Origin of the sequence: Rodentibacter myodis (assembly GCF_001999305.1) — a bacterium.
Classification (GTDB): Bacteria; Pseudomonadota; Gammaproteobacteria; order Enterobacterales; family Pasteurellaceae; genus Rodentibacter; species Rodentibacter myodis.
Window position 1 is genome coordinate 1 of the sequence record NZ_MLHQ01000021.1, and the last position, 57,671, is coordinate 57,671.

At 42.4% G+C, this 57,671-nt stretch carries 49 protein-coding genes; 8 read left to right on the forward strand and 41 right to left on the reverse strand.

What is annotated here, in order from left to right; all coding sequences use genetic code 11:
• Positions 1 to 81 precede the first annotated feature (81 nt).
• The 3 genes from fusA to rpsL form a co-directional block, all read right to left on the reverse strand.
• On the reverse strand, positions 82 to 2,184 hold the full coding sequence (gene fusA, locus BKL49_RS08065; protein ID WP_077424320.1) for an elongation factor G: 2,103 nt from the start codon (positions 2,182 to 2,184) through the stop codon (positions 82 to 84).
• An 84-nt stretch (positions 2,185 to 2,268) separates the two neighbouring features.
• Entirely contained in the window at positions 2,269 to 2,739 is a 471-nt protein-coding gene (rpsG, locus tag BKL49_RS08070) for a 30S ribosomal protein S7 (protein ID WP_077424322.1), read from the reverse strand.
• A gap of 157 nt (positions 2,740 to 2,896) precedes the next feature.
• Positions 2,897 to 3,271 carry a 30S ribosomal protein S12 gene (gene rpsL / locus BKL49_RS08075; RefSeq protein ID WP_005543325.1) on the reverse strand — a complete coding sequence of 125 codons (375 nt, stop codon included), beginning with the start codon at positions 3,269 to 3,271 and terminating at the stop codon, positions 2,897 to 2,899.
• A 265-nt stretch (positions 3,272 to 3,536) separates the two neighbouring features.
• Between rpsL and BKL49_RS08080 the strand changes: the two genes are divergently transcribed.
• Both BKL49_RS08080 and dusA read left to right on the forward strand, forming a co-directional pair.
• A complete protein-coding gene (locus BKL49_RS08080) occupies positions 3,537 to 4,919 on the forward strand; it encodes a chloride channel protein (RefSeq protein WP_167367132.1) in 1,383 nt (460 codons plus the stop codon).
• Positions 4,920 to 4,921: 2 nt separating this feature from the next.
• Positions 4,922 to 5,905: a tRNA dihydrouridine(20/20a) synthase DusA gene (dusA, locus tag BKL49_RS08085; RefSeq protein ID WP_077424324.1), complete on the forward strand. Its 984-nt coding sequence runs from the start codon at positions 4,922 to 4,924 to the stop codon at positions 5,903 to 5,905.
• Between the two features lie 146 nt (positions 5,906 to 6,051).
• Here the strand turns inward: dusA and nlpD are convergent, their stop codons facing one another.
• The 5 genes from nlpD to truD are packed head-to-tail and all read right to left on the reverse strand — an operon-like array spanning position 6,052 to position 9,878.
• Positions 6,052 to 7,254 (reverse strand): murein hydrolase activator NlpD, encoded by a 1,203-nt coding sequence (nlpD, locus tag BKL49_RS08090; protein WP_077424326.1) that lies wholly within the window; start codon positions 7,252 to 7,254, stop codon positions 6,052 to 6,054.
• A 13-nt stretch (positions 7,255 to 7,267) separates the two neighbouring features.
• Positions 7,268 to 7,462 carry a lipoprotein gene (locus BKL49_RS08095; protein WP_077424328.1) on the reverse strand — a complete coding sequence of 65 codons (195 nt, stop codon included), beginning with the start codon at positions 7,460 to 7,462 and terminating at the stop codon, positions 7,268 to 7,270.
• 11 nt (positions 7,463 to 7,473) lie between these two features.
• A complete protein-coding gene (locus BKL49_RS08100) occupies positions 7,474 to 8,049 on the reverse strand; it encodes a YqaA family protein (RefSeq protein ID WP_077424330.1) in 576 nt (191 codons plus the stop codon).
• Between the two features lie 39 nt (positions 8,050 to 8,088).
• Entirely contained in the window at positions 8,089 to 8,859 is a 771-nt protein-coding gene (gene surE, locus BKL49_RS08105) for a 5'/3'-nucleotidase SurE (RefSeq protein WP_077424332.1), read from the reverse strand.
• On the reverse strand, positions 8,859 to 9,878 hold the full coding sequence (gene truD, locus BKL49_RS08110; protein ID WP_077424334.1) for a tRNA pseudouridine(13) synthase TruD: 1,020 nt from the start codon (positions 9,876 to 9,878) through the stop codon (positions 8,859 to 8,861). The genes surE and truD overlap by 1 nt, the downstream gene beginning before the upstream one ends.
• A 108-nt stretch (positions 9,879 to 9,986) precedes the next feature.
• On the opposite strand from truD, the gene rraB reads away from it, so the two are divergent.
• The 3 genes from rraB (at position 9,987) to slyD (ending at position 11,861) form a co-directional block, all read left to right on the forward strand.
• Positions 9,987 to 10,409 carry a ribonuclease E inhibitor RraB gene (gene rraB, locus BKL49_RS08115; RefSeq protein ID WP_077424336.1) on the forward strand — a complete coding sequence of 141 codons (423 nt, stop codon included), beginning with the start codon at positions 9,987 to 9,989 and terminating at the stop codon, positions 10,407 to 10,409.
• Between the two features lie 64 nt (positions 10,410 to 10,473).
• A complete protein-coding gene (locus tag BKL49_RS08120; protein WP_077424338.1) occupies positions 10,474 to 11,190 on the forward strand; it encodes an SIMPL domain-containing protein in 717 nt (238 codons plus the stop codon).
• 65 nt (positions 11,191 to 11,255) lie between these two features.
• Complete coding sequence (gene slyD / locus BKL49_RS08125) at positions 11,256 to 11,861, forward strand: peptidylprolyl isomerase (protein ID WP_077424340.1); 606 nt, start codon at positions 11,256 to 11,258, stop codon at positions 11,859 to 11,861.
• 103 nt (positions 11,862 to 11,964) lie between these two features.
• Here slyD and BKL49_RS08130 read toward each other — a convergent pair whose 3' ends face one another.
• The 5 genes from BKL49_RS08130 to BKL49_RS08150 all read right to left on the reverse strand — a co-directional run bounded on the left by BKL49_RS08130 (position 11,965) and on the right by BKL49_RS08150 (position 16,911).
• Positions 11,965 to 12,474 (reverse strand): GNAT family N-acetyltransferase, encoded by a 510-nt coding sequence (locus tag BKL49_RS08130; RefSeq protein ID WP_077424342.1) that lies wholly within the window; start codon positions 12,472 to 12,474, stop codon positions 11,965 to 11,967.
• A 128-nt stretch (positions 12,475 to 12,602) separates the two neighbouring features.
• A complete protein-coding gene (locus BKL49_RS08135) occupies positions 12,603 to 13,061 on the reverse strand; it encodes a PTS sugar transporter subunit IIA (protein WP_077424344.1) in 459 nt (152 codons plus the stop codon).
• Between the two features lie 20 nt (positions 13,062 to 13,081).
• A complete protein-coding gene (locus tag BKL49_RS08140) occupies positions 13,082 to 14,434 on the reverse strand; it encodes a glycoside-pentoside-hexuronide (GPH):cation symporter (protein ID WP_077424346.1) in 1,353 nt (450 codons plus the stop codon).
• A 12-nt stretch (positions 14,435 to 14,446) separates the two neighbouring features.
• On the reverse strand, positions 14,447 to 16,060 hold the full coding sequence (locus BKL49_RS08145; protein WP_077424348.1) for a xylulokinase: 1,614 nt from the start codon (positions 16,058 to 16,060) through the stop codon (positions 14,447 to 14,449).
• 71 nt (positions 16,061 to 16,131) lie between these two features.
• Positions 16,132 to 16,911 carry an SDR family oxidoreductase gene (locus BKL49_RS08150; RefSeq protein WP_077424350.1) on the reverse strand — a complete coding sequence of 260 codons (780 nt, stop codon included), beginning with the start codon at positions 16,909 to 16,911 and terminating at the stop codon, positions 16,132 to 16,134.
• A gap of 202 nt (positions 16,912 to 17,113) precedes the next feature.
• Between BKL49_RS08150 and BKL49_RS08155 the strand changes: the two genes are divergently transcribed.
• Positions 17,114 to 18,247, forward strand: coding sequence for an ROK family transcriptional regulator (locus tag BKL49_RS08155; protein WP_077424352.1), 1,134 nt, complete (start codon positions 17,114 to 17,116; stop codon positions 18,245 to 18,247).
• A 112-nt stretch (positions 18,248 to 18,359) separates the two neighbouring features.
• On the opposite strand, the gene BKL49_RS08160 is transcribed toward BKL49_RS08155, so the two are convergent.
• Together BKL49_RS08160 and tal are read right to left on the reverse strand one after the other, a co-directional pair.
• Positions 18,360 to 18,983, reverse strand: coding sequence for a YagU family protein (locus BKL49_RS08160; protein ID WP_077424354.1), 624 nt, complete (start codon positions 18,981 to 18,983; stop codon positions 18,360 to 18,362).
• A gap of 273 nt (positions 18,984 to 19,256) precedes the next feature.
• Complete coding sequence (tal, locus tag BKL49_RS08165; protein WP_077424356.1) at positions 19,257 to 20,210, reverse strand: transaldolase; 954 nt, start codon at positions 20,208 to 20,210, stop codon at positions 19,257 to 19,259.
• A 328-nt stretch (positions 20,211 to 20,538) separates the two neighbouring features.
• Between tal and BKL49_RS08170 the strand changes: the two genes are divergently transcribed.
• Positions 20,539 to 22,083 carry a glycosyltransferase family protein gene (locus BKL49_RS08170; RefSeq protein ID WP_077424358.1) on the forward strand — a complete coding sequence of 515 codons (1,545 nt, stop codon included), beginning with the start codon at positions 20,539 to 20,541 and terminating at the stop codon, positions 22,081 to 22,083.
• Between the two features lie 83 nt (positions 22,084 to 22,166).
• Here the strand turns inward: BKL49_RS08170 and mscL are convergent, their stop codons facing one another.
• From mscL to gpt, 8 genes are all read right to left on the reverse strand, one after another.
• On the reverse strand, positions 22,167 to 22,556 hold the full coding sequence (gene mscL, locus BKL49_RS08175; RefSeq protein WP_077424360.1) for a large-conductance mechanosensitive channel protein MscL: 390 nt from the start codon (positions 22,554 to 22,556) through the stop codon (positions 22,167 to 22,169).
• A gap of 73 nt (positions 22,557 to 22,629) precedes the next feature.
• On the reverse strand, positions 22,630 to 24,006 hold the full coding sequence (trkA, locus tag BKL49_RS08180; protein ID WP_077424362.1) for a Trk system potassium transporter TrkA: 1,377 nt from the start codon (positions 24,004 to 24,006) through the stop codon (positions 22,630 to 22,632).
• Positions 24,003 to 24,809: a glycosyltransferase family 2 protein gene (locus BKL49_RS08185; RefSeq protein WP_077424364.1), complete on the reverse strand. Its 807-nt coding sequence runs from the start codon at positions 24,807 to 24,809 to the stop codon at positions 24,003 to 24,005. The genes trkA and BKL49_RS08185 overlap by 4 nt, the downstream gene beginning before the upstream one ends.
• Before the next feature lie 15 nt (positions 24,810 to 24,824).
• Positions 24,825 to 26,192: a 16S rRNA (cytosine(967)-C(5))-methyltransferase RsmB gene (gene rsmB, locus BKL49_RS08190; protein WP_077424366.1), complete on the reverse strand. Its 1,368-nt coding sequence runs from the start codon at positions 26,190 to 26,192 to the stop codon at positions 24,825 to 24,827.
• Positions 26,192 to 27,148: a methionyl-tRNA formyltransferase gene (fmt, locus tag BKL49_RS08195; protein WP_077424368.1), complete on the reverse strand. Its 957-nt coding sequence runs from the start codon at positions 27,146 to 27,148 to the stop codon at positions 26,192 to 26,194. Before fmt ends, rsmB begins: the two co-directional genes overlap by 1 nt.
• A gap of 208 nt (positions 27,149 to 27,356) precedes the next feature.
• Entirely contained in the window at positions 27,357 to 27,869 is a 513-nt protein-coding gene (gene def, locus BKL49_RS08200) for a peptide deformylase (RefSeq protein WP_077424423.1), read from the reverse strand.
• An 83-nt stretch (positions 27,870 to 27,952) separates the two neighbouring features.
• A complete protein-coding gene (gene dnaE / locus BKL49_RS08205; RefSeq protein ID WP_077424370.1) occupies positions 27,953 to 31,429 on the reverse strand; it encodes a DNA polymerase III subunit alpha in 3,477 nt (1,158 codons plus the stop codon).
• A gap of 129 nt (positions 31,430 to 31,558) precedes the next feature.
• Positions 31,559 to 32,026 (reverse strand): xanthine phosphoribosyltransferase, encoded by a 468-nt coding sequence (gene gpt, locus BKL49_RS08210; protein WP_077424372.1) that lies wholly within the window; start codon positions 32,024 to 32,026, stop codon positions 31,559 to 31,561.
• Between the two features lie 104 nt (positions 32,027 to 32,130).
• On the opposite strand from gpt, the gene pepD reads away from it, so the two are divergent.
• Positions 32,131 to 33,585 carry an aminoacyl-histidine dipeptidase gene (gene pepD, locus BKL49_RS08215; RefSeq protein ID WP_077424374.1) on the forward strand — a complete coding sequence of 485 codons (1,455 nt, stop codon included), beginning with the start codon at positions 32,131 to 32,133 and terminating at the stop codon, positions 33,583 to 33,585.
• Positions 33,586 to 33,651: 66 nt separating this feature from the next.
• Here pepD and BKL49_RS08220 read toward each other — a convergent pair whose 3' ends face one another.
• The 18 genes from BKL49_RS08220 to BKL49_RS08305 form a co-directional block, all read right to left on the reverse strand.
• A complete protein-coding gene (locus BKL49_RS08220; protein WP_077424376.1) occupies positions 33,652 to 34,704 on the reverse strand; it encodes a hypothetical protein in 1,053 nt (350 codons plus the stop codon).
• The gene (locus tag BKL49_RS08225; protein WP_077424378.1) at positions 34,704 to 35,978 is read right to left on the reverse strand and encodes a hypothetical protein; all 1,275 of its coding nucleotides are present in this window, start codon (positions 35,976 to 35,978) and stop codon (positions 34,704 to 34,706) included. Before BKL49_RS08225 ends, BKL49_RS08220 begins: the two co-directional genes overlap by 1 nt.
• Positions 35,979 to 36,150: 172 nt before the next feature.
• Positions 36,151 to 37,095, reverse strand: coding sequence for a dicarboxylate transporter/tellurite-resistance protein TehA (gene tehA, locus BKL49_RS08230; protein WP_077424381.1), 945 nt, complete (start codon positions 37,093 to 37,095; stop codon positions 36,151 to 36,153).
• Between the two features lie 290 nt (positions 37,096 to 37,385).
• Positions 37,386 to 41,657: a DNA-directed RNA polymerase subunit beta' gene (rpoC, locus tag BKL49_RS08235; RefSeq protein ID WP_077424383.1), complete on the reverse strand. Its 4,272-nt coding sequence runs from the start codon at positions 41,655 to 41,657 to the stop codon at positions 37,386 to 37,388.
• A gap of 111 nt (positions 41,658 to 41,768) precedes the next feature.
• Positions 41,769 to 45,797 (reverse strand): DNA-directed RNA polymerase subunit beta, encoded by a 4,029-nt coding sequence (gene rpoB, locus BKL49_RS08240; protein WP_077424385.1) that lies wholly within the window; start codon positions 45,795 to 45,797, stop codon positions 41,769 to 41,771.
• Positions 45,798 to 46,096: 299 nt separating this feature from the next.
• Positions 46,097 to 46,468, reverse strand: a complete 372-nt coding sequence (gene rplL, locus BKL49_RS08245; RefSeq protein WP_005697375.1) for a 50S ribosomal protein L7/L12 — start codon at positions 46,466 to 46,468, stop codon at positions 46,097 to 46,099.
• 54 nt (positions 46,469 to 46,522) lie between these two features.
• Entirely contained in the window at positions 46,523 to 47,014 is a 492-nt protein-coding gene (rplJ, locus tag BKL49_RS08250) for a 50S ribosomal protein L10 (RefSeq protein WP_077424387.1), read from the reverse strand.
• Positions 47,015 to 47,302: 288 nt separating this feature from the next.
• Positions 47,303 to 47,692, reverse strand: a complete 390-nt coding sequence (locus BKL49_RS08255) for a RidA family protein (RefSeq protein ID WP_077424389.1) — start codon at positions 47,690 to 47,692, stop codon at positions 47,303 to 47,305.
• Between the two features lie 55 nt (positions 47,693 to 47,747).
• The gene (locus tag BKL49_RS08260; protein WP_077424391.1) at positions 47,748 to 48,491 is read right to left on the reverse strand and encodes an MlaA family lipoprotein; all 744 of its coding nucleotides are present in this window, start codon (positions 48,489 to 48,491) and stop codon (positions 47,748 to 47,750) included.
• 101 nt (positions 48,492 to 48,592) lie between these two features.
• Positions 48,593 to 49,255 carry a DUF799 domain-containing protein gene (locus tag BKL49_RS08265; protein WP_077424425.1) on the reverse strand — a complete coding sequence of 221 codons (663 nt, stop codon included), beginning with the start codon at positions 49,253 to 49,255 and terminating at the stop codon, positions 48,593 to 48,595.
• A complete protein-coding gene (locus tag BKL49_RS08270; protein ID WP_077424393.1) occupies positions 49,255 to 49,611 on the reverse strand; it encodes a DUF4810 domain-containing protein in 357 nt (118 codons plus the stop codon). Before BKL49_RS08270 ends, BKL49_RS08265 begins: the two co-directional genes overlap by 1 nt.
• 15 nt (positions 49,612 to 49,626) lie before the next feature.
• Positions 49,627 to 50,295 carry a CsgG/HfaB family protein gene (locus BKL49_RS08275; RefSeq protein ID WP_077424395.1) on the reverse strand — a complete coding sequence of 223 codons (669 nt, stop codon included), beginning with the start codon at positions 50,293 to 50,295 and terminating at the stop codon, positions 49,627 to 49,629.
• 165 nt (positions 50,296 to 50,460) lie between these two features.
• Positions 50,461 to 52,803: an LPS assembly protein LptD gene (gene lptD, locus BKL49_RS08280; protein WP_077424397.1), complete on the reverse strand. Its 2,343-nt coding sequence runs from the start codon at positions 52,801 to 52,803 to the stop codon at positions 50,461 to 50,463.
• A 46-nt stretch (positions 52,804 to 52,849) separates the two neighbouring features.
• Positions 52,850 to 53,398 (reverse strand): DNA-3-methyladenine glycosylase I, encoded by a 549-nt coding sequence (locus BKL49_RS08285; protein WP_077424399.1) that lies wholly within the window; start codon positions 53,396 to 53,398, stop codon positions 52,850 to 52,852.
• A complete protein-coding gene (gene aroE, locus BKL49_RS08290; RefSeq protein WP_077424401.1) occupies positions 53,395 to 54,213 on the reverse strand; it encodes a shikimate dehydrogenase in 819 nt (272 codons plus the stop codon). Before aroE ends, BKL49_RS08285 begins: the two co-directional genes overlap by 4 nt.
• A gap of 3 nt (positions 54,214 to 54,216) precedes the next feature.
• Positions 54,217 to 54,768, reverse strand: coding sequence for an L-threonylcarbamoyladenylate synthase type 1 TsaC (gene tsaC, locus BKL49_RS08295; RefSeq protein WP_077424403.1), 552 nt, complete (start codon positions 54,766 to 54,768; stop codon positions 54,217 to 54,219).
• Complete coding sequence (locus BKL49_RS08300; RefSeq protein WP_077424405.1) at positions 54,765 to 55,307, reverse strand: DNA topoisomerase family protein; 543 nt, start codon at positions 55,305 to 55,307, stop codon at positions 54,765 to 54,767. Before BKL49_RS08300 ends, tsaC begins: the two co-directional genes overlap by 4 nt.
• 305 nt (positions 55,308 to 55,612) lie before the next feature.
• A complete protein-coding gene (locus tag BKL49_RS08305) occupies positions 55,613 to 57,535 on the reverse strand; it encodes an ABC transporter ATP-binding protein (RefSeq protein ID WP_077424407.1) in 1,923 nt (640 codons plus the stop codon).
• Between the last annotated feature and the right edge of the window lie 136 nt (positions 57,536 to 57,671).

A 57,671-nucleotide genomic window follows, 5' to 3' on the forward strand; every position in this document is an offset into this window, starting at 1 on the left:
AAATTTTTCTTTAGACATTGCTAATGTTTCCTAAAAGTGCGGTATAAAACAACGCTGTTTTATACCGCTGGTTTACAAAAATTATTTTTTACGCGCTTCAATAACTGCAGCAGCAACACTTGTTGGTGCTTCAGCATATTTTAACGGTTCCATTGAGTATGAGGCACGGCCTTGAGTTTGTGAACGTAAGTCTGTTGCATAACCGAACATTTCAGAAAGTGGTACTTCTGCATCAATTTTCACAACAAATTCATTCGCTTCTTGACCATTAACCATTGCACGACGACGACTTAAGTCACCGATTACGTCACCCACATACTCAGGTGGGGTTTCAACTTCTACTTTCATAATTGGCTCAAGTAGAACAGGGTTTGCTTTTGCGAACGCTGCTTTAAACGCTAAAGACGCTGCAAGTTTAAACGCTAATTCTGATGAGTCCACATCATGGTATGAACCGAAGTGTAAACGAACACCGATATCTACTACCGGATAACCTGCTAATGGACCGGATTTAAGTTGTTCTTGAATACCTTTGTCAACGGCAGGAATGTATTCACCAGGGATTACACCACCTTTAATTTCGTTAACAAATTCGTAACCCGGGCCTTCCGGCTCTAATGGATACAAGTCGATAACAACGTGACCATATTGACCGCGACCACCGGATTGTTTTGCGTGTTTACCTTCAACATCGTTAACGCGGGTACGGATTGTTTCACGATAAGATACTTGTGGTTTACCGATATTCGCTTCTACTTTGAACTCGCGTTTCATACGGTCAACGATAATATCTAAGTGTAACTCACCCATACCTGAAATAATGGTTTCACCGGATTCTTCATCGGTGTGAACACGGAATGAAGGGTCTTCTTGTGCCAAACGACCTAATGCAAGACCCATTTTTTCTTGGTCTGCTTTAGTTTTTGGTTCTACCGCAACAGAAATTACCGGCTCAGGGAATTCCATACGCTCAAGAATGATTGGTGCTTCAATCGCACATAAAGTATCACCGGTAGTAACGTCTTTCAAACCGATTGCGGCTGCGATATCACCTGCGCGAACTTCTTTGATTTCTTCACGTTTATTTGCGTGCATTTGAACGATACGACCAAAACGTTCACGTTTTTGACGTACAGAGTTCAACACAGTATCACCGGAGTTAATTACACCGGAATAAACACGGAAGAATGTTAAGTTACCAACAAATGGGTCGGTCGCAATTTTAAATGCTAATGAAGAGAATGGTTCATCATCGCTTGCGTGACGCTCACCTTCGGTTTCATCAGGGTTGATACCTTTAATTGCAGGAATATCGGTTGGTGCAGGTAAATATTCAACAACAGCATCAAGCATTGCTTGAACACCTTTGTTTTTAAACGCTGAACCACAAGTAACCAAGATGATTTCGTTTGCTAATACACGTTGACGAAGACCGGCTTTGATTTCTTCTTCGCTTAAATCTTCACCACCGAGATATTTTTCCATCAATTCTTCTGATGCTTCAGCAGCAGCTTCAACAAGGTTTTGACGCCACTCTTCACAGTCTGCAAGCATATTGGCAGGAATATCTTCATAAGTGAATGTCATACCTTGATCGGCTTCATTCCAGTTGATTGCTTTCATTTTGATCAAATCAACAACACCGGTGAAACTATCTTCGGCACCGATTGGCAATTGAAGTGGAACGGCATTCGCCCCTAAGCGGGTTTTTAATTGATCAACAACGCGCAAGAAGTTTGCACCGGTACGGTCCATTTTATTTACGAACGCGATACGTGGAACTTCATATTTATTAGCTTGACGCCATACGGTTTCGGATTGTGGTTGAACACCGCCTACCGCACAATAAACCATTACCGCACCATCAAGAACACGCATAGAACGTTCTACTTCAACAGTAAAGTCTACGTGTCCCGGAGTGTCGATTACGTTGATACGGTGTTGTGGGAACTGCTGTGACATACCGGACCAGAATGCGGTGGTTGCCGCAGAAGTGATGGTGATACCGCGCTCTTGCTCTTGTTCCATCCAGTCCATTGTTGCCGCACCATCGTGTACTTCACCGATTTTGTGGCTTACACCTGTATAGAATAAGATACGTTCAGTAGTAGTTGTTTTACCCGCATCAATGTGCGCACTAATACCGATATTGCGATATCTTTCAATAGGAGTTGTACGTGCCATTATTATAACCTTGTTTAGTTTAATATCTGTTTATATAAGGGTAAGGCTTCATCAATGATGAAGCCTCTAAAATTCAAAAGCTTATTACCAACGGTAGTGAGCAAATGCTTTATTGGCTTCAGCCATACGGTGAACGTCTTCACGTTTCTTCACAGCTGCACCTTTATTATCGGAAGCATCCGATAATTCATTTGCAAGACGTAAAGCCATTGATTTATCACCACGTTTACGTGCCGCTTCAACGATCCAACGCATCGCTAATGCGTTACGGCGAACCGGACGCACTTCAACCGGTACTTGATAAGTCGAACCACCAACACGGCGGGATTTAACCTCAACGGTTGGGCGTACATTTTCAAGGGCGATTTCAAATGCTTCTAAAGCTTCTTTACCGGTACGTTGGGATAAGGTTTCCAAAGCACCATAAACAATTGATTCGGCAACGGATTTTTTACCGTCAACCATAATTACATTAATAAATTTTGCAAGTAATTCTGAACCGAATTTCGGATCTGGAAGAATCTTGCGTGGTTCAACACTACGACGACGTGGCATTGCGATTTCTCCGTATTTTAATCTTCAGGATATCCAAAACCCATCAGCAATATTTCTCATTGAGAAACTTTGCAGTGCAAATGCACTTTTTGACTGGAGTTTATGGTTTAAATTGTTTTGCTAATTTAGACGTTTGGCCTTACTTAACGGAGAACCATTAAGCTTTAGGACGTTTAACGCCGTATTTAGAACGACCTTGTTTACGATCTTTCACGCCTGCGCAGTCTAATGCACCGCGTACTGTGTGGTAACGCACACCCGGTAAGTCTTTAACACGACCACCACGGATTAATACAACACTGTGCTCTTGAAGGTTATGACCTTCACCACCGATATAAGAAGTTACTTCAAAACCGTTAGTTAAGCGAATACGACATACTTTACGTAACGCTGAGTTAGGTTTTTTAGGAGTTGTAGTATATACACGAGTACATACACCACGTTTCTGCGGGCAAGCCTCTAATGCAGGAACGTTGCTTTTTACAACCTTTTTCACACGCGGTTTGCGTACTAGCTGGTTGATAGTTGCCATTAAAAAGCTCCAGTTTAAATGTTATTCAATAATAGAATGTTGTTCAAAAATTCTACTTCCATACAGAAATAGACGGCGAATTCTAATCGTTATATAGCGGCTTGTCAATAAGCAAACAATCCTGAAGATCCGATGGGAAGATCCGCATAGATCGCCAAAGTGCGGTCAAAAATAAGCCATTTTTTTGTGAAATAACCCTCATTGATTGCCCGATTTCTTTCCTCGTTCTATAATTTCGCCAAAATCACCGAAAAATACTCAATCAATGTTACGAACAATCCGCGTAAAAACCCGCTATTTTTATCACAAAAAACTTCGTCAAACCCACCGCATTTCACGCAAAACCTTAGAATTTGCCTGCCTGATTCTTGGCGCAACGCTTGTTGCCCTTTTTTCCTTAGGTTTTGCCAAATTAGCCGATGCAGGCTTGGAACTCAACGCCCATTGGTCGGCACGCTATCCCCTTGCGGTCTGGTTTATTCTTCCTCTTGGGCTTGCCGCCCTCACTTGGTTTACCGCTAAATTTACCCCTTATGTCGGTGGCAGCGGTATTCCGCAAGTGATTGCCTCAATTAACCTTCCCCACAGCAACTACAAAACTAAACTACTTGCCTTTGGACAGACCCTATGGAAAATTCCGCTCACCTTTTTAGCAATGCTTATCGGAGCCTCCGTTGGGCGTGAAGGCCCTTCCGTCCAAGTGGGGGCCGCCGTGATGTTGGCATGGGGAAATTTTTGCCGTAAACACAACTTCGCCTTTAGGGGATTAAGCACAAATGAACTGATGGCAACCGGTGCCGCCGGTGGATTGGCTGCCGCATTCAATGCCCCTTTGGCAGGGGTAATTTTTGCCATTGAAGAACTTGGTCGTGGTGTGATGTTACGTTGGGAACGCCGCGTCTTAATGGGCGTGTTGGCGGCAGGTTTTATTTTGGTGGCGATTCAAGGGAACAGCCCTTATTTTCCCACTTACAAAGGGGCGACAGATGTGCCTTATCTTTATTTATGGCTTATTGCCTGCGGTATCCTTTGTGGTGTGTTAGGCGGTATTTTTGGGCGTTTGTTAGCGAAAGGAATCGCAGGCATCTCCCCTGAAAAATGGCGTGGCTGGATTCGCCGTCATCCTATTTATGTTGCGTTATTATTAGGATTGTTGCTTGCCGCTATCGGCACTTATAGCAAAGGGCAAACCTATGGCACGGGTTATGATGTGGTGGCACGTGCATTAGAAGGTGATTCCGTTGATCCTGAAATAGGTATTCTCAAACTTTTTGCCACGGTTGCCACTTATTGGAATGGCATTGCCGGCGGCATTTTCACCCCTTCCCTCACCACCGGTGCCGGAATTGGCTCGATGTTATGGGAAATCAGCGGCGGAATGGTTGATCAACGTTTCCTTGTTCTTCTCTGTATGGCGGCATTTTTGGCAGGCGGAACACAATCACCGGTTACCGCCAGTGTGGTTGTAATGGAAATGACCGGTGCGCAAACCGTTCTCATCTGGCTCTTGATTTCCAGTATCATCGCCTCCATAATCTCGCGCCAGTTTAATCCGAAACCTTTTTATCATTTCGCGGCAGGACGTTTTCGTCAGCGTATGCAAGAACTTCAAATTCAAGATCTCACCCGCGATAACCAAGAGAAATAAAAATGCCTCAAAATCAACCGCACTTTTATTGTGGTCGTTTTTCCGTTGCACCAATGCTTGATTGGACAACCCGCCACTGTCGTTATTTCCATCGCCAATTTTCTAAACAGGCGTTGCTTTACACGGAAATGGTGACCGCCCCTGCAATTATTCACGCCAAATATGATCATCTGGATTTTGATGTGCGTGAAAACCCCGTTGCCTTACAATTAGGCGGAAGTGATCCCACTCAACTTAAACATTGTGCAAAGTTAGCCGAAGAACGGGGCTATCACGAAATTAATTTGAATGTAGGCTGCCCTTCCGATCGGGTACAAAACGGAATGTTCGGGGCGTGTTTAATGGCAAAAGCTGATTTGGTTGCCGAATGTGTGGAACAAATGCAAAGTGCGGTCAATATTCCGGTAACGGTAAAAACCCGTATTGGCATTGATGAACTGGATAGCTATGAATTTTTATGCGACTTCATTGAGAAGGTGCAAAATAAAGGCTGCAAAGAATTTATTATCCACGCCCGTAAGGCTTGGCTTTCCGGACTCAGCCCAAAAGAAAATCGGGAAATTCCTCCCCTTGATTATGCACGGGTTTATCAACTCAAACGTGATTTCCCCCATTTAAGCATTGCCATAAACGGTGGCATTAAAACCGTAGAGGAAATGAAACAACATCTACAATATGTGGATGGCGTAATGGTCGGGCGTGAGGCTTATCAAAATCCAAGTTTACTGGGGATGATTGACAACGCATTATTTGATCAAAATGCCCCTATTATTACCCCACGGGAAGCGGTTCTCGCAATGTTGCCCTATATCGAACAACAACTGAGCCAAGGCGTTTATTTAAATCATATTGTCCGTCATATGCTTGGGGCATTCCAAAACTGTAAAGGGGCGCGTCAATGGCGGCGTTATTTAAGCGAAAATGCCTTCAAGCAAGGGGCAGGGATTGAGGTTGTTGAAACGGCATTGAACTTTGTCGAAAATTAAAAACCTTATAGATTTCAATTCAATGTTGAAGTGGTCGAATTGACCACTTTTTTTATTGCGTTCATTCCTTTTTCAATACGCATAAATAAATCGGTTAGTTTTTAAAACTAACCGATTTGATCTAATTGATAATGCTTTAGACATTCCTATCGTCTTGGTAAATAACGAATCGGATCAACCGATTTACCTTTGTAACGAATTTCAAAGTGAAGTTTTACAGCATTTGTTCCGGTGCTACCCATTTTGGCAATTTCTTGACCGGCTTTCACTTCTTGTTGATCGCTCACAAGAATTCTATCGTTATGGGCATAGGCACTGAGGAAATCATCATTATGTTTGATGATGATTAAGTTACCATAACCGCGCAATGCGTTACCTGCGTACACAACACGGCCTGCCGCCGCCGCTTTCACCGCTTGCCCACGTGAGCCGGAAATATCAATTCCCTTATTACCGCCATCGGCATTTGAGAAGCCTTGAATAGTATTGCCACTTGCCGGCCATTGCCACGCCACATTAGACGCAATTGGTGCAACCACATTGGCGTTTACCGGTGTGGTATTCACTGTGGTGGTAGGCGTTGCAGGGACATTGGTTGAAGTATTGTAGTTTGGTGTAGCGGAAGGCACGCCTGCCCCTGATTTAATCGGGCCAATCACCGTACCATCAGAGCCAATCTGTGTACCATTTGCTCCGGCGGTGTAAGTCACCGCCGGTTCGGTCGGTTTCACACTCGAAGCAGTTGTGGTTGTATTGACCGGTACGGTTGTTGTTACGGTTTTCGTGGTGCATTTACCGATTTTTAAGGTTTGGCCTACGCTTAAACTATAAGGCTCGGACATATTATTCATTGCCGCCAGCTCTTTCACGTCCATTCCTGCCAAGTAAGCAATCAGGAACATCGTATCGCCTTTGTTTACTTTATAGGTGCTGCCTTTATAAGAACCTTTTTGAATTTGACTATAATCCGGTGCATTGGTATTTGGATTACGTGGAACATTAACCACTGCCGAATTGGTACAATCCGAAATAGTTTTCGTCACCGTTTTTGTCTGTGGCTGTACCGGTGTGACAGGTGTGGTTACGGCAGGCTGAATCGGTTGAAAATTAGGTTGTGGTGTTTGAACGCCGGCTTGTACGCTGTTACCCGCCGTGTTTGATCCCATCGAATTTGGCATTGTATTTTGTTGAATTTCAGGCTGCCAGCTACCGCCGCTATTTCCACCAACAGGCTGCATAATGCCCGGGGTGAGTGAGCCGTCAGCGTTTTCAATCGGTGCTTGTGTATTTGATGAACACGCACTCAAAATGGCAACACTCAAGGGTAATAATAAAAACGATTTTTTCATTTATTTTTCCTTCTTATTTCATTGTATTTGGCATAGCCTGATGTTCAATTTCCGGCATAAAACTGCCGCCGGCAACAGCGCCTGTTCCTTCCACCGGTTGCATAATACCGTCCGGCAATGCATTTGGATCTTTTACTTTGACCTCGGAAGAGGAAGTACAAGCCGCTAAAACCAACGTCATAGACAACGCAAATAAATATTTATTCATAATCTATCCTATTATTTCAAAATAAAGTAAGCCGCCACCGCAAGCGCGACAACCGACCAACCGATAATTTCAATGGATTTGCGTAATTTCGCCGCAAATTTTTCACCGCCCCAAGCGGCTAATTTTGCCACCAATAAAAAGCGTGCCGCACGTGAAACAAATGCGGTGAGTACAAAGGGGAAGAATGCCATTTGCATCACACCGGCGCAAATGGTAAACACTTTATACGGAATCGGGCTAAATCCGGCAACAAAAACAACCAACACGCCCCATTGTTCAAACCAACTCATGGCTTTTGCCCAATGTTCGCCATAGCCCCATTGTTGCACAATACCTTGCACCCAATCCGTTGCAAAATAACCAATGGCATATCCCACGATTCCACCAATCACTGAAGCTATCGCCGTATAAAGGGCAAATTTGACCGCACTTTTTGGCTTTGACATTGACATTGGGATCAGCATTACATCGGGCGGAATCGGAAAGAAGATGGCTTCAATAAAACTCACAAAAGATAACCAAAACGCCGCCAAACGATGTGTTGACCACGCCATTGTTTTATCATACATCGCCCCAAAAATATTCATTTCATCACCTTTTGTTTCTCAATTCGCCAAAACGCCACATTATTCACGTTCCAACCAATCTTGTAAAGATTGAATTGCGTGATGTGCCGTCATATCTGCCTGAATCGGCGTAATGGAAACATAACCGTTTTTCACCGCGTGGAAATCTGTTCCTTCTTGTTTCACCGCGTGGAAATCTGTTCCTTCTTGTTCGTTTTCAGGCAAGCCTGCAGGGCCAATCCAATAAATCGGCTCGCCACGTGGATCTGTTTGCTTAATCACTTCTGCCGCAGAAGATCGATAACCCAAACGGCAAACTTTATAGCCTTTCAGTGCTTCATAAGGCACATCCGGCACATTAATATTGATAATTTCACGCGGATTTAATAATTGATTGTGTAATTTTGGAATCAGCTCCACCACCACCCGTGCCGCGGTTTCATAGTGTAAACGCCCGTCTAAAGAAACCGCAATCGCCGGCAAACCTAAATGACGGCCTTCCAACGCCGCCGCCACCGTGCCGGAATAAATCGTGTCATCCCCCATATTGCAACCGGCATTAATGCCTGATACCACCAGATCGACCTGTCCCGATAAAAAACCGTTTAACGCCAAATGCACACAATCGGCAGGTGTGCCGTTGAGGCAATAATCACCATTATCTAAATGACGGGGACGCAACGGCTCAACCAAGGTGAGCGCACTGGATGCCGCACTGCGATTGCGATCCGGTGCCACAATCACCACATCGGCAATTTTGCGTAATTCCGCCGCTAAAACCTGAATTCCTTCTGCGTGAAAACCATCGTCATTACTTAATAAAATTCGCATTATGCTTCCTTATAATTCACTAATTCTCGAACCAATGCCGTTGCGTAAGAACCTGCCGGCAAATAAAAATGCAGTTTTAATCCCTGTTCGGTAAACTGCCAATGAAAATATTGCGCCTGCATTAATAACGGACGGCGTGCCGCTTTCATTTTTTCCTGCTTCATCAACGGGACAAAAACATCGTGTTGTGCCACAATGGTATTTTCAATCGCTGAAGCAGTGAGATTTTCTTCACCGATTAAGGGGGCAGTGAGCAAAATATCGCCCTGTTCCAGCCGCATTTGCAATGCTGCCAAATCCTCCGTTTCATCGGCTTTAAACCAACTGTGCGAACCGCTTAGCTGCACAATATCATTCGGAAAAACCTGCATTGCCATATTTTGTTCAATACGTGCCGCCACTACTAAATTAAAAATTTCACTGCGGGCGGCAGAAAGGTAAAAACTGCGTTTTTTACGATCTTTCACCTTAATCTCGCCTTTTGCCCAACGCAATGCCTGCGTGAGATTATGCCCATCCCTTCCAAATCGTTGTTCCGTGAAATAATTAGGAAAACCGAATTTCTTGACAAAATCTAACCGCACTTTGAGTTCGTCCGTTTCTATCGCACCACGTAACAAAATCTCAAAATGATTGCCCTGCAAACTACCGGTGCGGATTTTACGGTGATGACGGGTGACGGCTAAGATCTCAACGCCTTCCAATTCAAATTGGCTGAAATCCGGCGTTTCCTGCCCCGGCATTTGTAAACAGAACCATTGTTCCGTCACCGCTTGGCGATCTTTTAAACCGGCATAGCCCATATTGCGTTCCGACACGCCGGCAAATTTTGCCAGTTTTTCCCCCACAAAGAGGGTATTACAACCGGTTTTTCGCACTTTTAATGCCACAAATTCCCCTTCGCCCGACATTTCGTAGCCAAGCACTTCTTTAACGATAAAATCGGCACATTCCTGTTTTAAAAGTGCGGTTGATTTTGGCGGTGTTTTTAAGGCGAGATAAGGGAGTTGTTCAAACATAATGTGGGCAATGTTTTGTGAGAAAATAATGGTGCAAAATTCTATGCGACTTTTGTGGATTTATCCACTAAAATAACCGCACTTTTCACGCCAATTAAGGAAATAATAATGACTGATTTTGCCGAACTTCAAACCGAAACCCGCGAAATTATCTCTGACTTACTCAATGACGGTAGCGACCCTGCGGCACTTTATATTATTGAACATCACGTTGCCCACTACGACTTTGATTTGCTGGAAAAAATCGCCGTAGATGCGTTCAAAGCCGGCTATGAAGTGTCCGAAGCGGAAGAATTTGAAGATGATAACGGTAAACCGCTGTTTTGTTTTGACATCATTAGCGAAGTGGAATTAAAGGCAGAAATTATTGATGCCCAACAAAAAGAAATTTTACCTTTAATTGAAAAAAACAAAGGCATTTATGACGGTTGGGGAACTTATTTTGAAGATCCAAATTCCGATGAAGACGAATATGGCAACGATGGGGAATTTTTTGATGAAGACGAGGTCGAAGAACCACGTTTACACTAATTTTTATCCTTTACTTTCCCCCATAACGACCGCGAAAGTGCGGTCATTTTTTTGAGAGAAATTTATGAAATTGAAAACCCTTAGTCTTGCCCTTCTAGCCTTGCCTTTTAGCACTACCGCACTTGCGGAAAATACCGCTACAACGCCTTCTCAAGTGGTGTCGTTCAATACGGAAGTCGAAACTGAAATTGATCGCGATTTATTACAGGTTCATCTGTTTTACCAAGTTGACGGTAAAAATTTATCGGATTTAAATAAAACCATTTCCGAACGTTTAAATAAAGCCGTGGCAATCGCCAAAGCACAAAGTGCGGTCAATATTAAAGGCAATTCCCGCAATACTTCCGTTCGTTATGATGCACAAGGCAAGAAAAACGGTTGGATTGCCCGTGCCGAATTAGTGTTGGAAAGCCAAGATTTCCAAGCTATCTCTCAAGTTATCGCCACATTAGATGATGTGATGGCGGTGGAAGATGTGAGTGCTTCCATTTCTTCCGAAAAATTAATGCACGTAGAAAATGAATTGACCCAAGCCGTCATTGAAAAATTCAAGCAAAAAGCCGCATTAATTCAAAATTCATTAAAAATGAAAGATTATCGCATTCTTGATTTGGATATTTCATCCGTTAATGAGCAAGCGCCAATTCGTGCCTATGCCGCACCACGGTCGGCAAAAATGGCGATGCTTTCTTCGGAAGCGACAGATCAGGCATTTTTAGAGAACGGTAAAGAACGTGTTCGCGTGCGGGCAAATGCACGAATTGAATTTGGTAAAGATTAATTTTCTATACAATTCTTTTTTATTCTATACAATGGCAACATTTTTCACACAATAAGGAAAAACCAATGAATGTAGCAAAAAATGTGGTGGTAAGCATTGCTTACCAAGTACGTACACAAGATGGTGTATTAGTAGATGAAGCACCGGCAAATCAACCCTTAGAATATTTACAAGGTCATAACAATTTAGTCGTAGGGCTTGAAAATGCTTTAGAAGGCAAAGCGGTTGGCGATAAATTTGAAGTTCGTGTAAAACCGGAAGAAGGTTACGGTGAATATAACGAAAATATGGTTCAACGTGTGCCAAAAGAGGTATTCCAAGGCGTTGATGAATTAGTGGTAGGAATGCGTTTTTTAGCGGATACCGATATTGGCCCGATTCCCGTTGTGATTACCGAAGTTGACGGTGATGAAGTGGTGGTTGACGGCAACCATATGTTAGCCGGTCAAGAATTACATTTTACGGTTGAAGTGGTGGCAACACGTGAAGCAACCTTAGAAGAAATTGCACACGGTCACGTTCACGGTGCGCACGATCATCATCACGATCACGAAGAAGGCTGCTGCGGTTGCGGTGGTCATCACCATCACGAACACGAACACGGCGGTTGCTGTGGCGGTGGTCATAAACACGGTCACGATCACGGCGGCTGTGGTTGTGGCGGGCATTAATTGCCATAAACGAATACGCCATTAGTTCGTTGATTTTGTCATCATTTTTAGTGGCGGTTTAAATTTGCGGTCGGTTTTTCTTTTGAAAAATCGACCGCACTTTTTAAGAAATTGCTTTTAAATCTATCCAATATCGTTCTATTCCTTTAGATATTGTTTCTAAAACGCCACTATTAGCCAAAATAACTGCCCTACTGGCAGCATTATCGCAATGACAAGTGATGAGTACCTGCTCTAACTTTAGGCTGCGGGCAATGGGGAGGGCGAGATGTAACTGAACTTTCGCATACCCTTTGCGACGTTCGCTAGGACGGATTGAATAGCCAATATGCCCACCTTGTTGTCGTAAAAAATCATTGAGTTGTAGGCGAATTTGCAGAAAACCCAAGGCTCGTCCTGTTTCATCAAAGGAAACCAATTGAACGGCAGGAACAAAATTTTCAGGCAAGTTTCGTCCCTGTTCAGCATCCTGATTATTTTGCAACCAAGTCAAATAATCAAACTGATTTTTATCCCAAAAACCGCTATCGTGCTTGGATTGATAGCTGATAAATTCATCCATCATTTCAATAACGGCATTTTGATCCTGCAAGGTTGGGCGACGTAGTTCCATTTTTTCCTTTGTTTATCTGCGAAAAATAGGGGCACCCCACTGATGTCCCTACCTATGACATTATTTCCACATTGTGCGTTTTCAAATCATTCCAAAAACAAACGAGAAATTGACCGCACTTTTAGTGGTTAGAGCTTCACGCCGATGATATTTTCATCACCCACTTTGACTTCTTTATTTTCAGTATGCAGAGAAATTTGAATATTCGGGTTTGAAAACACAATCGGTGAGATGAGGGCATTTTCATTATCGGTGAATTTGCTTTTATCCACATAGGTTAGCACATCGCCTTGTTTAACACGGGCGTATTTTTGTACTTGCGGACGGAAAGCTCCTTCGTGGCGTACAGAATCCAAGCCAATATGTACTAAAACTTCCAAGCCGTCTTCTTCACGGCGGATAATAAAGGCGTGTCCGCTGGGAAAAGCGGCGATGACAATACCGGAAATGGGACTCACCACCACTTCGCCACTTAATTTAATCGCAAAGCCTTCGCCTAAGGATTTATCGGAAAAGTGCTTGTCGGGAACTTGTTCCAAGTGAAGCAATGATCCTGTCATCGGGATAATAAATTGTTCATTTAACATTGAATATTCCTTCTGTTTCGTTAGTTTTGAGCGGCATACGCCATTTGTTTTCTGCGTAATTCTAAGACATCGGTCATTTTGCCACGGATCGCATCAAGACGATAGAACGACATCAGCACGATAACCGCCACGCAAATGATCAACGGAATCCAGATAAAACACACTTCAATACTGAATAAGGCAGAGTCGGTTTGTTCCACATTCGGGAGATAGCCGCCGGATTTTAAAATCCAACCGATTAAGGCACCGGCAACGCCCATTCCAAATTTTACGAAGAAACCTTGTAAAGAGGCAATCATTCCCGGAATACTGCGGTTCTTTTCATATTCGGAATAGTCAATCACATCGGGTTGAATGGCGAAAGTTACGCCGAAAATGCCGTACATTCCCAAGCCGGTAATTGCCAAGCTAATGATCACCATTGTTGCGGAATCTTTGCCAACATAAGCGACTAAATCGCCGAGAATGTAGAGTGCCGCACAAGCGATAATCAATGTGCGTTGCGGAAACATTTTTTGTAATTTTGGCAGGACAAATAAAATAGGTAAGCCGGATAAAATTCCAAAAAAGCCGACAAACACTAACCAATCGGTTTGTTGGAGGTTATAGGTAAAATAGTAGATAACTGAAGTATTACGCACCACATATAAGCCAAAATAAAGGAAATTCACTAACACTAGAATCCAAGTTTGGCTGGTTAAACCACGGAAATCGTCCCATACGGAGCTACCGGCACTTCTTTCTACGGTCGGCGGTACAACTTCCTCTGTTTGGCTAAAGGTAAAGAAAAAGATAAACATCGCCAATACGCCGTATAGGCTCATTGTCCAAAAATAGCCTTTTTCATAGTCGCCTTGACCGAAAAATTCCACCAAAGGCTGGGTAATACTCATTACCACTGCGGTACCCAATAAGGCACACACCATACGACCGGAAACAAGTATGTTGCGTTCGTGAATATCGGAGGTTAAACGAGGCACGATAGTATTGAGCGGAATATTCACAACCGTGTAAGCGGTAGAAAGCATAGTATAAGTGGCATACGCCCAAATAATTTTACCTGTTTGTCCGAAATCCGGCACATAGAAGGTCAGCGCGGTAAACAGGGCAAAGGGGATCGCACCGATGACGAAATAAGGGCGACCGGAACCCCAACGGGTTTTGGTGCGATCCACAATTAAGCCCATAATTACGTCAGTTGCGGCATCAATCAAGCGGGTGGAAAGTAGCATTGTCCCCACAATCGCCGCTTCAATGCCAAAAACATCGGTATAAAAGAACATCAAATAAGATGCCATTGTGCCAAATACCAAATTACAGCCGAAATCGCCAAAACCGTAGCCAATACGTTTAAGCCATCTATTCTCTTTCATAACATTATCCTTTTAATGGTTTGTATCAAATTGATCGGCAAATTGTGCCGCTTTCCGTTCAATCGGCAAGCCGGCTTTATATTGCTGAATGAATTGTTCATAACCTGCAACCCATTGCGGATCAGGGTTAGCCACATTATCGGCACTGTCAGCAAAAATGACCTGATCGAGATAATCGGTTAATGAACGGTGGGAATGGGCGGTATAGGCGGCTAATAATGCAATACCCCAAGCACCGCCCTCACTGGCGGTATCCAAAAGTGCAACAGGTACATCAAGGGCGGCAGCCAACACTTTTTGAGCCACCGCTTTGCTTTTAAATAAACCGCCGTGAGCAAAAATTTTCTCAATGTTGACCTTTTCGGTTTTGGTGAGGGTATCCATTCCCAACTTCATTGCCCCAAATGCGGTGTAAAGTTGCACTAAAATGAAATTTGGCAAGGAAAATTCTGCGTTGGCTGGGTGAACAAATAACGGACAGCCTGTAACTAAATCCACACCGTGTTCACCGGAATAGAAACAGTAAGACAATAAACCGCCACCATTCGGATTAGCTTGCAATGCCTGCTCAAATAACCGACCGTAAAGTTCGTCCGTGCTAACGTTCGCATTAAAGGTTTTGAGTACTTCACCAAATAATTGAAACCACGCATTTAAATCGGAACTGCAATTTTGTGAATGTGCCATCGCAACCAAATCACCCGCGGGTGTCGTTACCATATCCAGATCGCGATAAACTTTGGAAAGCGGTTTTTCTAACACAACCATTGCAAATGCCGATGTCCCTGCGGAGACATTACCGGTTTTCACTTTGATACTGTTGGTCGCCATCATTCCCGTACCGGCATCGCCTTCGGGCGGGCATAAGAGACAACCTGCTTGCAACTGACCGCTTGCATCCAACAATTTCGCCCCTTTTTCCGTGAGCGTACCGGCATTTTGTCCAGCAACAAGCACGGTCGGTAAAATATCTTGGAGCTGCCAATCAAAATGGTATTCGGCAATCAGATCGTTAAAGGTGCCGATCATTGCTTTATCATAATCTTTCGTGACTGAATCAATCGGGAACATACCGGAAGCATCGCCAATGCCAAGCACTTTTTGTCCGGTTAATTGCCAATGCACATAGCCCGCAAGGGTGGTAATAAAATCAATCTCTTTGGTATGATTTTCTTGATTTAATACCGCTTGATAAAGATGTGCCACACTCCAACGTTGCGGAATATTATATTGCAAGGCTTCAGTGAGCTTATCCGCCGCCACAGCGGTCGTATTATTCCGCCAAGTGCGAAATTCCGCTAATTGCTTGCCTTGTTGATCAAATGCCAAATAGCCGTGCATCATTGCACTGACCCCTAACGCCGCCAGTTTAGTAATGTTCACGCCGTACTGTGCCAGCACGTTTTGACACAAATCTTGATAACTTCTCGCCACGCCCGTCCAAACTTCATCTAACGGATAAGTCCAGATGCCATTGATAAAATGGTTCTCCCATTCATAACCCCCTTTCGCTAAAATCCCCCCTTGTGCATCAATTAACACCGATTTAATGCGGGTTGAACCCAGTTCAATACCGAGATAGGTTTCCCCATTTTTTATCTTTTCTGCTGCCGTTACATTATTCATCACATATTCCTCGCTTTTTTGCCGTTAAAAAAAACCCGATTGAGTAAATGTTCAAACGGGCTTTGGATCAATTAGAAACAGGTAAATGCACCATCTACGATAAAGTCGGAACCGGTCGTAAAGCTACTGGTATCACCGGCTAAATAAACGCAGATAGATTGTAATTCTTCCGGTGTACCCAAGCGGTGCAATGGTGCCATTTCATTCCAAGTTTTAATTAACGGTTGTAAATCTTTGGAATTTAACGTTAATTCCGTGCCGATATAGCCCGGGCTCAAACTGTTGACACGAATATTATGTTTCGCCCATTCAATGGCAAGGGATTTGGTTAATTGAATCACACCGGCTTTAGAGGCGTTATAAGCACATTGTGGTTGAGGCACATTCACAATATGTGCCGACATTGAAGCGGTATTGATAATTGAGCCACCACCGCCTTGCTCAATCATTAATTTCCCTGCAGCTTGTGCGGTTAAAAATACGCCGGTTAAATTGATATTGATGACTTTCTGCCATTGTTCAAAGCTCATTTCTTCCGCAGGTACATTGATACAAATCCCCGCATTACAGAACGCAATATCCAAACGACCGAAATGTTGTTTGATTGCCGCCATCAATGCATTCACACTCTCAGGGCTGGTTACATCGGTTTGCACTGCCAAGGTTTTCACCTTTTCCGCTTGTGCGATTTCTTGGGCGGTTTTTTCCGCTTCGGCAATATCCAAATCAGCAATCACCACATTCGCACCGGCTTGAGCAAAGCCAATCGCCACGCTTTTTCCTATGCCTCTCGCACCACCGGTAACAAACGCAGTTTTACCGTCTAAACGCATTTTTTCTAAAATACCCATCGTGAACCTCCTCAGTTCATTTTCTCTCTAAACAAATGATTCAAAACTTTAATAAAACGACTTTATAAAAGTAAGGATATGTTATTGCGATAATTTGTTTTTATCAAGCAGGTTCATTACAATACCCCGCTGTATATCTGACTTTTTGCTGAATTTGTGAAGTACGTCACAATTTAGTAATGAATGGGAAAAGGAAAAATTAATGAAAAACACCACAAACAACGTAATTGATATAAAACAGACAAATTATCAAAATATTTATCAACTTTTTTTTGCCCATTCCTTACTTTCTAAACCACAAATTGCTCAGTTACTTAATTTGAGCCTACCGACCGTTGTTCATAACATAAACAAATTAGAAAACGAGGGAAAAATTCAAGAACAAGGAATGTTGGAATCGCAAGGCGGAAGGCCGGCGACTGCTTATTCATTAGTGAAAAATGCCTTTATTGCGATTGGCGTGGAAATTCAAAAAACAAGGCTAAAATTGACCGCACTTAATCTCAAAACCGAAATGATCGCCCTTGAAGAACAAAGCTATCATTTTTCCGATACGGAAGATTACGATCGCCAACTTGGCACAATCATTAAACAATTTATCACCAAACATCGTTATGACGAACAACGCATTTTAGGGATCGGTATCTCAATTCAGGGCATTGTCGCCAACGATCACCGTTCTATTTTATACAGCGAAATTCTCCACTTTGAACAACTGAATATTCATCAACTGCAAAGTCAGTTTCATTCCCCCATTTATCTTCTACACGATGTGAAATGTGCGGCAAGTATGGAAATTTGGCAAACGCAAAATATCAATGATGCCTTTTACGTTTCTATTAGTGAGCATTTAGGCGGCACGTTAATCTTAAATAATAAAATTGAACAGGGTAAAAACGGATTTTCCGGGGCATTGGAACATTTACAACTGAATGCAGAGGGAAAATCTTGTTACTGCGGACAAAAAGGCTGCCTTGAAACCTATTGCTCTCTTTCGGCATTACTGGATGAAAATGAATCCCTTGCAGACTTTTTTGCCGCCGTACGGCGTAGCGAAGCCCAAGCCAATCAACGCTGGACACACTTCTTACAACATCTGGCACAGGGGTTGAAATCCGTTTATTTACTGCAAGAGCGGGATATTATTTTAGGCGGCGATATCGCCCCCTATCTAACCAAACAGGATGTGGATAACTTACAAAATGCCGTCCGCCGTATTTCCCCTTTCCCAATTCACGCTGAATTTATCAAAATCGCCAAACTGCAAGAACACGCAACGGTATGTGGCGCCGCGTTACCTTTTATTGTGAGATATTTAGAACAGTATTACAGATAAAGCTGAAGAGGCGTGAGGAATTTAGATTTTTCGCCTTAGAATATTCTTCTTTGTGATGAAATTTTTTATATAACAAAAATGCCACCGAAAGGTGGCATTTTCTTTTAGCGGATTATTCCGTTGCATTTTTTAGGGGAATTTCCGGATCAGGTTCGCCGGTAATACGGTTACGTAAATCACGGCGGATAATTTCAATTGTCCAGAACCAGAAAATATGACCGACTAATTCAGAAATATGCTCATATAACGGCCATTCTGCCACCGGTGGGGTTAAACCAAGTAATGGGAAAGAGATGTAGTGTACACAAATATCGGCGATTAAACCTGCACCAATACCTTGCCAGAATTTGATTTTAGGGAAACGTTCTGCCACTAAACAATATCCGATGGCAAACACCAGTGAGAAAGTAATGTGAGTAACACCAATCCAGTCAAAACCGTGGTCGGCAAAGGTAAATGCCGCTTGGGTTGGGTCGATACCTAAATAATCACGTAAGAAAACGTGTGGTGGGTTTAAAAATGCACGGGAACAAACTTGGAAAATTTGATCTTGTGTTAAACCGCTAATATCCACTTTACAGGCTGCCGCAAAGAAATCGATTGGGCTGCGTGGTGGGAAAGGATGCTCGGCACCCCATTTTACAAAGGCAGAAATGAGGCCGGCGATAATACCGACAAAAATTGCGACACCATAACGGCGGCGATTTGGTGGAGTTTGAGTAAAAATACCTGACATATTTTGCTCCGAAAATGTTGAAAAAATTAACCGCACTTTCTTTATGAGGTGCGGTACGGAATTTTACCCATTTATTGATACTTTATTTGCTCTTATTGCAAAGTGGAGCGTCAATCTTTCAGGGTAAAGGTGGGAGCGAATTTTTCACCAATTTGATAAGCCAGTCAAGCCTTAATTCAATTTTCTACCTAAAAAGATGTAGCCACTGATATGAGGATAAAAAACGGTCGCTATTTTAAATAGCAACCGTAGGTTGGACTTAATTTAGAAAAATTATAATTTTGCGGCAAGCATTGCTTCTAATTTTTCTTGGTCAACGGCAAATTTGCGAATACCTTCTGCCAGTTTTTCTACTGCCATCGCATCACTATTGTGTTGCCAATAGAATTCGGCTTCGGTGAGCGGTTGAGGTTTCGCTTTCACTTCGCCTTTAAATTCAAGTTTACGCACAAGTGCGGTCGAATTTTCTTGTAATTCTTTCAACAATGCCGGGGCAATGGTTAAGCGATCACAACCGGCAAGCTCGGTGATTTCGCCAACATTGCGGAAACTTGCCCCCATCACCACTGTGTTGTAGCCGTATTCTTTGTAGTAGTTATAAATTTTGGTCACAGAAATCACGCCCGGATCTTCTGCCGGCGCGTATTCTTTTTTATCGGAATTGGCTTTGTACCAATCTAGGATACGCCCCACAAATGGCGAAATGAGATACACCCCGGCTTCCGCACAGGCACGGGCTTGTGCTTCGGAGAAGAGTAAAGTTAAGTTACAGTTAATGCCTTCTTTTTCAAGAATTTCTGCGGCACGAATACCTTGCCACGTTGAAGCGATTTTAATCAAAATACGATCATTAGCAATGCCTGCGGCATTATAAAGAGCGATAAGTTTACGTGCTTTTTCAACGGTTGCCTGCGTGTTGTAAGAAAGGCGGGCATCTACTTCGGTCGAAATACGTCCCGGCACGATTTTTAAAATTTCTAAACCGATATTCACCGCCAATTTGTCTTCCGCATCAATAAGCTGTTGTGCTTTATCGTTACTTTGTGCTTTCGCATAAGCAACGGCTTCATCAATTAATGGGGCATATTGAGGCAGGGCGGAAGCACTTAAAATTAAGGAAGGGTTGGTGGTGGCATCTTGTGGTTGGTATTTTTTGATGGCATCAATATCGCCGGTATCTGCAACCACCACAGTCATATTACGAAGTGAGTCTAATTGAGTCGTCATTGTATTCTCCTTGTCTTGATTGATGTGCGCTACCATACCATAAATCGAAATTTAAGTGATAGCGGGAAATAGAAATATCTTCAATATATCTGGTAGTTTTTGCAAAAAAACGATTTTTGGCTTTTCATCAAAATTATGATCATCATGTTTCTTTGAAAATAAGCATTTTTATGTATAACATACAGCCCAATACTGTTTGCACACAAAAGAGCAAAGGTGCGGTTGAAAAACGCCGTATTTTTTCGATATGATGTTGCATTTTTAAAAGTGGGATAATCCCTTCCTTTTAATAAATAACCATTATATTTCGTCATTTTATTTAATCATTATGAAAGAAAAAAATCTCGCTCTCAGACTTTGCGCTGATGAATTTGTACAAGAAAATATTAAAAAGGAATTTTTAGACGATTTAGAAATCGTACCATGGAAAAAGGAACACGGTGCCAAAAATAGACTTAACTTCGTCAAAGAAAATAGTCTGGATGTGCTGTTTGTCGGCAGTGATATTTTCTACTCAGATGAAGCCATTTTGTGTTGGTCAAGAGTGCTGAAAAATAAAAGCCTGTTGGTTTTAGAAGCCACCTTAGAACGCAAAATTGAGCAAATAGTCCTTGAATTTGCGTCCATCTTTACATTTGTACCTAACAAAAATAAAGATGTATGGATTTTACTCAAAAATGTGAAGCAAGATTCGGATCAGGTGTATAACAGACTCCGTCAATCAGTGACGGAAAAACAATCCCTAGAAGCCACCCTAACGGCAGTGAAAAATTATGAAATGCTTGCCCCGAACCACTCTCTTTCATTCTTTGTCCGACATAAATTGAAAGCACAGGGTGCTTCCTCTTACGATATTTGGAAAAATTATGCAGGCAGAATACCCATTAATCTCGGGCCATTATATCAGGCTTTAGGTTTCTTACTTGATGGTGACTATCAACGGGGCTTCAAAGAACGGGAAATCTTACTTGGCAACGCCCACGCCCGCCGGACAAAAGTTCCTCCAAAAGAAGAATGGCTACCTAAACGCTGGAAAGGGGAATCTCTTGCCGATAAAACGATGGTGGTATGGAGCGAATTTGGCTTAGGCGATGAAATTATGTTCGCCCAATTAGCCCATTATCTGAAAACCCAAGGTGCAACAACGGTTTGGATGGTGCAAAATCCGATTCTTTCCTTAGCCAAATCTCATCCTGATATTGATCGGGTGATAAGTATTGATGAAGTGGAAAATTTAGGGGAATTTGACTACTGGGCTTACCCACACGAAATTTTGGCATACGTAGAGATACCGTTTCGGGATCTGCCTAAACGCTTGCCTTATTTATTCGCGCCGACAGAAAAAATTGCAGACAGTGCATATTTATTCCGTGATAGTGATAATCTTAAAGTTGGCATTGTATGGCGTGGCGACCCAACTCACGAAAATGATAGACTGCGTTCTATTCATAATTTGGATTACATCGAACGCTTATTCAACCTAAAAGGCATTGATTGGTACTGTGTACAAAAAGCCTGTAATGAAGAAGAAACGGCGTTATTGGAAAAATACACCATTCCAAATGTGGCAAAAGACAGCCGTGATTTTCTGGACACGGCGGCAATGCTAAAAAACCTTGACCTTTTGGTTGCCGTAGATACCTCTGTTGCACATGTTGCCGGTGCATTAGGCGTGCCGACGTTCTTAATGTTACCTTATATAACAGATTGGCGTTGGGGAATGACGGAAAAGACCAATATGTGGTACAACAATATGATTTCTTTCAGAAATAATTGGGCATCCACAGAATGGAATAACGTGATCACAGAAATCAGCAGAGCTTTAGAAGAAAGGATTAAGCTAAAAAAAAACGAAAGGGTAATAGACAACTAACTCAACCGTCTATTTTTTCAAAATTTATAATCCATAAAATAAAAAAGTTGGCATCATCAGCCAACTTTTTTATTAGAGAAATTTTATTTTTTCAATAAATCACGAATTTCAGAAAGTAATTTCTCTTCGTTTGATGGTTCTGCCGGTGCTTCTTCAACCGGTTTTTTAAGTTTATTAATCGCTTTTACCATTAAGAAAATAGCAAATGCAATGATAACAAAATCAAATACATTTTGAATAAACATACCATAGTTTAACGTTACCGCCGGAATATCACCGTTTGCAGGTTCTAAAATGTATTTTAAATCTTTGAAATCCACGCCACCGGTTAAAATACCTAATACAGGCATAACAACATCACCGACAAGTGAACTTACAATTTTACCGAACGCTCCACCAATGATTACACCGACAGCCATATCAACAACATTACCACGCATCGCAAATTCACGAAATTCTTTCATAAAGCTCATAAAATTTTCCTTTTGTTTAAATATTTGTCTCAAGAAAACCGCATTATATGGCGTTCCCTCAAAAAGTAAACCTTTAAATGAAGAACGAACTCGGTTGGAATAACTTTTCGATTTCGGAAACCGCTTTTTTATCGCTCAAATAAATAACAACGTGATCGCCATCCTGAATTTCTACATTTTTACGTGCGATGATCACATTTTTACCCCGCAAAATTGCCCCGATAATACAACCGCTCGGTAAGCGAAGATCCCGAATGGTTCTTCCCACAATATTTGAAGTATTCACATCGCCGTGTGCGACGATTTCAATGGCTTCTGCAATGCCGTGCTTTAAACTCGCCACATTTTTCACATCACCGCGGCGGACATATCCCAATAAGGCGGAAATAGTCGCTTGTTGTGGCGAAACCGCAATATCAATCGTGCCGCCTTGAATCAAATTGATATACGCCATACGCTGAATCAGCACCATCGCTTTTTTTGCCCCAAGGCGTTTTGCCAAGAGGGCGGACATAATGTTGGCTTCATCATCGCTACTCAATGATAAAAACACATCAATGTTTTCAATATGTTCCTCAAACAGTAAATTTTGATCGGAAGCATCGCCGTGAAAAACTAAGGTTTTGGATAATTTTTCGGCTAAGATTTGCGCCCGTTCCATATTGCGTTCAATCAATTTTACCGAATAGGTGTGTTCGAGTTGCTTTGCCACCCCGGCTGCCACATTTCCCCCGCCCACAATCATTACTTTTTTATAAGGTTTTTCGAGGCGTTGTAGTTCACTCATCACGGCTTTGATATGTTCTGTGGCACAAATAAAGGTGATTTCATCACCGGCTTCCACAATGGTTGAACCCTGCGGACGAATGACTTTATCGTTACGTAAAATCGAAACAATACGGCAATCAATATGTGGCATATGTTCTCTGAAGGCGGATAAAGCATAGCCCACCAATGCCCCACCGTAGTAGGCTTTTACCACCACCACGCTAATACGATTATTGGCAAAATGTGCCACTTGCAACGCACCGGGATACGCCACTAGACGGGTGATTTCTTCCGTGACAAGATTTTCCGGCGAAATCAAATGATCAATAGGCACATTTTCATCATTAAACAGCTTGTCTTTTTCCCGTAAATATTCCAAATTACGAATACGGGCAATGCGGGTCGGCGTATTGAACAAGGTATAACCCATTTGGCACGCCACCATATTGATTTCATCAGAAGCGGTGACCGCCACCATTAAATCCGCATCCGCCGCCCCGGCATCCCGCAACACTTTAGGGGAAGAGGGAGAACCTTGTACAACGCGTAAATCGTGCTTTTCCTGTAAGGCTTGAAGTTGCGGTGATTGTTCATCAACTAACGTAATATCATTATCTTCACTGACAAGATTTTCCGCCAAGGTTGTCCCCACTTGCCCTGCACCAAGAATCATAATTTTCATTCTTCACTCCTTGTTAATGTCAGTGGTCGGATACCAATTTGTGCTGAATTTAGACCGCACTTTAAGGTTTCAATTTGGCGACAGATTTCATCGGTCACGGCGTTCGCTTGTGAAATTTTTTGGTCGGTCACATTTGATGGCATTTTTTGGAATAAAATGGCATCCAATAATCGCTCGGCGTGCATACCGCTACGGCAATAATGCAATACGCCTACTTCATCAAACAATGTGGCAACTTTTGCAACCTTTGTTGTGGCAATGCCTAATGCACCGTCTTCACCGCCTAATTCACGAAATAAATCATCTTGTGGGAAACCGCCGCAGGCTAAAAAGAACGCACGGCGAAATACAACATTCCCCCCACAAGTCATTCGCATATGTTGCCACGCAAAATCAAAATCAGGGTGTTGTGCATAATGTGCTGACAAGCCAATTGGTTTTAGTGCCAGCCGCACGACTGAGGTATCGGGCTGAAAATGAAAAGTTGCCGCGGCTACTTCTAACGCACCTTGTTCATAGGCATCGTCTGCATCTAAAAAGGCAATAAATTCGTTACCGGATTGCAATGCGCCCCAGTTTCTTGCTTTTGCTACTCCACTATTTTTCGGCATTGATTCCACATAAATACGATTCGGATAGCGTTCCGCTAAAGCCGTTGCCAATGCCCGCGTGCTATCTGTCGAGCCATCATCAATCAACCAGATTTTGCCTAAATAGCGTTGATTTAGTACAGATTCCACCGCCCGCACCAGCGTTTTTTCCGCATTGTAACAGGGGATAATGACATCAATATTCGGAAACATTATTGCCACCTAGGGTTATGCCCGTTTACGTAATTTGGCATAGTAAAAACCATCGCCGCTTTTTTCTTGTGGAATAAACTGAAAACCGACCACACTTTGATCGTCATCAAAAGGCAACGGCAATAATTCCGCCTCGGCGTGTTCTGCCAAAAAGGCTTTGATTTGATCACTATTTTCATCGGGCAAAACGGAGCAAGTGGCATAAAGTAAAATGCCGTTTGGTTTCAATTTTGCCCATAAGGCGTTAAGAATTTTCTTTTGTAATTCGACAAGTTGGGCAATGTCCGTTTCTTGGCGAAGCCATTTAATATCGGGATGACGGCGGATCACACCGGTGGCAGAACAAGGGGCATCTAATAAAATACGGTCAAATTTCACCGCACTTTTTACCGTATTTTGCTCAATTTCCCCCAACCAATCATCAGGTTGAGAAGCATCACCGCACACTACAATGGCTTGTTGATTTAAACGTGCAAGATTTTCTTCTACCCGCTTTAAGCGGTGTGCTTCCACATCTAAGGCAATCACCTTGGCTTGTGGGGCAAGTTCTAAAATATGGGTGGTTTTGCCCCCCGGTGCGGCGCAGGCATCTAAAATCCATTCGCTATTTTGCGGTTCAAGCAAGGTTGCCGCCCATTGCGCACTCAAGTCCTGCACCGTTACTGCCCCTTCCACAAACTGTGGTAATTTTTGCACCGCAACAGGGGACGCCAAACGGAGAGATTGGGGATGTACGCCCATTTCCGCAGAAATCTCCGTGTCCATTAATAAAGTGCGGTAATTTTCCGTGCTGTTTTTTTGTGAATTCACCCGCAACCACATCGGGGGCTTTTGATTATTCGCTTCAATGATTTCACGCCAATTCCGGTAGGCTTTTTTTAATTTATTCACAAACCATTCAGGGTGGAGCGTTTGCCAATGCTTGTCCACAATGGCAAGAATGTCTTCCTGTTCACGCAAGAATCGGCGCAATACGCCGTTTACTAATCCTCGAAAACTATCCACTTTCAGCAATTTGGTGGCATTCACCACTTCATCCACTGCGGCGTGTGCCGGCACACGTAAATAAAGCAGTTGATACAAGCCCACCAACAACAAACAATGCACAATGCGTGTTTTGCCTTTCAGCGGTTTATCCACAAGACGTTGAATGATCTGTTCCAAACGTGGCAACACACGGCACACACCAAAACAAATTTCTTGCAATAAGGCGAGATCTTGGGTTTTCACCTCAGATTGCACTTCCGGTAGCAAGGCAGAAAGGGATTTTCCCTCGTCCAGCACTTGCAAAATTACTTGTGCGGCAATGGCGCGGCTTGAAAGTGTGGTCAATTTTGAGGGTGTTTTTGAAGGCGTTTTTTTAGGTGAACGAAACTTTTTCATTATGCTAACACCTTGCCAATTGGAAACCATTCCGCTCTGCCGTTAAGCAAATCCTGCACCGACATCGGTTTTTTCCCTGCCGGTTGAAGTTGTTGTAAATTCAACACACCCTCTGCTGTGGCAATTTGAATACCGTTTTTATCGGCTGCCAAAATCGTCCCTGCCGGTTTATCTTGATGAGGTAACACTTCCGCTTGATACACTTTCAACGTTTGTGCATTGCCATCTTTATCTTCTGTGCTGAAATAGGCAATCGGCCAAGGATTAAAGGCGCGAATATTGCGTTCAAGTTGGACGGCAGGTAACGACCAATCCAACTTGGCTTCTTCTTTAGAAAGTTTTTCCGCGTAATTGCTTTGGCTGTCATCTTGTTTTTGGGCGGTGAATTTGCCCTTTTCTAAATGATCCAACACCTCAATTAGCGCAGGGGGAGCGAGTTCCGCCAATTTGTGGTAAAGGGTGGTTGAGGTTTCTTGGGGCAAAATATCACAATAAACTTTATGCAACATATCACCGGTATCCAACCCTTCGTCCATTTGCATAATGGTTACACCGGTTTGTGTATCACCTGCCCAAATGGCACGTTGAATCGGGGCAGCACCACGCCAACGGGGCAAAATAGAGCCGTGAACATTTAAGCACCCTAAAGGTGGCGTTTCTAACACGGCTTTCGGCAAAATCAACCCATACGCCACCACCACCATTACATCGGCATTAAGTGCTTTTAATTCGGCTTGAGCCTCTTCTTTGCGTAAGGATTTGGGTTGATAAACGGGAATATTATGCTGTTCGGCAAGTTGTTTCACAGGACTTGCCTGCAATTTTTTGCCCCGTCCTGCCGGTTTATCGGGCTGCGTGTAAACGGCAATTACGTTGTGTTGAGAGTGAAGTAATGCCTGTAAATGCTGTGCGGCAAAATCCGGTGTGCCGGCAAAGATAATATTGAGTGGTTTCATCATATTCTGCGTTGTGGTTGGAGAGAATGATATAACACAAAGAAGAAATACCCTGTCGTAGGGACGTCACGCTGGCGCTCTTATTAAAATTCAACAAATTTCAATAAGTTAATACTGAGGACGCCAGCGTGGCGTCCCTACTTTTAAGAATCCTTTATTGTGTACGGCAACATCATATTGAAAGTGCGGTCAAAATTAACCGCACTTTTTATGACTGCTTCGCCATCTGTTTTTTATATTTTACGAGTTTTTCTTTAATGCGTTGGCGTTTGAGTGGGGAAAGATAATCCACAAACAAAATGCCGTTTAGGTGATCGATTTCGTGTTGGATACAAATCGCCAACAACCCCTCTGCGTTTAGGGTAAATTCGTTCCCGTTGCGATCTAACGCTTTCACCGTCACTTTTTCTTTACGCGGTACTAACGCACGAAAACCGGGAATGGATAAGCAACCTTCTTCAATGCCGGTTTCGCCTTCCGAAGCCAAAATTTCCGGATTGATCAGAACCAACTGATTTTGTTTATCCCCTTCAATATCAATGGTGATAATGCGTTGTAAAATATCCACTTGCGGCGCTGCCAAGCCAATGCCTTCTTGTTGATACATTGTATCGAACATATCGTCCACAATTTGGCGAATGTCATCATTCACTTTAGCAACAGGTTCACACACCACTTTCAAATGGTCGTGAGGATAAATTAATACATTAAGTGCGGTCATAATTTCTCTTATTTTTTCATTAAAAATTGCAGCGGATTGTAGCATAGGATGCCTAATCTGTCCTTATTGAAGGCGGTTTTAAATTATCCGAATTCCAATTCAACCGCACTTTCGCCGAGAAAATTCACTAAGTCGGTGAGAATTTCGTCCGTTGCGGTAATCGACCATTGAATCCCCAGTCGCAATAACGCTCTGCCTTTCGGGCTTTGATAATACAGGTTAATCGGTAATGTGCCGCCACTCACCGGTGTGAGCATTTCTTTTAATTGCTTGATAAATCTCGGGGTGATTTGTTCGTCCGAAAGGCTAATTGCAAGGGATTTGGCATAGCGTGAACGAGCCTCATCTAAGGTCATCATATCCCGCACGGTCATTTTTAAACCGCCGGAAAAATCATCGGCACTGACTTGTCCGGAAACCACGACAACGGTATCTTTCTGCAATTTTTCGCCAAATTGCTCCAAACTTTCACCGAATAATGTAATATCCAACCGTCCGGAGCGATCGTCCAAGGTGGCAATCCCCAACCGGTTACCTTTTTTGGTGATGGCTATGCGTGATGCCACAATCAGCCCTGCGGCAGTACTGATTTGCCCACGGCGATTTGGCGTGAGTTCTTTCAAGCGGGTTGAACTGTAATGGGAAAGCTCTTTCAAATAACGGCTCACCGGATGACTGCTTAAATAAAGCCCTAAGGTTTCCCGTTCACCGTCCAAAATTTGTTTTTCCGTATAAGGTGGTGTGTTGGCATAAGCGTTTTCCACTTCTTCGTGGGTTTCCGTCAGCACGCCGAACATATCCGCCTGCCCCATTGCTTCGTCTTTGGCGTGTTGATCTGAGGCTTTAAGGGCATCTTCCAAATTCTTCGCAAGGGCGGCACGGTGTGGCCCGAGTTTATCAAAAGCGCCCGACATAATTAGACTTTCAAAGGTTCGGCGGTTGATTTTTTTCAGATCCACACGGGCGCATAAATCAAATAAATCTTTAAAAAATCCGCCTTCATTACGTGCTTTGACCAAGGCTTCAATCGGGCCTTCGCCCACGCCTTTAATTGCCCCAATGCCATAAACGATCTCGCCGTTTTCATTCACACTGAAATGATGTTTTCCCACATTAATATCCGGCGGCGTAACCTTCAACCCCATACGCAAACATTCATCGTACAAGCCGACAATTTTGTCGGTGTTGTCCATTTCCGAGGTCATCACCGCCGCCATAAATTCTGCCGGAAAGTGGGTTTTCAGCCACAAAGTTTGGTATGACACCAAGGCATAAGCGGCGGAGTGGGATTTATTAAAACCATAGCCGGCGAATTTTTCTACCAAGTCGAAAATCTTCATCGAAAGTTCGCCATCCACACCGTTTTTCACCGCCCCTTGTTCAAAGACGGAACGTTGTTTTGCCATTTCTTCCGGTTTTTTCTTACCCATTGCACGGCGTAGCAAATCCGCCCCACCCAAGGTGTAGCCTGCCAACACCTGTGCAATTTGCATTACCTGTTCTTGATACAAAATAATGCCGTAAGTCGGCTCTAAAATCGGTTTAAGGCTTTCGTGTTGATAGTTGGCATCGGGGTAAGAGACTTCCTCCCGTCCGTGTTTACGGTCGATAAAGTTATCCACCATACCGGATTGCAACGGCCCCGGGCGGAACAACGCCACTAACGCGATAATATCTTCAAAACAGTCCGGCTGGAGGCGTTTGATCAAATCTTTCATTCCTCGGGATTCCAACTGGAACACCGCAGTGGTTTCGGATCGTTTTAATAAATCGAAAGAGGCTTGATCGTCTAAGGGAATGGAGGCAATATCCACCGCTGGTTTGCCCTCACGTTCCGTACGGGCATTGATCATATCCAATGCCCATTTAATGATAGTGAGGGTACGTAGCCCTAAGAAGTCGAATTTTACCAAGCCGGCATATTCCACATCATTTTTATCAAAGTGGGTAACGGGGTGCAGCCCTTCGCTGTCGCAATAAAGAGGGGCAAAATCCGTAATCAGGGTGGGCGAAATCACCACGCCGCCGGCGTGTTTACCGGCGTTACGCGTTACCCCTTCCAATTTGCGAGCCATATCAATTAACGCTTGCACTTCTTCATCACTGTCGTAGGCGGCTTGCAGTTGCGGCTCGACTTCAAAGGCTTTGGCAAGGGTCATTCCCGGATCGGGTGGCACTAATTTTGAAATGCGATCCACAAAGCCGTAAGGATGTCCGAGTACCCGACCCACATCCCGAATTACCGCTTTCGCCGCCATTGTACCGAAGGTAATAATTTGCGACACCGCACCCCGTCCGTAGGTTTCCGCCACGTGTTCAATCACGCGGTCACGCCCATCCATACAGAAATCCACATCAAAATCGGGCATCGACACCCTTTCCGGATTTAAGAAACGTTCAAAAAGTAGGTCAAATTCCAACGGATCGAGATCAGTAATTTTCAATGCGTATGCCACAAGCGATCCCGCACCGGAACCCCGACCCGGGCCGACAGGAATATCGTTATCTTTCGACCACTGAATAAACTCCATTACGATCAAAAAGTAACCGGGGAAACCCATTTGGTTAATCACATCCAATTCGACTTGCAAACGTTCATCATATTCACCACGTCTTTCCGCCCGTACTTTTTCATCGGGAAATAAAAACGCCAAACGTTCTTCCAAACCTTCTTTGGCTTTTTTGACCAAATAATCTTCCGTGCTGAGTTCGCCCGTTGGAAATTGAGGCAGGAAATATTGCCCGAGGCGTAATGTGACGCTACAACGTTGCGCAATCAATAAGGTATTTTCAAGGGCGGAAGGAATATCTGCAAACAAGGCACACATTTCTTCTTCGCTGCGAAAATATTGTTGTGCCGTATAAAGTTTTGGGCGTTTGGGATCGTCCAGCGTATAGCCATCGTGAATTGCTACGCGGATTTCGTGGGCTTCCGCATCATCTGCTTTTAAAAACACCACATCATTGGTCGCCACCAAGGGCAACCCTTTTTCTTCCGCAAGTTCACAGGCGGCTTTAATATAACGTTCTTCGTCCGGTTTGCCGGTGCGTGTTAAGGCAAGGTAAAAATGATCGGGAAAAAATTCTTGATAAAATTTGACCGCACTTTCCGTTTCGGCGGTATTTTCTTTCAACAATTTTTTCCCCACATCGCCTTTTGTACCGCCCGATAAAATAATCACCCCTTCACGATGTTCCACCAGCCAATCTTGATCAATATAAGGCAAATCTTCATAACCGCGTTGATAGGCTTTTGATAGCAACAAGGTGATGTTTTTATAACCTGTGTTATTTTTTGCCAGTAAGGTCAGTTCAAATAATTCATCACCGCACAACTCACTTCGCACCCGTACATCTGCGCCGATAATCGGTTTAATACCGGAAGAAAGGGTTTCACCATAAAACCGCACCACGCCACAAAAGTTGGTGAAATCCGTCAACGCCATTGCCACCATATTATTTTCCGCACAGGCTTTCACCAGCGGTTTTACCTTGGCGATCCCATCAATCATAGAAAAATCACTGTGTGTGCGAAGATGAACAAAACGGGGCTGGGTCATTGGAATCCTTACAGTTTAAAGGCTAAAGTGCGGTCTATTTTAATCGTATTTTTTCTGTGGCTCAATCAAACAAAAAATGCGGTTAAATTTAACCGCACTTTTCTTTTTCATTATGCATTATGATTTAAATTATTTTCTCGCAAGAGGGGGAACAAACACTAAGCCTAAATCCCAAGGTTGTTCAATCCAGGTATTTTGTGGAATATCAATCACATAATCATCCACCAATTCTGCCCCTGCCGGTTTGGCGAAAACGGTGACAAATTTTGCTTTCGGGTACATTTCACGAATGGCACGCGCGGTGTTGCCGGTATCCACCAAATCATCCACTACGATAAACCCTTCACCGCCATTTGGCACATCTGCGGCGTGTAAAACTTGGAGTTCGCCTTGGCTTGTGTGATCGTGATAACTGGCGATACAAACGGTTTCTACGTGGCGAATGCTTAATTCACGTGCCAACACCGCTGCCGGAAATAAACCGCCGCGGCTCACCGCAATAATGCCTTTCCATTGAGAGGCTGGGAGTAAACGTTCTGATAATTTGCGGGCGTGCATTTGGAACATATCCCAAGTCACCACATATTTTTCGCTCATAGTTAAACCTTAAAATTTGTCGATAAATAAAAAATGCGTAAGGATAACCTGAAACAGGGTTTTATGCTATGATTTCGTGAAATTTTTCGTAAAAAGGAACAAATATGTCTGAAATAAAAACACTACAACCACAATTATTATGGAAATGGTTCGATCAAATTTGTGCTATCCCTCATCCTTCTCACTATGAAGAAGAATTGGCAAATTTCATTGTAAATTGGGCGAAAGAAAAACAATTTTTTGTGGAACGTGATGAAGCCGGCAACGTGTTAATTCGCAAACCTGCAACGGCAGGAATGGAAAACCGCACGCCTGTGGCACTGCAAGCGCATTTGGATATGGTGCCGCAAGCCAATGAGGGCAATCCCCACGATTTCACCAAAGATCCGATTCGACCTTATATTGATGGCGATTGGGTGAAAGCACAAGGCACAACCCTAGGGGCGGATAACGGTATTGGTTTGGCTTCCACCCTTGCCGTGCTGGAAAGCAATGATGTGGCACATCCGCCGTTGGAAGTGTTGCTCACGATGACGGAAGAAACAGGAATGGATGGGGCATTGAATCTTCGCCACAACTGGCTGCAATCTGAAATTCTCATTAATACGGATACGGAGGAAATCGGTGAAATTTATATCGGTTGTGCCGGCGGCATTAATGCCAATTTGGAATTACCTATAGAACGAGAAAATAATGCTTTCGAGCATTGCCTTCAACTCACCTTAAAGGGCTTGCGTGGTGGGCATTCCGGTTGTGATATTCATACCGGCAGAATGAATGCAATTAAGTTGCTTGCCCGTGTGTTGGCAAAACTTTCGCAAAATCAACCGCACTTTGCTTTAGCGGAAATTCATGGTGGTTCAATTCGTAATGCAATTCCCCGTGAAGCGGCGGCTGTGCTGGCATTCAATGGTGATCCTAATGCCCTTGAAAGTGCGGTCAAAAATCTTGATGTTTTACTAAAAGAAGAATTGGCGATTGCCGAACCGAATTTAACTCTTTTTGTTGAACCGACTGCCAAAGCCGAAACCGTATTTACCGCACAAAGCACAAAAACCGTCATTCACTTGCTCAATGCCCTACCAAACGGTGTGATTCGTAACAGTGATGTGATTAAAAATGTAGTGGAAAGCTCGCTCAGTATCGGTGTGTTGAAAACCGAAGGTGATAAAGTAAAAGGCACGATTTTAGTGCGTTCACTAATTGAAAGCGGTAAGGCTTATGTAACCGAACTATTAAGCTCCGTTGCCACCTTAGCCGGTGCGAAAACCGAATTCTCCGCCCCTTACCCGGGCTGGAAACCGGTGAACGATTCCGCCATTCTCAACCTAACGAAAAAACATTATGCCGAAGTATTAGGCAAAGACCCTGAAATCAAAGTGATCCACGCAGGTCTTGAATGTGGTTTGTTAAAAGAACATTATCCGCATATTGATATGGTGTCTTTAGGCCCAACCATCCGCAATGCCCACTCACCGGATGAAAAAGTGCAGATCTCCGCAGTGAAGACTTATTGGGAGGTGTTGGTGAGGGTTTTGAGGGATATTACAATTAAGTAAGATGTAAAAAATGGCAGGATTTACCCTGCCATTTGTCATATATAGAAGTTAAATATTCTTATCTATTTATACGGATAGTTCTTCAAATAAGGATCTTTGTATCTTCCAATAGTCTAGTAAACAAAATAAAACACTCTTAAGAGCCAAATTAGGTTGAGAACTATGATGAATAAACTCTTTATTCATTGCTAAAACTTCAAATTCTCTAGCCAAATCAAATAATGATTTAGATATTTCTGTTTTAGAAAAATATTCGGATAGAATATTAGAATTAAGTTGTTCAAATCCTTTATCTAAGCTAAGTTGTAATTGATTAGCTAGCCCCCCACCTTGAGGCACACTCTTAAGCAGAGTTAATATATTTCTTACTGCATTATTGGTACCATTCCTACCTTTCGCCCCATACGTAAAACCTTCATTCATGAAATCTATTCTCTCTGAATAATCCATGGACGAAACTTCTTTCATTTGAAAATCAATTCCGATTAATACAAATGAACACATTAAATACAAGCATCTTAATGCATGTTGTTTATAATCTGGATTATCTATAACCTGACTTGCAAAAAAATATCCATTATCAATCCAAAAATTAATATGATCAAAGTTCATCCCTAATATAAGCATCCTTTTAGAATTTATTATCCTATTTTTCCACCCACCATCAATTTTTTGGAAAGGGTACTCATCTATTAAATCTAGAAATTCATTATCCGTTAATCTATATTTATACTCTAACGATAACTTCTCAAGTCTCTTTAGTAGATGTCCATCAACTATGATAACACCTTGTTCCTTACCATAATTAACAACTGCAGGACGAGTATCAGTTGTTGCCACAACAGCACGATCCATTTTTAATGCCGCTTGCAAGCCTTTTACCCAAAAAATTCTCTCTAACGCCTGAGGTGTTTTTTTATTTTTTATATCAACAATGGTTTTCTCTCTAGATAAAGCGGAAACTCTACCATACAAAAATAAATCAATATCTGTAATGTCAAAATTCTCATAGCTGTACGGTATACTTCGAATAACATAATATCCGGCTTTCAGAAAATAAAATCTCAATAACTCTTCTGCCTGAGCTCCTTTATTGAGTTTTTTTGTATTTGAAGCCATTATACACCACCTGTTCTTAGACTTAACAATATATCGTGCGTAATTTGAGGATTCAATTCAACTTGTTTTTTTCTTGTTGTGACACGATGTTGTTCTGGAGCTTCAAAATTATTCATACTACCTGTTATATTTGGTAAATTTAATGAATATTCATTAGCTGAACCTGTTGTTAATATATTTAATGCTAATTCACCAATCTCTTTCTTCAAGAGTTTCATAGAAAATACCTCTTGATTATAATTAATAGTAGGTGTTATTTTTACAACCCCTCTAAGCTCTAATAATTTATAATCCTGTCCTATTGCCTCTACCGGACCAACTGTACCTCCACCTATTAATTTTTTCAATAACGCTTCTACATTATTAATTCTACCACGGGCATAAGTGCTATTTTTCATACCATAAGTTATTGAACTAATAAATGCCTTAGCTAAATCAAAAGTATCATCAAGCATGGAATTACTACCAAATTTTTGAAATGCTGATGGTTTAGTTATAAAACCAATTCTACCACTTTCATTAGATATAAAACTAATATCAAATAATCCTATCGAAATAACTTTTTCATATAACTTATCTCCTAATATTTGAGTAGCTTCATCATGATGAATACATCCATAAGTGTCCAATTTACTATTTAACTCATTAATTTTAGCTGCCTCTTCTACATTGAGAGTACTTAAAATTTTTGTAGACTTCTCAATTGTATCTCGTTTAAACAAGTTACCATTAAATATCAGATTATTAGAGCTATCAATATGTTCATAATCAACAAAACCAAAAGATTTTGAATCCTTAAATAAGTTTTCTGTTTGAGCCTCACTCAAATGATATTGATCTGATATTTTCTGTGAGATTTCTTTTTCTAATTTAGGGGAGATAGATACATCTTCTGCTAACTGAATGGCAGCTTCTTGTAATTCTTTTTCTCCATCTCGTCTGAAAATATCTGTTGTGTGTTGTAATATAGAATGATTAGTTAATCCCAGCACTGCAATTTCTTTATATGATGTATCTATATCTATCAACTGACATTCTTTTAATATTTTAAGTAAGGAGTCGAGTTCTAATTTGCCTATATTTGCGATTCTGGCTAATTTTCGAGCATTGTCGATAGATATGGTCTGTTCCTCACTAGCAGAAAGAGATGATAATAACAATCCTGCTTTTCCAGCGGTTTGTATATCATCATATTCTAATGAATAATTATTTTCTATTGAATTAAGCTTATTTGTATGATGGATAAGCCAAGCTCCAATTTGTTTACTATCCATAACATAATCTCCTTTAATTAACTTTGCTGTATTCTGTATATTACCTTATTACAGATATAAAAAAACACTTTCGGGGCTTTTCTTTATCTCTTTTGCAAAATTAATCTTCTATCTCAGAATTTGATAATGCAATAAAACTTTAGATTGCTTGGTAAGAATAAAGTAAAAAACACTACCTAGACAAAAACTCCCCCTTCACCAACTTCCACAACGTCATCAACACAAGCAATCCTATCATTAAATTAGAAAAAATAAAGGCAAACATGGCAATGCCGGATAGCACTTGATTATGGTAAAACGCAACCGCACTATTTGCCATTGAGGCTAATCCGAATGAGAATGCCCATAAACCGATGTTTAAGCCTTTTTCGATAATCCAAGGGAAAATTCTCAATAGAAAGAACATTTGCAAAAAGCCATAGCCCCATAGGATTTTGGCGAAAGTATCCACTTCGCCGTGATTCACCGATAAATACGCCGATGCGCCAACAAAAGCCGGGGCGAGAATAATGCCCATTGTAGCGCGGAAAGGCGGTTCTAGAGATGAAATGCGTAGGTGTTGGAGCAATACCGGCTCAAAGATAATCCACGCGATTAAGCCAGCGCCGAAAAAGAGGTAACCAAGATCTTGATAGCCGAGTAAAGCAAGCGAACTTGCGCTGGTAAAATTCGCGGCAACCGCAGGCAAATAAAAAGGTGGTCGGGTAGATTTTTGTTCAAAAACACCGCCTTTCCAAAGCTCGCTGATTCTTATGGAAGAAAATAATAACTGCCCGATTGTGCCAAGCCAAATCATTCCTTCGGCAATAACGGGATACCAACGAAAAATAATATCACCGACCAACATTGTTGTAATTGGGATTAGGGCAATAAAAGAAAAACGTATCGGGCAACGGTATTCTTCCAGTACTTCGTGAAAATAATAGCGAAGTTTATAGCCATACATAGCGATAAAAACTATCCAGATCGCAATAGCAATAATGCCTAATGTGTCGCTCACAGTTTGCGCCCAAGAGAAAAAATGCACTAAGTGCCACCAGGCAAGAGATAACGCCGCTAATCCAAGCGGAATACCGAAATAACCGGTGGGTAAAGGGAATGGTTTGGTTGTATTCATTGTTTTATCCTTGCACTAAAAAATTTTTGCGAGTCTAGCATAAAGAAAAAAATTCGACTTTTCTAAAAGTCTCAAATTTTTGTCAAAAAACAAAGTGCGGTCAAAAATCTCTTTAATTTTTTAATATTAAGGATGTCAGCGCTGTCTATGTCTACCTTTCATTAGGAACTATTCATTATGTCGTTATATTAAAATACCAAATTTTTTGATCGCACTTTAGGCTTGGCTCATCTAAAATTACCCAACAAAAAAGCCCCTTTCGGGGCTTTTCGTTTATTCATATTGGAGGATTAATCTTCCATTTCTGAATTTAATAATGCTGCAAGGCTTTGGGTTGCATCGTCAGCGACAAATTCAAATTCCGCTTCAATATCCGCATCGCTTGCAAAAGAGGAAACCGGTGATTCTTCAATCGCTTCCACGGCTAATTCCGCTGCTTTTTGGCGGTTTTTAATGCGGTTTTGGTGATAAGCAAAACCGGTACCCGCCGGAATTAAGCGACCAACGATCACGTTTTCTTTCAAACCACGTAATTCATCACGTTTTCCTGCCACTGCCGCTTCCGTCAACACGCGGGTTGTTTCTTGGAACGATGCCGCAGAAATGAAGGATTCGGTTGCAAGGGAAGCTTTGGTGATACCCAATAATTCACGCTCGAATTCAACCGGTGGTTTGCCTTCCGCCTGACGTTTACGGTTGACAATTTTCACGCGCGCCACTTCTACTTGTTCCCCTTCAAGGAATTCGGAGTCATAAGCGTTGGTGATAATTGCTTTACGCAACATTTGGCGAACGATAACCTCGATGTGCTTATCATTGATTTTTACCCCTTGTAAGCGGTAAACATCTTGCACTTCATTTACGATGTATTCGGTTACGGCACGAACACCACGTAAACGTAAAATATCGTGTGGGGTTTCCGCACCGTCTGAGATCACATCACCACGTTGTACCATCTCACCTTCAAATACGTTGAGCTGACGCCATTTTGGAATCATTTCTTCGTACACTTCACCTTCTACCGGCGTGATAAGTAAACGGCGTTTACCTTTGGTTTCTTTACCGAATGACACTACACCGGAAATTTCTGCCAAAATGGCAGGTTCTTTCGGTTTACGTGCTTCAAAAAGATCCGCTACGCGTGGAAGACCACCGGTAATATCTTTCGTTCCCACAGATTCTTGTGGAATACGTGCCAATGGTTCACCAACTTTTACCGCGGCACCGTCATCTAAGCTAACAATGGCTTTACCCGGTAAGAAGTATTGTGCGATCACATCGGTTTCAGGTAAGAAAATGTCGTTACCGTTTGCATCCACCAATTTGATGGTTGGACGTAAATCTTTACCTGCCGTTGCACGCTCACCCACGTCTTGTACAACAATGGATGAAAGACCGGTTAATTCATCGGTTTGACGCGTTACGGTTAAACCGTCCACAATATCAATGAATTTCACAAAACCGGCAACTTCAGAGACTACCGGCATAGTATGCGGATCCCAGTTTGCCACGGTTTCGCCAGCTGTTACCTCTTGACCATCTGCTTTACTTAACACGGCACCGTAAGGCACTTTATAGTGTTCTTTGGTACGACCGAATGCATCGGTGATGGTTAATTCAGTGTTACGTGAAGTTAAAACTAATTTACCTTCATCATTCGTTACGAATTTTGCATTGGTTAAGTGTAAGGTACCGGTATTTTTCACTTGTACGCTTGATTCTTTGGCTGCCGCAGATGCCGCACCACCAATGTGGAACGTACGCATCGTTAACTGTGTACCCGGCTCACCGATTGATTGTGCCGCGATAACCCCGATGGCTTCACCTTGGTTGATCAGGTGACCACGTGCCAAGTCGCGACCGTAACATTTCGCACAGACACCAAAATCGGTATCACAGGTTACAACGGAACGCACTTTCACGCTATCTACAGAGTTTTCATCTAACACATCACAAAGTTTTTCATCTAACAATGTGTTACGTGCAATTAAAACTTCTTCCGTACCCGGTTTATAAATATCTTCCGCCGCGACACGACCTAACACTAATTCGCGAAGTGGCACTTTTTCATCCCCCCCTTCAATTAATGGGGTCATCACCAAGCCTTCGTGCGTGCCACAGTCGTCTTCAATGATCACTAAGTCTTGTGCAACGTCCACCAAACGGCGAGTCAAATAACCGGAGTTCGCTGTTTTTAATGCGGTATCCGCCAAACCTTTACGCGCACCGTGGGTGGAAATAAAGTATTGTAATACGTTCAAACCTTCACGGAAGTTCGCGGTGATTGGCGTTTCGATAATCGAACCGTCCGGACGTGCCATCAAGCCACGCATACCTGCCAACTGACGAATCTGTGCCGCAGAACCACGCGCACCGGAATCCGCCATCATAAAGATACTGTTAAATGAGGCTTGTTTTTCAGGTTTACCTTCACGGTTGATCACTTCTTCCGTAGAAAGATTTTCCATCATCGCTTTTGCAACGCGCTCATTCGCCGCCGCCCAAATATCGATCACTTTGTTGTAACGTTCGCCCGCAGTAACAAGACCGGATTGGAATTGCTCCTGAATTTCCGCCACTTCTTCTTCTGCCGCAGAAATAATTTCATATTTCTTCTCAGGAATCACCATATCATCAATACCAACGGATGAACCTGAACGTGCCGCATAAGCAAAACCGGTGTACATAATTTGGTCGGCAAACATTACCGCTTCTTTCAAACCTAAACGGCGATAGGCTTCGTTAATCAGTTTTGAAATGGCTTTTTTGCCTAATGTTTGGTTGAACAATGAATATGGCATACCTTGTGGTGCGATCATCCACAAAATGGCACGACCGATTGTGGTATCGGTGAGTGTGGTTTTCGCATCAAATTCGCCTGCTTCATTTTTCACATATTCGGTAATACGCACTTTCACACGAGAATGTAATTCAGCCTGACCGGTGCGATATGCTTTCTCCGCTTCACGCGGATCTTGCAATAACATTCCCTCGCCTTTGCCGTTCACTTTTTCACGGGTCATATAGTAAAGACCCAATACCACGTCTTGTGACGGAACAATGATCGGATCACCATTTGCCGGCGAAAGAACGTTGTTGGTTGACATCATCAACGCACGTGCTTCTAATTGCGCTTCCAAGGTTAATGGTACGTGAACCGCCATTTGGTCACCATCGAAGTCTGCGTTAAACGCCGCACAAACAAGTGGGTGTAACTGAATCGCTTTACCTTCAATCAAAATCGGTTCAAAGGCTTGGATACCCAAACGGTGAAGTGTTGGCGCACGGTTCAATAGAATTGGATGTTCACGAATGACTTCCGCAAGGATATCCCATACGATTGCGTCTTCACGCTCAACCATTTTCTTCGCCGCTTTAATGGTAGTGGCATAACCACGACTTTCTAATTTCGCATAGATAAACGGACGGAATAATTCCAACGCCATTTTTTTAGGCAAACCACATTGATGTAGATGTAAGTATGGCCCTACGGTGATTACCGAACGACCGGAATAGTCCACACGTTTACCCAGTAAGTTTTGACGGAAACGACCTTGTTTACCTTTGATCATATCCGCAAGGGATTTCAACGGACGGCGGTTAGAACCGGTAATCGCACGACCACGGCGACCATTATCCAACAACGCATCCACAGACTCTTGTAACATACGTTTTTCGTTACGTACGATAATGTCCGGCGCAATTAAATCCAACAAACGTTTTAAACGGTTATTACGGTTGATCACTCGGCGATATAAATCGTTCAAATCCGAAGTCGCAAAGCGGCCGCCATCAAGCGGTACCAATGGGCGTAAATCCGGTGGAAGTACCGGTAATACGGTCATAACCATCCATTCCGGTTTATTGCCGGATTGTAAGAAGGCTTCCAATAATTTTAAGCGTTTTGTGATTTTCTTACGTTTGGTTTCAGAATTGGTTTCTTGCAACTCTTCGCGTAATCTTTCACATTCCACCTCAAGATCCATTCCTTTTAAGAGATCTTGAATGGCTTCCGCCCCCATTTTTGCTTCAAATTCATCTTGCCAACGATCTTCCGCATCAAGGTATTGTTCTTCCGTTAATAATTGACCACGTTCCAAATCCGTCATTCCCGGTTCGGTCACGATATACATTTCAAAGTAAAGTACACGTTCAATATCGCGTAATGGCATATCAAGCAATAAACCGATACGGGATGGAAGTGATTTTAAGAACCAAATATGTGCTACCGGAGAGGCCAGCTCAATGTGTCCCATACGTTCACGGCGAACTTTGGTTTGGGTCACTTCAACACCACATTTTTCACAGATCACACCACGGTGTTTTAAACGTTTATATTTACCACATAAACATTCGTAATCTTTTACCGGCCCGAAAATACGTGCGCAGAAAAGACCGTCACGCTCAGGTTTGAACGTGCGGTAGTTAATGGTTTCAGGTTTCTTCACTTCACCAAATGACCACGAACGAATCATATCCGGTGAGGCTAACCCAATTTTAATCACATCAAAATCTTCACTGGTTTTTGATTGCGCTTTTAAAAACTTAACTAAGTCTTTCACAAATGTTCTCCTGTCGGAGTTAAAGGTTTAAAGTGCGGTTGAAAATCTCATTGAATTTTGACCGCACTTCGGCGATTTTCTTTGGTAGGGAAAACTTTTCCCCTACCTTTATTACTCTTCGTCTAACTCGATATTTAAACCAAGTGAGCGGATTTCTTTCATAATTACATTGAAAGATTCCGGTGTACCCGGATCCATATGCTGATTACCGCTTACGATGTTTTTATACATCTTCGTACGACCGTTCACGTCATCGGATTTCACGGTTAACATTTCTTGTAAGGTGTAAGCCGCGCCGTATGCTTCCAACGCCCATACCTCCATCTCACCGAAACGTTGACCACCGAATTGTGCTTTACCACCCAACGGTTGTTGCGTAACAAGGCTGTAAGAACCGGTTGAACGTGCGTGCATTTTGTCATCAACCAAGTGGTTCAATTTGAGCATATACATATAACCTACGGTTACCGGACGCTCAAATTTTTCACCGGTACGACCATCATACAATGTGATCTGACCTGAAGTCGGTAAACCGCCAAGTTTTAATAGCTCTTTGATTTCCGCTTCGTCCGCACCGTCAAACACCGGTGTGGCAACCGGTAAACCTTTGCGTAGATTTTCCGCTAAACGCAACACTTCTTCATCAGTGAAGGTGCTTAAATCCACTTTTTGTGAACCGTTACCCAAGTCATACGCTTTTTGGATATAGTTGCGTAATTTTTCCACTTCTTGTTTTTGTTTGAGCATTGCATTGATTTGATCACCAATACCTTTCGCCGCTAAACCTAAGTGGGTTTCAAGGATCTGACCGATATTCATACGGGATGGAACACCTAACGGGTTCAACACGATTTCGACCGGCTGACCATTTTCATCGTACGGCATATCTTCAACAGGGTTGATTTTTGAGATAACACCTTTGTTACCGTGACGACCCGCCATTTTATCACCCGGTTGAATTTGACGTTTCACCGCAAGATAAACTTTCACCACTTTTAACACACCCGGTGCAAGATCATCACCTTTGATGATCTTCTTACGTTTCACTTCAAGTTTATGTTCAAACTCTTTACGAAGTTCTTCGTATTGCTCGGCAAGTTGCTCTAATTGGTTTTGTTTCTCTTCATCGGCAATGGTTTGTTCTAACCATTTGGTGCGATTTAATTTATCTAACTGTGCGGCATCTACGCCTCCGGAGATGAGAAGATTGCGCACACGCGCGAATAAGCCTGCTTCTAAGATTTCTAATTCATCAGAAAGGTCTTTTTTCGCTTCTTTTAATTGCATTTCTTCAATTTCTAATGCACGTTTGTCTTTTTCCACGCCATCGCGGGTAAAGACTTGTACGTCAATTACCGTACCGGTTACGCTGTTTGGCACACGTAATGAAGAATCTTTTACGTCAGAGGCTTTTTCACCGAAAATTGCACGTAACAATTTTTCTTCCGGTGTAAGTTGGGTTTCACCTTTCGGTGTCACTTTACCTACTAAGATGTCGCCACCTTTCACTTCTGCCCCCACATAAACAATACCGGATTCATCCAATTTGCTTAATGCAGATTCACCCACGTTTGGAATGTCCGCCGTAATTTCTTCCGAACCTAATTTGGTATCACGTGCCACACAAGAAAGTTCTTGAATGTGAATGGTGGTAAAGCGATCTTGTTGAACAACACGTTCAGACACTAACATTGAGTCTTCAAAGTTATAACCATTCCACGGCATAAACGCCACGCGGATATTTTGACCCAATGCCAATTCACCTAAATCGGTTGAAGGGCCGTCTGCCAAGACTTCACCACGATTAATCGGATCGCCTAAATTCACACAAGGAATTTGGTTGATACAGGTGTTTTGGTTAGAACGGGTGTATTTGATCAAGTTATAAATATCAATACCTGCTTCGCCTGCAATGGTTTCGTCTTCATTTACTTTGATCACGATACGTGAAGCATCTACGTATTGAACCGTACCACCACGTTTTGCCACAACCGCCACGCCGGAGTCGAGAGCGATTGGTTTTTCCATACCGGTACCCACCAACGGTTTATCCGCACGCAAGGTTGGAACTGCCTGACGTTGCATATTCGCGCCCATCAATGCACGGTTCGCATCATCGTGTTCTAGGAATGGAATTAACGCTGCCGCCACAGACACCACTTGTTGGGTTGAAACGTCCATGTAGTGAATATCTTCCGGTTTATATAATCCGGACTCACCACGTTCACCACGAGCTGTAACAAAAGCATCGGTAAAACGATTGTTTTCATCTAAGTTTGAGTTTGCCTGCGCAATGATGTAGTTGGCTTCATCAATCGCAGATAAATATTCGATTTCTTCGGTTACTTGACCGTCAACCACTTTACGATATGGGGTTTCTAAGAAACCGTAATCATTAGTACGTGCAAAAGCTGAAAGGGAGTTGATCAAACCGATATTCGGGCCTTCAGGGGTTTCAATCGGACACAAACGACCATAGTGGGTATTGTGTACGTCACGCACTTCAAAACCTGCACGTTCACGGGTTAAACCGCCCGGCCCTAATGCCGAAATACGGCGTTTATGTGTCACTTCTGATAACGGGTTGTTTTGGTCCATAAATTGCGAAAGTTGTGAAGAACCAAAGAATTCTTTTACTGCCGCAGAAATTGGTTTCGGGTTAATTAAATCTTGTGGGGTAATCGCATCTAAATCGCCTAAAGATAAGCGTTCTTTCACTGCTCTTTCCACACGCACTAAACCAATACGGAATTGATTTTCTGCCATTTCCCCTACAGAACGAATACGACGGTTACCTAAGTGGTCAATATCGTCCACTTCACCGCGACCGTTACGGATATCAATGAGTTTACGCATCACAGAAATGATGTCTTCATTGCTTAAAATACCGCTACCTTGACCTTCAGAAATATTTAAAGAGCGGTTAAATTTCATACGGCCTACCGCAGATAAATCATAACGATCTACTGAGAAGAATAGGTTGTTGAATAAGGCTTCTGAAGATTCCGGTGTTGGTGGTTCGCCCGGGCGCATCATTCGATAGATCTCGAATAAAGCACTGATCTTGTCGTAAGTCGGATCAACACGTAAGGTTTCAGAAATATACGGACCGTAGTCTAAATCGTTAGTAAATAACGTTTCAACCACGTTATAGCCGGCTTGAGCCAATTTCGCTAAAACTTCTAAAGAAATTTCACCGTTTGCTTGGCAAATAAGTTCACCGGAATCTAAATCCACGTAATCTTTCGCTGCCACTTTACCTACAATGTATTCAGTAGGCACCACTACTTGACTTACTTTATCTTTTTCTAATGCTTTGATGTGACGGGCAGTAATACGACGACCACGTTCAACATACACTTTGCCGTTTGCTTCAATATCAAAAGACGCAGTTTCTCCACGAAAACGATCCGGCACGAGGGTCATTAATAATTGATTATCGGCGATTTCAAAAGTCACCTTATCAAAGAATAAATTTAAAATTTCTTCAGTGGTGTAACCTAATGCACGAAGGATAATGGTTGCCGGTAATTTACGACGACGGTCAATACGGGCATATAAATTATCTTTTGGATCAAATTCAAAATCCAACCAAGAACCACGGTAAGGGATAATACGTGCGTTATAAAGCACTTTACCGGAAGAATGGGTTTTACCCTTGTCAGAGTCAAAAAATACGCCTGGGCTACGATGTAATTGTGAAACGATAACACGCTCAGTACCATTGATAACAAAGGTGCCGTTATCTGTCATTAATGGGATTTCCCCCATATACACTTCGTTTTCTTTAATATCTTTAACAGCGCGTGAAGAAGATTCTTTATCGTAGCTCACTAAACGTAATTTAACACGTAAGCCTGCCGCATAAGTTGAACCGCGAATTTGACACTCGCGTACATCAAATTCCGGTTCTTCCAAACGATAATCTACATATTGTAATTCGGTATAGCCGTTGTTGCTAACAATAGGAAAGACTGAACGGAAAGCCGCTTCTAAACCTTGCTGACCGTCAGGATCTTTTTGAATAAATTTATCAAACGAATCTAATTGAATAGTTAATAAATAAGGTACATTTAAAACTTGCGGACGTTTGCCGAAGTCTTTACGAATTCGTTTTTTCTCAGAATAGGAGAGACCCATTGGTTGGTTTTCCTCTATCAATTTTAGTGAGACTGAGTTGATACAAGAAAAGTGCGGTCATTTTTAATGACATTTTCTTACATCAAAGTATGGACACCGTTTTCAGAAACCGCACTCTGAACCTTACTTCTGTAGTGGGCTACTCAAATTAAAACTGCTATTTTTAACTCAAGTGGAAATAGGCACTATTAAACGGAAAATAATTACCTATTTTTTTATGCTTTTTTGATAGCACAAAATGGCTGATGGTAAACCACCAGCCATTAAGCCTGAAGAACAGGACAATAAGTAGATCAAAATTATTTGATTTCTACTTTTGCACCCGCTTCTTCTAGTTCTTTCTTAAGTGCTTCAGCTTCTTCTTTAGAAACGCCTTCTTTCAAGTTAGCCGGTGCAGATTCAACTAAGTCTTTCGCTTCTTTTAAGCCTAAACCTGTTGCACCACGTACTGCTTTGATTACCGCTACTTTGTTCGCACCTGCTTCAGCAAGAACTACATCAAATTCAGTTTTCTCTTCTGCTGCCGCTGCTGCACCGCCTGCTGCCGGCGCTGCTGCTACTGCCGCTGCTGAAACACCAAATTTTTCTTCCATTGCTGCGATTAATTCAACAATTTCAGTTACAGATTTAGAAGCAATCGCTTCAATGATTTGTTCGTTAGTTAATGACATAACAATCAATTCCTAAAGTAAATAAAGTTAAATGAAGTAAGAAACGCTTAACAATTAAGCCGCTTCTTGTAATTTGTCGCGTAATGCCGCAAAAGTGCGAACAAGTTTGCCTGCCGCCGCTTCTTTCATTGTGCCCATTAAACGTGCAATCGCTTCTTCGTAAGTTGGTAAGGTTGCCAAGAATTCAACATCTTGGATTTTACCTTCAAAGGCTGCACCTTTAATTTCAAACTTATCGTTTGCTTTAGCAAACTCTTTGAACAAACGTGCCGCAGCACCGGGGTGTTCGTTAGAGAAGGCGATAAGTGTTGGACCTACAAACGTATCTGTTAAGCATTCGTAATCCGTTCCTTCAACCGCACGACGTAATAAAGTATTACGTACTACACGCATTGTTACACCGGCTTCACGGGCTGCTTTACGTAATTCAGTCATTTTATCAACAGTTACACCGCGAGAATCTGCGATAACCGCTGAAAGTGCACCTTTGGCTGCTTCATTTACTTCAGCAACAATTGCTTGTTTGTCTTGAAGATTTAATGCCATTGGCTTTTAGCTCCTGAATACACTCCGATTTCTCGGAATTAATTTACCTAATCGAAAGACTAGGACGACTTCGGTGCCCAGAAGCAAGAAAAATTCTTATTCTGTACACCATCTACGTAGGATTATTAAGATATTCATCCCCTACGGTCTTGGACGAGGCTTGAATAGGTCAAGCACCAACCAGAAATCTTACGCTAAGCGTAAATAGGTGCGGGATTATAGGGACTAATCCGTTGCTTGTAAAGCCTTTTGTTGAAAAATTCCGCAAATTTTAACCGCACTTTATCTTTATTTTCTAACCGCAATGGCTTCAATTTCTAAGCCAACATCTTTCGGCAAACGTGCCACTTCAACACAAGAACGAGCCGGAAAATTCGGATGATGGTTTTCCTTAAAAAAACGTTCATATTCTGCATTCACAGCGGCAAAATCATTGAGATCTTTCACAAAAACGGTGGTTTTCACAATATCGGCAACCTGCAATCCGGCTTGCTCAATAATTGCTTTTACGTTTTCTAAAGATTGACGTGCCTGTGCCACAATATCGGCGGGAACATCACCGGTTGCCGGATTAACCGGAATTTGTCCTGAAGTCAGCACTAAATTTCCGAGATCCACCGCCTGAACATAAGGCCCGATTGCGGCAGGTGCTTTTTCGGTATGAATGATTTTTGTCATATTATGATTTCCTTTTCTTGCCAAAAAGTGCGGTCAAAATCAATCGCATTTTTTATTAATCAATTTCTTTTAATACATCATCGGAAAGTTCTTTTTGTGAACCTTCTTTTGCTTTTCCATCGTTCACTTTAAATTCTAAATTTTGGAAATAAGCCTCACGGAATGTGACGTAAGGATCTTGGGCCTGTCGCAATAATTCCGCATTATCCAAGTTTCTTGCACGGGTATCCACCGTTTGAACGCCATATTTCACCAACGACCAAGGGCCGCCAACCCAATTCCAAAACGGATACATATAAGCCGCATCTACTACGGCACCGGTTAATTGACGTGGTGTAGTGGCATTGTAAATTGGTAATACCATATAAGCCCCGGCATCAACCCCATAACTGCCTAAAGTTTCACCAAACCCACGTTCATCATAAACCTGAAGTTCTTTACTGGCACTGGCGAAATCAAACAAACCACCAATACCAAATACAGTATTAATCCAAAAACGGTTGAAATGCACGAAAGCCTTTTTCGGTTCGCCTTCAATCATACGGTTTACAAAACTGACCGGCTCATCTAGGTTATTCGCCACATTAGAAAGCCCTTTGCTTACCGGTGTTGGCACATAATCACGCCACCCTTTTGCCGCAGGCTCCAACACGTAGCGATCCATCACATTGTAGTTGAAATTCCACATTGTACGATTGAAACCTTCCATTGGATCATTGCGTTCGCCATCGGGCTTTGTCGCACAACCGGTTAAAACCACCGCGCCAAAAAGTGCGGTCAAAATTGCTTGTTTTTTCATTTATATCATTCTTTGAAAAAATTGGCACTATTCTAATTCAGAAAGTACATAACTTGTTATTAAAGTGAAAAGCGACCATAAAGTCGCTTTTCATCATTTCATTACTTAACTTGTGGATCTTTACCATAATTAGGATGATAAGGTCCATACAACAAACCTTTATTTACACCGGTTTGAAGTAATTTAGCATTTGCTAATGCCGATACATTATAACCGTTATCAGACACTTGATTGACAACCTGTTTCACCGCAACGGCGATCAAATCAATCAGTGGATTGCTGGAATTAATACGACCACCATCATCTTGAACTTCCGCTTCGCCTTCCCATAAAAGTTTCCCATTACGTAAATCAATTAATTTACCTTCAACAGCAACTTTAGTAACGCTGTTGAATACTTGATAATTCACACCATATTCTTTTACGTTGAGATAAAGACCTGCATCAGCATTGAAAATTTCTTGTAACTTCGATGCTTTAACATTTTGGATCTCTTGTGCCTGAGTTAAACCATTACGTTTAAAAGTTTCGTTTACTAAAGCAACAGGAAAAACGTAATATCCTGCTTCTGCAAGCGGTACAACCGATTGAGCAAGCACAGCCGGCGCTGCTTTCACTTCATTAGTCATATCCGTCGGCATCATCACTAAAATCGAGCGCGGTTTACTTTCTTTAAATGCCGTGTAATCATAGGGTTGCGGCGATGAACACGCGGTTAATACCAAACTACCGAATAAGGCTGAAATCACCATTAATTTTTTCATCATTTTTTCCCTCCTCTCATTCCTTTCGTCAATAAAAATTGAATATAAGATTTAGACTCAGGGAATAACCGTGTTTCCATGTCAAAGGCATCTTTCGCTTTTGAAGTATCACCTAGCTGACTATAAAGCAATCCTATTTGAGCATATAAACCCGGAGGGGCTTTTTTACCTTTAGTCGATTGCGTCATTTCTTCCAATGCGGTCAGTTGAGCCTGCGGATCACCTTCTTGAATTAAGGATTGATACACGGAGCTGGAATAAGCACCGCTACCCCAATTATAAATTTGATTGTTACTTCCACAAGCCGCAAGAAGTAATGCCGAAACTAAAACACCCACTTTATAATACGTCTTCATTTTTTTCCCTCTATATCACTTAGTTGGCTGCCAATAACCAGACTCCACGCCCGTAACTAACTTATTTACAGCTTCACGAATTGCAAGATCAAGCACTTTACCATTTAAAGTGGAATCATATCCTGCAGTGCCACCAAAGCCAATCACTTCACGATTAGAAAGACTATACTCACTGGCCCCTTGTACAGAATAAACCACTTCTGAAGTTTGGGCATTCACCACATTTAAGGTTACTTTTGCATAAGCAATTTGCTCTTTGCCTTTGCCTAAGATACCGAATAATTGATGGTCTCCCACAACTTTACGACCAAATTCAGTAACATCACCGGTAATGACATAATTTGCACCTTTTAATGTTTGTTTTTTACCTTTAATTTTCGCTTCTGCCGCCGTTTCTGATAAATTTGTACGATCTAATACGCTAAAACGACCTGTTTGCTGTAAATGTGCGACTAAAATCGTTTTCGCCTGTCCTCCCAACTGATCCTGACCATCTGCAAAAATACCGTTGTTATAGCTGGAACGGTTATCAAATTTACCAACACTAATTGGCGCTTTGACACCGCTATATACCGTATTATAGCTTTCAACCGTTTGAGTTTGAACGGTACGAGAACCTTCCGTTGCACAACCTACGAGTAGTAAAGAACTCACCGCAAGGGCCGCAATAAGTGTTTTTTTCATAAATTAAGCTCCTCAAGTAAATAAAGCGCTCACATCTTACTAACAAAAAAACTGAAATTCAACGACTTAGGAAATCTAGTTAAAATATATTGAACACTATAAAAAAGATTAAGCGCATAAAAAGTGCGATTAAAAATATTGTTATTTCAACCGCACCAAATTTAGCTATAAACTATACGCTTTAATATAAGGCAATTTACCTTTTTCAAGCATTTCCTGAATGCCGCTTTGGTGATCATTATTGCCTAAACCACGAAGTTCAAAGGTTACGCCAATGCTATGATCATACACTACGGAATCTTGGCTTTGATTTTGGCGACTGGTGACATAGCGTCTTGCGCTGACACCCACTGCCCAACAACAACTGTTGTACTGCACGCCAAGATATTGTTCTACCGGTTTTTTCAAGGCTAAATCTTGATAGTATTTTCCAACCACTGCCCAGTTATCCGTCATTTCCCACGCGGCGACAACACCCAGTTGTTTAATATCCTGATTGTAAGCATTGAGTGAGCGACCTAAATTTTGGTCAATATAGGCTTGGCTGGCATAACGATAATTGAGCTGAATAAGGTTACTTTTTTCCGGATTGTACTCAATACCGGTATTTGCCAAGGAAGTTTTCTTCAACTGGGTATCGTATTGATAACTCCCGTGCCAATTCCAATTATCATTGAGTTTCCAGTTAGATTCCAACGCCCAAGAGGAAGAAGATCGTTGGGTACTATTTGACGGATTATTATCTATGCGGGAATCCGTTAAATAATAGGTTTGCCCTGCCGATAAATTAAAACGTTCCTCAGAATCTCGATCATAAAAACGGGTTGTTCCCCCCACGGTCACTTGATTGGCGGAGGCAATTCGGTCTAAACCGCTATAACGGCGATCACGGAATAAGGAGTAATAATCTTGTTGAACCAGTGCGGAATCATAACCAAAGCCAAGGTAGTCATTGGTTAATTTTGAACCGATATTGCTTTGATCACGATACGGGCGATACAAATATTGCACACGAGGTTCAAAGGTTTGCGTATAGTCTTTTAAGAAGGTGGTATTGCGTGCCAAAACCGTTTGTAAATCTACTTTGACCTGCGGAATCACACGGTTTACCGTACGTTGAACCTCTTCCGCACCCGCTCCGCTGCCTTTTTTCTGCTGATAACGGGTGGCATAAAGTTTGGTTTCAATATTTAAGCTGCCGTATTTATTTGACATTGAACTTGCCAAACTCGGTTCAAGGTGAAAACGCCACGCTTTTGGCATTAGGCTGCTGTCGTTATCAAAACGCACTGCCTGTGAAAACAATTTGAAATCCAACCGGCCGTTGGCTAAATCATTTTTGTAATAATTAAAATCAATTTGCGGTAAGGCACGGTAAGGCCCGATTTGGACTTCATCAAAAATTTGGAACTGACGGGCAGAAATCGCCAAATTGTAGTTTGGCTGATAGTAGGCAATTCTCGCAAATTGATCGGCATAACCGTCCGTACTGTTACCATAATCAGAGGTAAAATCCGTGAAATAACGCTTATCGCTCACACGTGTGTAATCCACGTTTAAACGCCAATTTTGCAAGAACGAAGAACTATGATTCCAATAGAATAAATGGCGTTTACGATTATCGCTGTAATATTCATCGTAACGATCTTTTCCTAAATATTCACCGGCGATTTTGCCCTCGCCAATAGGTGTTAAATAACGAAACTCACCATTTAATTGCCAACCGCGGTGCGACATATATTTTGGTGTGATTGTTGCGTCATAATTCGGGGCAATATTCCAATAAATCGGTTGCGCAAACCAATAACCGTCACGGCTTGAACTCCCCGCACTCGGCATTAACAAACCGGAACGGCGGCGATCGCCAATCGGCAACTGCAAATAAGGTGTGTAAAAAATCGGCACACCAAGCACTTTAAAACGGGCGTGCCACATTTCTGCATATTCTTCTTTAATGTGTTGGGTTATTTCTGACGCATCCACCACCCACGCTTTATCGCCCGGCAAACAAGAGGTGAATGTGGCATTTTTCATTACGCGGGTATCATTACCCAACACAATATTCTGCGCCTTACCACGCCCTTGACGCCCCACTAATTGATAATCTGCTTCGGTAACATTACCGTCCTTGGAATCAAGATCAAAATCTGCACTTTGCCCCAATAAATTGATTTGGTTATCCTTATAATCAAACCCGCCGTTTACATAAGCAAACCGTTGTAGTGCCGCGCCCTCGCCGGTTTGTCTCACTTCCACCGAATCGGCAATCAAATGGCGATTACCTTGCTTCAAATCCGCATTGCCTTTGTAAATTGCACTTGTCGGTTGGTTGATCTCCGCACTGTCCGCTTCAATATAAACCGGTAAATCATTCGGATTACCGGAAACCGCCTCGCCGGAAAAATGCGGTACGCCCACCAAACATTGTGAACGCAAGTCCGCAAAAGTGGTTTGACTATAAAGTGCGGTCAAAATAGAAAGTGAAATTAATGTATATTTTTTGTTCATAATTCAGTTCTTTCGGCGATAAAATTGGGGCGATTATACTGGAAGATCATTTACAACAACAACCATTAATATGGTCATTGACTAATCCCATCGATTGCATAAAAGCATAACAAGTGGTTTCCCCCACAAACACAAAGCCCCGTTTCTTCAAGGCTTTTGACATTGCTTTGGAAATTTCCGTTTTTGCCGGCACAACAGACAAATCCGGTATGTCATTGATGATGGGGCGATGATTGACAAAAGACCAAATAAAATCACTGAAATTTTCACCGCACTTTTCCATTGCCAAAAACGCGTTGGCATTTTTGACAATAGCCTCCAATTTTGCCCGATGACGAATCAGCCCCTCATTTTTCATACATTCATCAATATCAAGTGCGGTCATTTTTGCCACTTTTTTCGGATCGAATTGATGAAATGTCTTGCGATATGCTTCGCGTTTTTTCAATACCGTGATCCAAGAAAGCCCTGCCTGTTGCCCTTCCAAACAAAGTTTTTCAAACAATTTTTGGCTATCAAATTCAGGCTTGCCCCATTCATTATCGTGATAAGCAATATAAATCGGCAATTCACCTGCCCACGCACATCTTGTCATCGCATTTCCTTTTTGAGTTCGGCATAAACCCCATTGAAATCGGGCATTACGCCACGCCATAAATGGAAAGAATGTGCCGCCTGCGCCACCAACATTCCAAAACCATCACTGACCTTCATCAATCCCAAACTTTTACACAATGCGATAAATGGCGTATCTGCCCCTTTGGCATATTGCATATCGTAAAAAGCCTTGCCGAGTTTAAGAATATCTGCTGAAATCGGTGCAGTGTTGCCACTTAATCCGGCGGAAGTGGCATTAATGATGAGATCGTAAGATTGGGGAGGAATGGCATCCATTGCCACCGCCAAAATCTTGCCATAAGGTTGAAATTTATCGGCGAGGGTTTGGGCTTTGGCTAAAGTGCGGTTTGCCAATACAATGTTTTGTTGCGCCTGTAAAAGTGGTAACAACACGCCTTTGGTTGCCCCCCCTGCGCCTAAAATAAGAATACGTTGATTCGGTTTTATCCAATTTAAACGTGTTAAATCCGTCACTAAGCCAATGCCGTCCGTGTTATCGGCATACAATCTACCGTCTTCTAATTTTTTTAAGGTATTGCAGGCTTGTGCCAATTTTGCCCGTTCACTCCGTTCATTGGCAAATTGATAAGCACGTTCTTTAAATGGTGCGGTAATATTGCAACCCTTTCCGCCTTCCGCAAAAAATGTGGCAAGTTGTTGCTCAAAGTCGTCAAGATCGCCTAATTTCGCCACATATTCTATGTTTTGTTGGGTTTGTTCGGAAAATTTACCTTGAATCAACGGAGATTTACTTTGCGCAATAGGATTGCCCCACACAGCATAACGATCCATATATTATCCTTGTCTAAATAGTTGGTTAGTCAGCAAATCACGGATTTCGGACGGATTTTTTGCCCCGCCAACTGCCTCATCCAAAACGGGAAAATCCCCGCCAAATTGTGACCGCACTTCGTCCGCCGTTCTGCACGGCGACTTCCCCGTTAAATTGGCACTGGTGGATGTGAGGGCAAAACCTGTTGCTTCACAAAGTGCTTTAATGGAGGGGTGATGGCTCAAACGCACCGCAATGCCCTCAAATTTTCCGGTTAGAAAATTTGGCATATCCGATTTTGCCGGCACAACCCAAGTTATCGGGTGGTCATATTCGCCTTTTAATAAATCAAGATGACTTGTATTCAATCGGGAAAAATCAATAAAAGCGTCAAAATAACGCAAACTTGGTGCGACCAAAATCAAGCCTTTTTCTATGGGGCGTTGTTTTAAATCAAGCAATTTTTTGACCGCACTTTCGCTAAATGGATTGCAACCCAAACCAAATACGGCTTCAGTGGGATAAGCAATCACCTGATTTTGCTGCAAAATAGCGGTAATCTGTTGTAACTTCATTGGGAAATCTCAAAAATATGACGGCACGTTTTTTTCGCACATTGCATTATTTTAACCTGCTCATTTTCACTTTTTAGTAAAGCAAGCGGAAAATGGCATTGAGGGCAAGAGGTTTCATCAGGTTTTGCCGAAAGGGAAAATTTACAATGGGGAAAATGATCGCAGCCATAAAAGGTTTTGCCCTGCCGCCCACGGCGTGGCACCAAATGCCCGTTTTGACATTCCGGACAAGGAATTGGCGTTTCCGTTTTTTGTTCTTCGTGGACAATAAAATCACATTCGGGATAAGCACGACAACCAATAAACATTCCGAATGCCCCTTGTTTTAATTGTAATGCGGATCCGCACCGGGGACAGATTTCCTCCAATTCTTTCAACACCTTCGTTTCCACACGTTGTAAAGGTTTCAAATAATCACATTGTGGATAACTACTACACCCCCAAAACAGTCCTTTTTTACCTTGTTTCATTTGCAAAATCGAACCACATTGCGGGCAATATTCTTCTTGTTTTGTATGCTGAAAAAGGGATTGGCTCATTTTTATATTGATATAATCGGTTGTTATAAAAAAACCGCCGGAAGGCGGTTTCTATGATACTATTTGTTCCAGTTGGTCGGGTGTATAGCTTTCCCGACTGGCACTCAGGTTAGCTATATCCTCCCAAATCTTACCGATCTAAGGAGGTGATTGTGAATGAAATGTTTTAGATTAATTCTAATCTTAATCATTATCCTGTTGCTAACCGCGGACACCACTATCGTTAGGTAGCAAGCCAACCAAGAGAGCGGATCACTCCGCTCTCTTTCTTGCCCATTGTATGCACAAGTTGCATTTTTTTCAAGTTAAGCGTTCAAGATTTCTTCTAACGCCTCTTGTGACAGCATCCATTCCGTTTCCACCTCTTCCAAGGCTTTTTTGGTTTCCACCTGCTGTGCCAAAAGTGCGGTCAATTTTTCTTTATTTTCTGCCAGATAAAGATCGAAATCCGCCAATTTGTTTTCAATTGTTGCAAGGGTTTCGGAAAATTGATTCATCTTATCTTCAAGCTGTGTGATTTTTTTACGCAATGGCGCGGTTTGTTGGCGTAATTCCGCCTCACGGCGTTTTTGTTCTTTACGATGTTGTCCGGAATGAGCGTTTTCAACAACTGTACTTTCCTCCGCCGATTTGGTGGAAGACCGGCTATTTTGTTCCATCAGCCATTTCTGATAATCCTCCAAATCGCCTTTAAATTCTTCTACCTGTTTATCGTGTACCAAGTAAAATTCTTCCACTGTGTTGCGGAGCAAATGGCGATCGTGCGATACCACCACCAATGATCCCTCATAATCCACCAACGCCTCCGTTAAGGCTTGGCGCATATCCAAATCCAAATGGTTGGTCGGTTCGTCCAACAACAGTAAATTTGGGCGTTGCCACACAATCAAGGCTAAAACCAAACGGGCTTTTTCTCCCCCGGAAAACGAGGCGACAGGTTGATTAACTTTATCGCCGTGAAAAGCAAAACTGCCAAGATAATCACGCACTTGCTGTTCTATTTGTTCCGGTGCCAGTTTTTGCATATGCCATAATGCGGATTCATCCGCACGTAAGGTATCGAGCTGATGTTGGGCAAAATAGCCGAGTTGAACCCCTTTCGCCAATTGAACCGTGCCGGAAAGTGCGGTCAATTCTCCGGCTAAAAGTTTAATGAGAGTTGATTTCCCCGCACCGTTTTTTCCCAATAAACCGATTCGCGACCCCGGCACAAGATTTAGTTTAATTTTACTTAAAATTTCAACCGCACTTTCACCGCTGCCATAACCTGCACTTGCCTGCTCAATCATCACTAAAGGATTTGGCAAAGAAGCGGGAGGACGAAAAGCAAAGGTGAACGGATTATCCGCATAAGCGGGTGCGATCAGTTCCATACGTTCCAACGCTTTTACACGACTTTGTGCCTGTTTTGCCTTGGTTGCCTTGGCTTTAAAACGATCAATATAGCTTTGCAAATGGGCGATTTTTTGCTGTTGTTGGCGATACATCGCCGCTTGCTGTGCCAATTTAGTCGCCCGTTGCACTTCAAAGGAGGAATAATCCCCCGTATATTCATTTAATTTCTGGTGTTCAATATGCAAAATTTTATTCACAATCGGATCGAGAAAATCACGGTCGTGAGAAATCAACACCAATGTGCCTTGATAATTCACCAACCAACGTTCCAACCAAATCACGGCATCTAAATCCAAGTGGTTAGTCGGTTCATCAAGCAATAATAAATCCGAAGGACAAAGCAATGCCTGTGCCAAATTCAACCGCATTCGCCACCCACCGGAAAAAGATTTTACGGCGTGTGTGGTTTCCGCCTGTGTAAACCCCAAACCGTGCAACAAAGTTTCCGCACGGGATTGAATCGTCCACGCATTAATGGCATCAAGTTTATCGTGAATATGGGCAATGGCATTGCCGTCATTGCGTTCATTCGCACGTGCCAATTCCGACTGCAAGCGGCAATATTCACGATCCCCTTGAATCACATAATCCAATGCGGGAATATCCAATGCCGGCGTTTCTTGATTCACCCACGACACCGCCCAGTTTGACGGATACGTAACCTCGCCCCCTTCAGGTTGAAGTTCTTTTTTCAATAAAGCGAACAGAGAAGATTTACCACAACCATTCTTCCCCACCAAGCCCACTTTTTGTTTCGGATTAATGGTTGCCGTAGCATTTTCCAGCAATTCCGTTTGCCCACGTTTTAGGGAAATATTATTAAATACAATCATTTTTCTAAGATAGCTCTCAATTTGGCATTATTTTGCAACATTATGGGTCAGATACAAAAATTTTATTGTAGCTTTCCTCTTTATTTAACGTAAATCATATTGATTATTCGTTTTTTCAGAACAGTCTATTCCTATT

Bases quoted from the DNA above. Each gene is read 5' to 3' on its own strand.
- BKL49_RS08170 (WP_077424358.1), top strand. From the start codon at position 20,539: ATGAAAGAAAAAAATCTCGCTCTCAGACTTTGCGCTGATGAATTTGTA.
- pepD (WP_077424374.1), top strand. From the start codon at position 32,131: ATGTCTGAAATAAAAACACTACAACCACAATTATTATGGAAATGGTTC.
- BKL49_RS08140 (WP_077424346.1), bottom strand. From the start codon at position 14,434: ATGAAAGAGAATAGATGGCTTAAACGTATTGGCTACGGTTTTGGCGAT.
- BKL49_RS08300 (WP_077424405.1), bottom strand. From the start codon at position 55,307: ATGAGCCAATCCCTTTTTCAGCATACAAAACAAGAAGAATATTGCCCG.
- rplJ (WP_077424387.1), bottom strand. From the start codon at position 47,014: ATGGCATTAAATCTTCAAGACAAACAAGCAATTGTTGCTGAAGTAAAT.
- BKL49_RS08145 (WP_077424348.1), bottom strand. From the start codon at position 16,060: ATGAATAATGTAACGGCAGCAGAAAAGATAAAAAATGGGGAAACCTAT.
- BKL49_RS08155 (WP_077424352.1), top strand. From the start codon at position 17,114: ATGAAAAACACCACAAACAACGTAATTGATATAAAACAGACAAATTAT.
- BKL49_RS08225 (WP_077424378.1), bottom strand. From the start codon at position 35,978: ATGGATAGTAAACAAATTGGAGCTTGGCTTATCCATCATACAAATAAG.
- rplL (WP_005697375.1), bottom strand. From the start codon at position 46,468: ATGTCATTAACTAACGAACAAATCATTGAAGCGATTGCTTCTAAATCT.
- BKL49_RS08120 (WP_077424338.1), top strand. From the start codon at position 10,474: ATGAAATTGAAAACCCTTAGTCTTGCCCTTCTAGCCTTGCCTTTTAGC.
- trkA (WP_077424362.1), bottom strand. From the start codon at position 24,006: ATGAAAATTATGATTCTTGGTGCAGGGCAAGTGGGGACAACCTTGGCG.
- BKL49_RS08275 (WP_077424395.1), bottom strand. From the start codon at position 50,295: ATGAAAAAAACACTTATTGCGGCCCTTGCGGTGAGTTCTTTACTACTC.
- aroE (WP_077424401.1), bottom strand. From the start codon at position 54,213: ATGGATCGTTATGCTGTGTGGGGCAATCCTATTGCGCAAAGTAAATCT.
- BKL49_RS08260 (WP_077424391.1), bottom strand. From the start codon at position 48,491: ATGAAAAAACAAGCAATTTTGACCGCACTTTTTGGCGCGGTGGTTTTA.
- fusA (WP_077424320.1), bottom strand. From the start codon at position 2,184: ATGGCACGTACAACTCCTATTGAAAGATATCGCAATATCGGTATTAGT.
- dnaE (WP_077424370.1), bottom strand. From the start codon at position 31,429: ATGACCCAGCCCCGTTTTGTTCATCTTCGCACACACAGTGATTTTTCT.
- rraB (WP_077424336.1), top strand. From the start codon at position 9,987: ATGACTGATTTTGCCGAACTTCAAACCGAAACCCGCGAAATTATCTCT.
- truD (WP_077424334.1), bottom strand. From the start codon at position 9,878: ATGTTTGAACAACTCCCTTATCTCGCCTTAAAAACACCGCCAAAATCA.
- fmt (WP_077424368.1), bottom strand. From the start codon at position 27,148: ATGAAACCACTCAATATTATCTTTGCCGGCACACCGGATTTTGCCGCA.
- BKL49_RS08150 (WP_077424350.1), bottom strand. From the start codon at position 16,911: ATGGGTATTTTAGAAAAAATGCGTTTAGACGGTAAAACTGCGTTTGTT.
- def (WP_077424423.1), bottom strand. From the start codon at position 27,869: ATGACCGCACTTAATGTATTAATTTATCCTCACGACCATTTGAAAGTG.
- BKL49_RS08220 (WP_077424376.1), bottom strand. From the start codon at position 34,704: ATGGCTTCAAATACAAAAAAACTCAATAAAGGAGCTCAGGCAGAAGAG.
- slyD (WP_077424340.1), top strand. From the start codon at position 11,256: ATGAATGTAGCAAAAAATGTGGTGGTAAGCATTGCTTACCAAGTACGT.
- BKL49_RS08185 (WP_077424364.1), bottom strand. From the start codon at position 24,809: ATGTTTCCGAATATTGATGTCATTATCCCCTGTTACAATGCGGAAAAA.
- rsmB (WP_077424366.1), bottom strand. From the start codon at position 26,192: ATGAAAAAGTTTCGTTCACCTAAAAAAACGCCTTCAAAAACACCCTCA.
- BKL49_RS08285 (WP_077424399.1), bottom strand. From the start codon at position 53,398: ATGACAAGATGTGCGTGGGCAGGTGAATTGCCGATTTATATTGCTTAT.
- BKL49_RS08095 (WP_077424328.1), bottom strand. From the start codon at position 7,462: ATGAATAAATATTTATTTGCGTTGTCTATGACGTTGGTTTTAGCGGCT.
- BKL49_RS08305 (WP_077424407.1), bottom strand. From the start codon at position 57,535: ATGATTGTATTTAATAATATTTCCCTAAAACGTGGGCAAACGGAATTG.
- tal (WP_077424356.1), bottom strand. From the start codon at position 20,210: ATGACGACTCAATTAGACTCACTTCGTAATATGACTGTGGTGGTTGCA.
- mscL (WP_077424360.1), bottom strand. From the start codon at position 22,556: ATGAGCTTTATGAAAGAATTTCGTGAATTTGCGATGCGTGGTAATGTT.
- rpsL (WP_005543325.1), bottom strand. From the start codon at position 3,271: ATGGCAACTATCAACCAGCTAGTACGCAAACCGCGTGTGAAAAAGGTT.
- gpt (WP_077424372.1), bottom strand. From the start codon at position 32,026: ATGAGCGAAAAATATGTGGTGACTTGGGATATGTTCCAAATGCACGCC.
- BKL49_RS08130 (WP_077424342.1), bottom strand. From the start codon at position 12,474: ATGGAACTACGTCGCCCAACCTTGCAGGATCAAAATGCCGTTATTGAA.
- tehA (WP_077424381.1), bottom strand. From the start codon at position 37,095: ATGAATACAACCAAACCATTCCCTTTACCCACCGGTTATTTCGGTATT.
- rpsG (WP_077424322.1), bottom strand. From the start codon at position 2,739: ATGCCACGTCGTCGTAGTGTTGAACCACGCAAGATTCTTCCAGATCCG.
- BKL49_RS08100 (WP_077424330.1), bottom strand. From the start codon at position 8,049: ATGAATATTTTTGGGGCGATGTATGATAAAACAATGGCGTGGTCAACA.
- nlpD (WP_077424326.1), bottom strand. From the start codon at position 7,254: ATGAAAAAATCGTTTTTATTATTACCCTTGAGTGTTGCCATTTTGAGT.
- BKL49_RS08265 (WP_077424425.1), bottom strand. From the start codon at position 49,255: ATGAAAAAATTAATGGTGATTTCAGCCTTATTCGGTAGTTTGGTATTA.
- BKL49_RS08135 (WP_077424344.1), bottom strand. From the start codon at position 13,061: ATGTTAAATGAACAATTTATTATCCCGATGACAGGATCATTGCTTCAC.
- BKL49_RS08160 (WP_077424354.1), bottom strand. From the start codon at position 18,983: ATGTCAGGTATTTTTACTCAAACTCCACCAAATCGCCGCCGTTATGGT.
- BKL49_RS08255 (WP_077424389.1), bottom strand. From the start codon at position 47,692: ATGACAAAAATCATTCATACCGAAAAAGCACCTGCCGCAATCGGGCCT.
- BKL49_RS08270 (WP_077424393.1), bottom strand. From the start codon at position 49,611: ATGAAGACGTATTATAAAGTGGGTGTTTTAGTTTCGGCATTACTTCTT.
- tsaC (WP_077424403.1), bottom strand. From the start codon at position 54,768: ATGAAGTTACAACAGATTACCGCTATTTTGCAGCAAAATCAGGTGATT.
- rpoB (WP_077424385.1), bottom strand. From the start codon at position 45,797: ATGGGTCTCTCCTATTCTGAGAAAAAACGAATTCGTAAAGACTTCGGC.
- dusA (WP_077424324.1), top strand. From the start codon at position 4,922: ATGCCTCAAAATCAACCGCACTTTTATTGTGGTCGTTTTTCCGTTGCA.
- BKL49_RS08080 (WP_167367132.1), top strand. From the start codon at position 3,537: ATGTTACGAACAATCCGCGTAAAAACCCGCTATTTTTATCACAAAAAA.
- lptD (WP_077424397.1), bottom strand. From the start codon at position 52,803: ATGAACAAAAAATATACATTAATTTCACTTTCTATTTTGACCGCACTT.
- surE (WP_077424332.1), bottom strand. From the start codon at position 8,859: ATGCGAATTTTATTAAGTAATGACGATGGTTTTCACGCAGAAGGAATT.